The organism is Halopenitus salinus, from assembly GCF_055397165.1.
In genome coordinates this window covers 112768-168818 of the sequence record NZ_AP043853.1, presented here as the reverse complement: position 1 = coordinate 168818, position 56051 = coordinate 112768, and the positions used below count along the sequence as shown (strand labels likewise).

Sequence of the window (56051 nt, the reverse complement as noted above, 5' to 3'; positions counted from 1 at the left end):
TCGCGGTCCGAGTCGAGTTCCTCCGCGCGCGGGACGGCGAGGTCCCCGTGGTCGCGGGAGTCGATCCCCGCGTCGGCGAGTTCCTCGGCGAGTCCGGCGTACCGGATCGCCGATGGTCCCATGTCGACGCCGCGTCGGTTGGCGCCGTAGTCGGTCGGCGCGCCGATGATCCGAACGGTCATGGGGTGACCGTGGGCGGGGGCCGGCTTGAACCCCGGGGTCGAGAGTTGGATCACCATCCATCGGAGGTCGGATCACCATCCATCGGAGGTCGGATCACCATCCATCGAGTTTAAACCGGAGCCGCGAGTAGTGGTCCGTATGTCATCGATCGAGCTGACGTCGAGTCAGAAAACCATTCTCACCGCCCTCATCAACCTCTACCGCGAGGAGGACGGAGCGGTCAAAGGCGAGGAGATCGCATCGGAGGTCGACAGAAATCCGGGAACCATCCGCAACCAGATGCAGAGCCTGAAGGCCCTCCAGCTCGTCGAGGGCGTCCCCGGCCCGAAGGGCGGGTACAAGCCGACCGCGAACGCCTACGAGGCGCTCGACGTCCAGCAGATGGACGAGCCGGCGAACGTCGACATCCGACACAACGGCGAGTTCGTCGAGGACGCGAACGTCGACGACATCGACCTCTCGAGCGTCCACCACCCGGAGCTCTGTCGCGCGGAGATCCACCTCCAGGGCTCGGTACGGGACTTCAACGAGGGCGACTCCGTGACGGTCGGTCCGACGCCGCTGTCGAAGCTGCTCATCGAGGGAACCATCGACGGCAAGGACGACACCTCGAACGTCCTCATCCTTCGGATCGACGACATGCGTGCCCCGGTCGAGGAACCCTCCCACTGATCGCGTTCGGTACTATCGCTCCGGCGCTGATCGCTTTCTGTATTGATCGATTTCGGTATTGATCCTTTCGACGCCGAGCACGCCGGACCCAAAGAGCGACCGAGAACGTTCGACGATCCGGGCCCCGTTCGAAGCTGAACGGTTTGCCGTTACCCGCGGTCGTTCCGCCTTTTCACATGTCGCCGAAGGCGCTCACGCCTCGTCCGGCGGAGGAGACCTTCGCGATCCATCGGCTCGCGATGCCCTTTTTCAGGAGCTTCGCGCCGGGACCGCCGAAGGTCGAGATCGGGACGCCGGAGACGTCGTGGGCGACCGCGCGGTCGCCGACCGAGATGACGGTTCCCTTGTCCTCGTGTCGCCAGGTCTTGAGCGGGGCGCCGCGGGCCGCACGCGCGAGGTTCTCGCCGGCGACCTCGGCGGCCTGCCAGGCGGCCTGGGCGGTCGGGGGCGCGACCTCGTCGTCACCTTGGTCGACGAGCGCGGTGTCGCCGATCGCGAAGACGCGGTCGTCGCTCGTGGTGAAATCGGACTGCGCGACGACGCGGTTCGAGCGGTCGTCCTTCTCGACGTCGACGGCCTCGAGCTCCTCGTGGCCGGTGATGCCGCCGGTCCAGACGAGCACGTCGTAGGGGAGTTCCTCGGGCTCCTCGTCCTCGCCGCCGCCGAGGTAGACGGACTCCTCGTCGGCCCGCGAGATGAAGTCGCCGGTGAGGATCTCGATGTCGGCGTCCTGGAGACGCTTGCGGAGCGCGCCCTGGATCTCCGGGTCGTTGCCCGGGAAGACCTCGTCGAGCCCCTCGATGAGTTTGATCTCGATCGGGGCGCGGTGTTTGTCGCGGTACTCCGCGATCTCGCCGGCCGTCTGGATCCCCGAGAGCCCGGCGCCGCCGACGAGCACCTGTGCGGGGTCCGACTGGGTCGCCTCGGAGGCCGCCGCGCGAACGTCGTCGTGGATCGCGTGGGCGTCCTCGAGCCCCTTCAGCTGGTGGGCGTTCTCCCGGAGCCCCTCGATCCCGAAGAAGGCGGTCGTCGAGCCGATCGCCAAGAGGAGGTAGTCGTACTCGACGCTCGTGCCGTCGTCGGTCTCGACCACGCGCTCGTCGACGTCGACGTCGGTCACCCGCCCCTGCACGAAGCGGGTCGAACGGGACTTGATCTCCTCGACCGGGATCGTGATCTTCGATTCGGTCGAGGGATCGCGGATCACCCGATGGACCTCGTGGAGGACCAGGTGGTAGTCGTGTTCGGATATCCACGTGACGTCGATCTCGTCTTCGGCCTCAGCCTCGAGCGACTTGATGGCGCCCGAACCGGCGTATCCGGAGCCGACGACGACAACTTGCGTACTCATACCACAGGGTGGACGGCCATCGGATAAAGTCGCTTTGGAACCGTTCCACGCCGGGATCCGTACCCGATCGACGTCCCGTCGCGGCGATCCTCACTCGATCGAGAGCCCGGCGTGGAACCGGTCCGCGCCGGCCTCGGCCACCCGCTCGTCCATGCGCGCGAGCAGCTTCACCGCGAGACTCGCGGTCTCGACCGCACGCGAGTCGCCCTCGGTTCGGAACTCCCCGGTCGACCGGTTGGCGTAGACCGCACAGACCGCCCCGGCGCGAAGTCCGTACACGTTCGCGAGCGTGAGGATGGCGCTCGCCTCCATCTCGACGTTCTTCACGTTCGCCTCGCGTAGTTCATCGAGGAGGTCCGCCGATCCGGCCGCCTCGAAGCCGTCGAATCCGGGGCGACCCTGTCCGGCATAAAACGAGTCCGCGCTCATCGTGATGCCGACGTGATAGTCGTATCCGAGCCGCTCGGCGGCCGCGACGAGCGCGGAGACGACCTCGTCGCTCGCGACGGCGGGGTAGTCCTCGCGGACGTATTCGTCGCTCGTTCCCTCCTGTCTGACGGCGCCGCTCGTGATGACGAGATCGCCGACGTCCATCTCCGGACGGAGGGCGCCACAGGACCCGACCCGGATGAAGGTGTCCGCGTCCGCACGCGCGAGCTCCTCGAGCGCGATGGCGGCCGACGGCGATCCGATCCCGGTCGAGGTGATGGAGATCGGGACCCCGTCGTACCGGCCGGTCACGGTGCGGTACTCCCGGTGGCGGGCGACCTCCTCGGCGGCGTCCCAGATCGAGTCGACGACGTCGACGCGCTCGGGGTTTCCGGGGAGGAGGACGCTCGGTGCGACGTCCTCAGAGGAGACCTCGAGGTGATACTGTACCTCCGTGTTCGGATCCTCGCTGTCGCCGGGCATGGAGGGGCTTCGACGCGGGCGGGTAAATATCACGGCGGTGGATCCGCCTCGACCTCGCGGGCACACCTTCTTTAGGGAGGGGGCGAAAGCCCTCCCCATGGTCGAAGCATTCGTTCGACTCCAGTGTCCGGAGTGTTCGAAGGACTGGGAGGAGTCGCCGAGCGATCTCCCCGATCTCCGTACGAACTTCAGCTGCCAGGACTGTCACGCCACGCGCCGGCTCACGGAGTTCATGCGGACCGAACGCGATCTCGAGGCGGTCAAACAGTTCCAGTGATCACCTCGATCGATCGTTCACGGATCCTAACCGGGGCGAAGTGAATCCCGACGATCGTCGCCACGGCGATCACTCGCCGGTCGCCGAGACCGCGCCGCAGGCGTCACACTTGATCACGCGCGTTCCGCGTTCGGTCTGCAGGCGCGTGTCGGGGAGCCCGCATTCGGGACAGATGACGAACGCCTCGAGGTAGTCGTCGACGGCCGCCTCGATCCGATCCGTCCGAAAGTCGCCGGTCAGACGGGCGCGCCCGCGCTCGTCGATCTGCGCGCTGGTTCCCAGTTCGGTCTGGAGATACTGCAGGAGGTGGTCGGCCTCCCTGTCGAGCCGGTCGACGACGTCCTGGAAGTTCTCGAAGACGGTCGCGTGCCCCTCGGTTCTGACCTCGGGCGTGGGGACCTCGAATCGGTCCCGCTGTTCGTGGATGTCCGGCGTCTCCTCGAGTGCGCGATCGAGTCGATCGTCGTAGTCCATACGCGATCGTTCCCGCGGAATCGGATTAAAGCTTCGCGGCGAACGTGCGCTGATCCCTTGAATACGAGGGATAGGGGGCGTCTACGTCGAGATGCATGTTAACGGTTATCAGGATAATACTATAAACCTCCGGTCGCTACCATCGTCTGCTCATGAAGAAACAAGAGCTCATTCACCTGCACGGCCTTCTTTCGGAAGTACGAAAACAGTGTGAACACTGGGACGAGGATCTCGATCTCGAGGCGTACGAGACGATGGGCGTAAAACCGACATCGATCCACAAATCGAAGACCGACCACAAGGCCGCCGTTTTTAAACTCGCGAAGGGGATCACCGCACCGATGGAGGAGGCCGACTCCGAGACGCTGGCCCCCACCGCGGACTGAATCGACGACACCGACGCATCCTGCCTGACGCCAAACCGCGTAGTGGCGACGTCGTTTCGACCGGAGCGCCGGTCCAGAAGTCGCACCATCCAGCTACCGCGTCGTGTCCGCCTCACGAGCGCGTCGAATCCGTTCTCGCGAGCGTTCCGGTCCTCATCCTCACGAGCGTTCGGACTCCTCCACCATCTCCTCGAACTCGGGAAGTAGATCCTCGTCGCCGTCGTTCCCTTCACCATCGCCGCTGTTGACCTCGTGTTCATCGCCGCCGTCGTCCCCGTGGTCTTCGTCACCGCCGTCCTCCCGCTTTTCGTCACCCTCGACCTCGTGGTCCTCGCCATCGTCGTCTTCGTCCTCCTCGAGGATCTCCACCTCGAGAACCGAAAGCGGAATGTTGTGCAGCCGCTGTCCGATCTCCTTGCGGGCGATCCTGGAGGCGTGTTCGCGCCGATCCACGTTGAACACCGTCATCTCCAGCTCGAGCGCCACGAGCGCCTCGTCGGCCGCGATGAAGGCGGGCGGCAGCTCCTCCCCGCCCGGCGAGGTCCGCGATCCCATGTCGATCTCGACGTAGTTGAGATCGGGGTTCAACATCTCGCCCGTCTTCGAGATGGCGATCCGGATCGCCTCGTCGGCGTTCTCTACGTCGTATACCGGAACCGCTGCCTCGACGACGACTCGACAATCCATCGTGGTAGTAGCTAACGCACGAGGGGGTATGAAGCTTCGGCCGACCGACCGCGAACGGCCGGAGACGGTCACTCACCGCCCGATCGGAGGTAATGGAAGACGTACGTCTGTGTATAGCCCGCGACTGGCCCGCCGAACTGATCGCGGATCGCCCGTGACGTCTCGACGTACCCGCCGCGGTCGCAGTCGGGGTACCGGTCGGCGATGACCGAGCGGATCCAGGTGTCGAGCGGGACCGCCTCGAGGAACCCGAGCGAGAACAACGCGACGCAGTCCGCCACCTTTTGCCCGACGCCGACGAATCGGGTCAGCCACTCGCGGGCCGCCTCGTAGTCCATGTCGGCCGCCATCTCCGGACGGGCCTCGCCGTCGGCGACCATGCGCGCCGTTTTCATCACGTAGGGGGCACGATACCCCAACGAGAGGTCCCGGAGATCCTCCTCGTCGGCTGCGGCGAGCGCGTCGGGGGTCGGAAACGCGTGATAGGTCTCGCCGTCGAAGTCGATCGGGTCGCCGTAGGCGTCCTCGAGACGCCGCTGCATCCCGTGGATCCGGGAGACGCGCATCTGTGCGGAACAGATGAACGAGACGAGACACGAAAACGGCGGGTCGCGAACGAGCCGCATCCCCTCGTACGCGTCGTATGCCCGTTCGAAGAGCGGATCGTCGGGCGTCCCGGCCAGGATGGCCTCCAGGTCGTCGTCGAGTCGAAGGAGGTGTGTGAGGATCCCCGTCGCGTCCGTCGTCGACTCCCACTCGAGGGTGCCGTCCCGTACCCCTCCTCGCTGTCGGACCCGGACCACCGCCCGCTCGTCGTTCACACCCTCGATCGGGGGAACCACGGTGTAATAGGTGTGGTCGCCGCCGTGTGCGCCATCGGCCTCGTAGGCACGCCCGTCCGCGCGCCGCCAGAGGTAACTCTGGCCGCTCTCGAGAGTGGCCTGGAGGTCGAACGGTCCGTCGAGCGAGCCGACGTCGATCGCGCCGCGTTCCATCGTGATGGAGGAGGCGACCACGAGGTATCGGCGTTTCGATGCCGTCAAGCGGCGTCACACGGCGGCGGGTTGGTCCACGGATCCCTTTTGCCGATGGCGACCGTACCGGAGGTATGCCGACGTACCGCCGTCGAACCCGTATCGCGGCTCCCCTCGAGCGCGTCTGGGAGTTCCACTCGCGAGTCGGGGGATTGACCGCGTTGACCCCGGACTGGATGAACCTGCGGATCGACGCCGTGGTCGGTCCCGACGGCGAGGACGACCCTGAGGTCCTCGAGGAGGGGGCCCGGATCAGCATGTCGATCCGACCGTTCGGCATCGCTCCGCGACGGGGATGGACCTCCCACATCCGGCGTCGTCGATCGAAGCCCGGACGCGCGTACTTCGTCGACGAGATGACGGACGGGCCCTTCCCGAAGTGGGTCCACACGCACCTCCTTTTCGCGGACGGCGAGGAGACGGTGCTCGTCGACGACGTCGAGTATCGAATGCCGGTCGCGAGCGTGAGCGACCGACTCGATCCGATCGTGCAGGTCGGCTTCGAGGCCATGTTCCGCGATCGCCACCGGAAGACGCGAACGCTTCTCGAGTGACTACGAGGCGGATCGGGATCGAGGCTCCCTTCGACGTTCGGGCCAGTCAAGCTAAGTCGGTCGAAACCGATCGGCGGGCATGGACATCGAGATCTCCGACGTCGACCACGTGGCGTTGCGCGTCACCGATCTCGAGGCGTCGCTCGCGTTCTATCGCGACCTGCTCGGACTGCCCGTCCGCGACCGCGACCGCTACGAGGCGGGAGAGGTTCCCTACGTGGCCGTCGTGGCGGGCGGACGACACCTCCATCTGGTGCCGACCGCTCCCGACGAGATCGACGGCGAGTCCCTCGACGTCGGCGGCGAACACGTCTGTCTGCTCGTCCGTTCGGACGACGTCGACGCCACCACACAGCTCGACGACGTCCTCTCGGCGATCGAGGCGGCCGGCTACGAGGTCGAAGCGAACGAGCCGCGCAAACGGTACGGCGCCTACGGCCGCGACTGGGCGGCGTACGTCCGCGATCCCGACGGGCGCCGCGTGGAGATCAAGGTCCACTAGCGATCGGACCGACGGGCTGATCGAACCCCGGAATCCGCCGACGTTCAGGCGTCCGGACGACCACGAGCGGTGAGGTAGATCCCCGCGAGTACGACCGCACCGCTCGTGAGGGTCGCGGACGTGGGGACCTCGAGAAAGACCGCGAACGCCAGAAGCGTCGCGCCCACCGGCTCGCCGAGCATCGAGACGGAGACGAGACTCGAGTCCACGTGGGCGAGCGCCCAGTTGATCACGGTGTGGCCGAACAGCCCCGGACCGACGGCGAGGCCGACGAAGATCCACCACTCGCGGGCGGGATAGCCGACGAGCGGTAGTCCCCGGACGAGCACGAACGCGAGGAGCGCGAGCGCACACACGCCGTAGACGATGACCACGTAGGGAACGAGCGCGACGCGCTGGCGGAGGGACCGCCCGGCGAGCACGTAGACCGCCGCCATGACCGCCCCACAAAGCGCGAGCGCGTTTCCATACAGCGGGGCCTCACCGACGAGGCCGCCCGACAGCAGGTCCCCGACCGACATCCCCACCACCCCGAGGACGGCCACGGCGATGCCGAACGCCATGGTCCGCGTGACGGTCTCGCGAAGCAGCAGCCAGGCGCCGATCGCGACGAAGACGGGCTGTGCCTGCACGAGCGTCACGCTCGCGGCCACGCTCGTCCACTCGAGGCTCTCGAACCAGCTCGCGAAGTGGATCGCCAGCGCGATCCCCGAGACGACGGCGAAACCCAGATCGCGTCCGGTGATCCGCCGGAGCTGGTCGCGATACTGAACGAGCAGGACCGGGACGAGCGGGATCGTGGTGAACGTCACGCGATACAGCGCCGCCACCGAACTCGGGGCCGTGCTCAGTCGAACCAACACCGCGCCGGTGCTGATCGCGAGGATCGCGACCGCGAGTCCGAGGGCCGGCGGAACGGCGGGCGCATCCGCGCTGCGGGAAGTTGTCACGGGCGAGGATCCGGGCCGAACCACAAACGCCTTTCGGGCGATCGAGCCCGCGTCCCATCGGTGTCCCTATGCGCGTCCGCTCCCAAGGCGACCCGTGAGCGGAGACACGTTCGCGGTGGGCATCCACCTCACGGAGACGGCCTTCGAGTTCGTCGTTCGCGTCCCCTCGGAGATCGACTCGAGCTGGTCGGACCCCGACGCGTTCCAGTCGCTCGTCGAACGCGAGGTCTGGGAGCGGCTCGACCGGCGACGCGTGCTGGAGACGGTCGACCGGACCGCCGAGGTCGGAACGACGGTGTCGCTCGGAACGATCACCCTCCGACCGGACGGGACGGTCGTCGACGAGTCGCTTCGCGTGCCGCAGCCGGACCGCGAGGAGTAGGGCTCGCTCCGCCCGGTTCGTCGTCGACGAAACACGCTTCAACGCGTTACGGGACGCGAGCGACACCCTCCACGGAGTACCCTCGTGGCGGGCCCCTTCCGGGTCGGTGTGACCGCTTTCGACTTGTGAACGTCATGGCCCTCCCGCTCTTCGAACTGCTTACTGAATGACTGAATGAGTAAATGAGTGACTAATGAGTGAATGAGTGACTGAATGAGTGAAAGTATGAGTGGTCAGGCGGCGAACCAACTCTCCCAGAGGGTCTCCCACTCCAGTACTCGCTGATACGCTGGCAGACTTAACTTCCGTGTTCGGAATGGGTACGGGTGTGTCCCTGCCGCTCTGGCCGCCTTCATGCCGACGAACGGACTCGAACCGTCCCACACGAGCAACTCGTGTGACACCTGTGTCGGTCTCGTGTCCGATCCCGCACGCGCTCGCGAGAGCGCGTGTGAGACTCCGACCGTGTATACGTGCGATCCAGCTTCCGCCTGAACTCAGTCTGTGAGGTGGACCATATGACTGTGGCTCGGTCCGTTAGTGCTCGTGGGCTTAACACCTCGTTGCCTTGGTGCGCACACCCCGAGTCTATCTACCTCCTCTTCTAGGAGGGACCTCAACGGTACCTCGTTTCCATGTGGGTTTCGAGCTTAGATGCGTTCAGCTCTTACCCCGTGTCGCGTGGCTACCCGGCATCTGCCCTCTCGGACAACCGGTACACCAGTGGCGACCGGTCGTAGTTCCTCTCGTACTATACGACCGTTCACGTCAGGTACCATAACACCCCCAATAGATAGCAGCCGACCTGTCTCACGACGGTCTAAACCCAGCTCACGACCTCCTTTAATAGGCGAACAACCTCACCCTTGCCCGCTTCTGCACGGGCAGGATGGAGGGAACCGACATCGAGGTAGCAAGCCACCCGGTCGATATGTGCTCTTGCGGGTGACGACTCTGTTATCCCTAAGGTAGCTTTTCTGTCATCTACGGGCCCCATTCCGGAGCCTCGTAGGTTCGCTAGACCACGCTTTCGCGTCAGCGTCACTCGTTGGGAATGACACTGTCAGACCTCCGTGTGCTCTTGCGCTCTTCTCCGGGTTCCCGACCCGGGTGAGGAGATCTTTGGGCGCGCTCGATATCTTTTCGAGCGCGTACCGCCCCAGTCAAACTGCCCGGCTACCGGTGTCCTCCGCCAGGAGTGAGAGTCGCAGTCACTACCGGGTAGTATTTCAATGATGCCTCGGTGGCCCGCTAGCGCGGGTACCTGTGTAATGGCTCCTACCTATGCTGCACAGTAGCGACCACGTCTCAGCGACAGCCTGCAGTAAAGCTCTATAGGGTCTTCGCTTCCCCTTGGGGGTCTCCAGACTCCGCACTGGAACGTACAGTTCACCGGGTCCAACGTTGGGACAGTGGCGCTCTCGTTTATCCATTCATGCAAGCCGCTACTGAAGCGGCAAGGTACTACGCTACCTTAAGAGGGTCATAGTTACCCCCGCCGTTGACGGGTCCTTCGTCCTCTTGTACGAGGTGTTCAGATACCCGCACTGGGCAGGATTCAGTGACCGTACGAGTCCTTGCGGATTTGCGGTCACCTGTGTTGTTACTAGACAGTCGGAGCGCCCGAGTCACTGCGACCTGCTTTCTCCAAAGCAGGCATCCCTTCTTCCGAAGGTACGGGACTAACTTGCCGAATTCCCTAACGTCGGTTCTCCCGACAGGCCGTGGCTTTCGCTGCCAGAGTACCTGTGTCGGATCTTGGTACGGACATCACGCTCGTCTTTTCACGGACCCCGGATACCACCAACTTGCGCTGTCTCGGGCTTCGCTCGCTTCCTGCCGTGACGGCGTCCACGAGCTTCTCCGATTCGACCGGGCGAATGCCCGGCTTGGTGTTTTCCGCGGTGTCGACTTTTACTGCGTGATGGCACTGGAATATTAACCAGTTTCCCGTTGTCCCCGTCGACTTACGGGGGGACTTAGGACCGGCTAACCCTCGGCTGATTGACAGTGCCGAGGAAACCGTACTCATCAGGCCGTCGAGGTTCTCACCCGACTATCGCTGCTACTGTGACCAGGATTGTCGTTCCCGAACGGTCCACGCGAGTTCTCACCCGAGCTTCCATCCGAACGGGACGCCGACCTACGCGGTCGCCCTGTGACGGGCGCGGCAGGGTCTCGGTGGTAGACTTGAGCCCCGATCATTTTGGGCGCCTCAAACCTCGGCCGGTAAGCTGTTACGCTTTTCTTAGCGGGTAGCTGCTTCTAAGCTCACCTCCCGGCTGTTTAGGGCTTGAGACCACCTTCCAATCGCACTTAGTCTACACTTTGGGACCTTAACCTTGCTCTGGGTTGTTCCCCTCACGGTGCACAGGCTTACCCCGCACACCGGACTCCTCGGGTCGACAGCGTATGCAGGTTCGGAGTTCGACAGGATGGCCGACTCCTCTCGGAGGCGGGTCATCCAATCGGTCGCTCTACCCCGCATACTACCTCGCCGAAGGTCATGCTTCGACATGTTTCGGTCGGAACCAGCTGTTGCCAGGCTCGATGGGCCTTTCACCCCTATACGCGAATCACGGGAGGGTATTGTAGGACACCACCCCTAACGGGCCTCCACGTGGCTTTCGCCACGCTTCACCCTGCTCGCGTATAGATCGCCTGGTTTCGGGTCGTACCCCGATGACTCCCCGCGCTTGCACACGGTGGCCCTCGCAATGCTGCGGCCATATCGGTTTCCCTGCGCCTTCCCCGATTCTCGGGTTAGACTCGCCATCTAGGTACACTCCCTGGGTCGTTTTTCAAAACGCACGACACGACGCCGGCTCTCTTCGATTCCTACTGGACGCTCGCGCGTCTCTCGTTACTCGAAGAGCCTTCTACGCCCTGTCGCTCTTTCGCCAACTGATTTCAGGCCCTATTGCACCGCCCTTCTCGGGGTGCTTTTCAGCGTTCGCTCACGCTACTTGTTCGCTATCGGTCTCGAGGAGTGTTTAGTCTTCCCAGGGGATGCCTGGGTCCTTCACAGAGAATATCCGATCCCTGCTACTCGGGTACTGACGCACGCGGTACTGCCGTACTCTACGGGGTTGTCACCCTGTCTCACGCTCCGTTCCAGGAGACTTCGAGTATGGGGTCGCGCGCTGCAGGTCAGCCCACACACCACATTGCCCGTGAGGGCTTCGGTTTGGACTGTGTCGCGGTCACTCGCGGTTACTAACGACATCGCTATTGCGTTCTCTTCCGTCCCCTACTGAGATGTTTCAATTCGGGGAGTTCCCTATTGCGCGAAGCAATTGTAGAAGGATTCCTATTCGGAGATCCCAAGTTCTTCGCCTCCATGCGGCTCCCTTGGGCTTTTCGCAGCTTGGCACGTCCGTCATCGGCTCTCGAGCCGAGCCATTCACCAGCTGGCACAGTAGCCAGTATACTATACGTCCACGAACTCACAAACTGAGTTCAGTGGGCGTCTGGATCGCACGTATACACGGTCGTCATCGAATCACCTCGTGGCTTCCACGAGCGTGTCCGTCGGACCCTTCCTACCCGCGGTCTCCCGGAGTAGTGCATCGGTCGTCGCGCCGTCATCTCCCGTTTCGGAGTCGACCATTTAAGGGCCGCGTTTCGCTCCCACCGCAGTCGCGCGGTCGGAGTCTCCAATCGGGAGATGGGGCTGACATGGACCCGCTGGGATTCGAACCCAGGGCATCCTCCTTGCAAGGGAGGCACTCTCCCACTGAGCTACGGGCCCACCCGTCCTCGCTGCGAGAACGGGTGTGTGTGTCCAAGTGTGAGCTCGATGGGCCGTTAGTGTCCGGGCTGGCGGCGGGTGGACGCGGACCTCGCTGAACGAGAGTGATCGTGACGATACGATGAGTGTAAGATGAGCTCGTAGACGTAACGTCTACGAGTCTCGGTCTGTAGGAGGTGATCCAGCCGCAGATTCCCCTACGGCTACCTTGTTACGACTTAAGCCCCCTTGCGAAGCCCAGATTCGACTCCCTCTCGGGAGCCTCATCCGGACCTCACTCGGGTGCTTTGACGGGCGGTGTGTGCAAGGAGCAGGGACGTATTCACCGCGCGCTGCTGACACGCGATTACTACCGAATCCAGCTTCATGTGGGCGAGTTGCAGCCCACAATCCGAACTACGACCAGGTTTGTGAGATTACCGTCTCCTTTCGGAGTTGGAACCCATTGTCCTGACCATTGTAGCCCGCGTGTTGCCCAGCACATTCGGGGCATACTGACCTACCGTTGCCCGTTCCTTCCTCCGTGTTGGCCACGGCGGTCTCCGTACTGTCCCCAGCCACGGTGAGTGCTGCTGGCAAGTACGGATGCGGGTCTCGCTCGTTGCCTGACTTAACAGGACGCCTCACGGTACGAGCTGACGGCGGCCATGCACCTCCTCTCTGTAGCTCGTGGCGAGGTCATCAACCTGACCGTCATTACTACAGTCGATGCTGGTGAGATGTCCGGCGTTGAGTCCAATTAAACCGCAGGCTCCTCCGGTTGTAGTGCTCCCCCGCCAATTCCTTTAAGTTTCATCCTTGCGGACGTACTTCCCAGGCGGCCTGTTTAGCGGCTTCCCTACGGCACAGCACCCGCTCGTAGCGGGGGCCACACCTAACAGGCATCGTTTACGGCTAGGACTACCCGGGTATCTAATCCGGTTCGAGACCCTAGCTTTCGTCCCTCACCGTCGGATCCGTCCTCGCGACGTGGTTTCCCCATCGGCGGTCCGTCCAGGATTACGGGATTTCACTCCTACCCTGGACGTACCCGTCGCGCCTTCCGGTCCCAAGCCTGCCAGGTTCCGCCGGACGCCCACGCGTTGAGCGCGTGGATTTCCCGACGGACTTGACAGGCCGGCTACGAACGCTTTAGGCCCAATAAGATCGGCCATCACTCGAGCTGCCGGTATTACCGCGGCGGCTGGCACCGGTCTTGCCCAGCTCTTATTCGGTGACCTCCCTACGGTCACCAAAAGCACAGGCACTATGCCTGCGCACTCGGGGTCCCCTTATCGCACTGGCGTGCAGTGTAAAGGTTTCGCGCCTGCTGCGCCCCGTAGGGCCCGGAATCTTGTCTCAGATTCCGTCTCCGGGTTCTTGCTCTCACAACCCGTACCGATTATCGGCACGGTGGGCCGTTACCCCACCGTCTACCTAATCGGCCGCAGCCGCATCCTTCGGCGCCGGAGCGTTTGCGACTCCCCGCATTCCAGCCGGGGAGTCGGATGACGAATTAGCCTCAGTTTCCCGAGGGTATGCGTCTCCGAAGGGTAGCTTGGCCACGTGTTACGGAGCTATATGCCACGAGTCTAAGCTCGTACGACTAGCATGGCTAAATCGGACCCCGATAGCAATGGCCTCCGGCAGGATCAACCGGAATGGGTGCCCTCGCGTGTGATTCCCCACGCGAGGGGGGTGGCGGGATGGACGAGCGCGCTGCTCGTCGATCACCGTCGTATCGTCGTGATACGATCGTCTACATTCATTGCATGGTCCGTGTCCGGTGTCGCCGGCAGTCCCGGATGACACCGGACCATCGAGCTCACATCAGACGTCGGCTTACGGCGGACCGCAGGGGTGACGTCCTCATTGGGGTGGACCCGAGCGTTGGGACTCGACGAGCATAAGCCCGTCGGGTCCGCTCGGGTCCGGGGGCGAAACCGCCTCGGGTTGAACGAGGCGAGTTCGCGGTCGTGTTGTCGCATTACGTTCCGAGTGGACGACCCTTGATAAGGGCGTCGTTCCGAAACGCCCGCCGATGAACGGCGGGTGGGCGTGCCCCGTCGGGGGCTCGCCCGTTGCATTCCATTCGATGGGAGGTGAGTACTTAACCCCGTCGTTCGATCCGTGCTGCGTCAGGCGTTTTCATGGGACCACACTACCACGGCCGCGGGCGGCGATCGGACGCCGACCCGACAACGCGTGGAGGGACATACTTGACGACCCGTGAAGGACGATTATTGATCGGTACTGATCGCATTGGACTGGTAGGGGTGTGGATACGTGCGCCCGTACGCGCGTTGATTCCGAGGTTCGGTTCGCGTTTCTTTATAACACCGGCGTTTATAAGGGGGGAGCCCGCATATAAAAGCGAACGATGACGAACCCCGCAGAGTCGATCGAGATTCAGAACGTGGTGGCATCGACGGGGATCGGGCAGGAGCTCGATCTGGAAGCGCTGGCCGAGGACCTTCCGGGTGCGGATTTCAACCCGGACAACTTCCCCGGACTCGTCTACCGGACCCAGGAGCCGAAGGCGGCGGCGCTCATCTTCCGGTCGGGGAAGATCGTCTGTACGGGCGCAAAGAGCATCGACGACGTCCACGAGGCGCTCGGGATCATCTTCGGCAAGCTCCGCGATCTGAGCATTCCGGTCGAGGAGGACCCGGAGATCACGGTTCAGAACATCGTCTCGAGCGCCGACCTCGGTCACAACCTGAACCTGAACGCGCTCGCGATCGGGCTCGGCCTGGAGGACGTCGAGTACGAGCCAGAACAGTTTCCGGGGCTCGTCTATCGGATGGACGATCCGGACGTCGTCATCCTCCTGTTCGGCAGCGGGAAGATCGTGATCACGGGCGGGAAGCACACCGACGACGCCGAGGGCGCGGTCGCGGAGATCGTCGACCGCATCGAGGACCTGGGACTGCTCGGGTAGCGCGAGTTTTCGGATCGCCACAACGCATTTGTAAGTGGACCGCAAACCCCGGGATAGTGGCAACCCGACGATACGGATCGGGAGCCGACAAGGCTTCCGATGTCGGCTCACGGGAGCCCGCAACCGCGGCGCGGGACGCCTCCACGGCATCGACTCGCCGAACGAGCACGGACCACGGGTCCGTTCGGACGCGACTTTCGTCCGAGGAGGACGGGTCCGCTCGCACGCGCTCGGAATCGCGCCCGTCGGCATCGCGACGATCGATCGCCGATCCGCCGGTCCGCGACCCCGAAGCGTACGCGCTCACCGACCACGTTCTCGAGCGCATCGGACAGCCCGGACGGTACGTCACCTTCGAGGCCGTCCACGAGGCGATAGAGACCGGACAGCTTCGCTGGAACACGAGCGACGGCTGGCGGTTCGCGACGGTGATCGACGGGATTCGATACGTGATCGTGGTCGGCGACACCGAGACGCCGTCGCCCGTGGTGGTGACGGGCTGGACGGAGATCGCCGATCGGGAGGACGCGGATCACGCGCCGGGGTTCGACGCGACTGACCTCGAGACGATCCGTCTCCGGAGCGACCTGAGCGACGCCGGGGATAGCCAGATCCCCGACCGGATCGGTCCCCGGGACGTCTCCCGACCGTTCACGGTCGGGGACCACCACGTACACACCGCGCCCGGGGAGCGCTCCGTCGTCTGTACGGACTGCGGCGGACGGTTCCGCTCGAAATCGGCGCTGCGGAACCGGCGGTGTCGGTGAGAACGCGAGGGCCGACACGTCCCGCCCGACGACCCCGGAGTCGGCAGGCATTTGCCCGCGGCTCCCGTGGTACCGTCGATGGATACCGGAGAGTCTGACGACGGCGGTCGGGTACCCTCCGGGGACGCCCCGAACGTCACGATGGAGGAGTTCTACGAGGCGTTGCTCGCGGCCGAACGTCCCGTTCTCACCCCCCGTCAGATCGCCCGCGAGACCGACCTGTCCGAACCGGATGCGAGGGAGGCGCTGGACCGGCGCGTCGAGGACGATGCGCTCGCCCGTGCGAGCGTCGAGTCGGATGCGGCGGTGTTCTACCCCGCGGAGTGGCGCGACCCGGCCGCACGCGAGCGCGTCGTGGTGTTCGCGAACCGTCGGGAGATCGTCGTCGATCGACCCACGCAGTACACCCGCGCGCGGCTCTCGCAGTTCGCCCATCTGGTCGATACGTCGGCGGGGGAGCCCGACTCCCGCGGGTATCTCTATCGGATCCGGGAGGAGGACGTCTGGGCCGCGCCCTTCGAGGAACTCGAGGCGCTCCTCTCGAGTCTCCGGTCGGTCTGTTCGGGACGACACGAGGCGCTCGAGGAGTGGGTGGCCGACCAGTGGAAGCGGGCCCACCGCTTTCGGCTCGTCACCCACGAGGACGGATACGTCGTCCTCGAGGCGGCCGCCGAGAGCCTGATGGGAACCGTCGTCGAGGACCACCTCGAGGACGACCACCTGCGGGCGCCCATCTCGGAGACGGAGGCGTGGGTCAACGAGGACGCGATCGCCGCGATCAAGCGGGCGCTCTACGAGGCCGGCTACCCCGTCGAGGACGATCGCGACCTGGAGTCGGGCGAGCCGATCGACCTCGAGATGGGGACCGATCTTCGCGAGTACCAACGCGAGTGGGTGGAGACGTTCCTCGAGAATCGGGCGGGCGTGTTCGTCGGCCCGCCCGGGTCGGGAAAGACGGTGGCGGCGATCGCGACGATCGCGGCCGTCGGCGGCGAGACCTTGATCCTCGTCCCCTCACGCGAACTCGCCGAGCAATGGCGCACAGAGCTTTCGACGCATTCGGACCTGGAACCGGACGATATTGGGCAGTACCACGGCGGAGAGAAGGCGATCCGCCCGGTGACGATCGCGACCTACCAGACCGCCGGGATGGACGCACACAGACACCTGTTCGACTCGCGGGAGTGGGGGCTCATCGTCTACGACGAGGCCCACCACATCCCCAGTCCCGTCTTCTCGCGGTCGGCGAGCCTCCAGGCGAAACACCGGCTCGGCCTCTCCGCGACGCCCGTGCGCGAGACCGGAAGCGAGGAGGAGATCTACACGCTCATCGGGCCGCCGATCGGCGCCGACTGGGACACGCTGTTCGAGGCCGGGTTCGTCCAACAGCCAGAGGTGGAGATCCGGTACGTCCCCTGGCGCGACGACGATGCACACAACGCGTACGCGAGCGCGGACGGGCGCGACAGATATCGTCTGGCGGCCGAGAACCCCGCGAAGACCGACGAGGTACGGTCGCTCCTCTCGCGGTACGACGACCGCAAGGCGCTCGTCTTCGTCGAGTACCTCGACCAGGGGGCTGCGATCGCGGAGGCGATCGACGCGCCGTTCGTGAGCGGCGAGACGCCACATCACGAGCGGCGGCGGCTCTTCGAGGCGTTCCGGGAGGGCGACCGGCGGGTGCTCGTCGTCTCACGGGTCGGCGACGAGGGGATCGACCTGCCGAACGCCGGACTGTCCGTCGTCGCCTCCGGGCTCGGCGGATCGCGACGGCAGGGTACCCAGCGCGCCGGGCGGACGATGCGTCCCGCCGGATCGGCGCTCGTCTACGTGCTCGCGACGCGGGGATCGAGGGAGGAGGAGTTCGCCAGACGACGGATGCACCACCTCGGACGGAAGGGGATCCGGGTCCGCGAGACGACCGCCGAGGAGTGAACGGGGGCGGCGATCCGGGACGTGCCCGGGACCGTCGAACGGGCACACGTCGCTCGTGTCGAACGGGCACGCGTCGGTGACGAACGGACACACATCGACGGACGGGAACGCCGCGAAAGAGAACCCTTAAGTTGGGCTCGTCTCCTACCTATGGTCGCGACCGGACTTAGCTCAGCCTGGTAGAGCAGCCGACTGTAGATCGGCTTGCCCCCCGTTCAAATCGGGGAGTCCGGATCCCGATTCTCGACGACGTCGCGTGCCGAGCCACGGCACCGCCGGAGGCGTAGCATGGAGCGATCGCGGAACACGCCAAAGCGCCACACGGGAGGCGTGAAACGGAACTGTTTTAATTCACTCCGGCATACCGATGGATGCGTTCGAGACGAACGCGCTACACGCTCCGATGGTGTAGTCCGGCCAATCATATTGCCCTCTCGAGGCGATGACCTGGGTTCGAATCCCAGTCGGAGCATTTCTACACGCGTCCACCACCGAAAGCGACCCGCACCGACGGGTCGGCGCCGCCGACGGAGTAGGGTCACCACCGGCGGGCGTTTCGCCGGTGGATTCATGTTCCGGTCGACGGAGATCGGGACATGGCCAGCGCCTCCCGCGAGCTCACGGAGCCGCACGTCCTCGCGCACACGAAGCGTCGGCTCTTCGGAGAGGACGCCGAGGAGTCCGCCTACGCGGTCGCGGACACGCAGTTCTCGGCGGATCGCTGGATCGACGACCGGCGGATCGATCCCGCGATTTCGGAGGCCCTCTCGCCGTTCAACCACGTCCGGGTCGGAACCGGCTACCCCGACCTCGTCGGGGTCGGAACGCTCGACGAGGAGCTGCTGGCCGTCGACAGGCTGGGCGATCAACCGCCGCTCGTCGCCGTCGAGGCGAAGGGATACACGGCGGACGGATCCATCGACGTCGAGCGGGGGATCGTACAGGCGTACGACCGGCTCCACGAGGCGAACGCGGCATACGTGACGGCGCCGGCGTCGGCCGTCTCGCAATCGAGCCGGACGCTGGCCCGGGAGCTGAACGTCGGCGTCCTCGGCGTCGAGAGCGGCGGCACCGTGGAGCCGTTCGAGGTTCCGCGGGTGATCGGAAACCGGACCACCACGGAGACGACGGCCATCCGGTTTCAAGCGAGCGCGCAGGGGGTCACCGACCGGTCCTTCGGGCTCAACCACCCGAAGAACTACCTGGCGTATCCGCTGGCCCTCCACCATCCGGCGGACACGGAAACGATGCTCGAGGCGCGCGTGGTGGGAGCCACGAACGCCGCGCGACGCGGGGCGGCCTTCCTCGGCCTCATCGAGGAGCGGCCGGACGGTCCCGAACTCACGCCGATGGGGCGGGAGGTGGTCCGGTTCGCACTGGAGGAACACGGCTCGGTCGACGCCGCCCTGAAGACGTTCGCGAACTGGCAGGGATCCAGACGGCGGTTTCACGATGTCGCGCCGAGGTGGGGTGCGATGACGCGCCGGGTCGTGTGGGCGTACCCGGCCACCCGACTTCTCGTGGAGGAGCTTCGGCGGCTGCACGCGGACGGGATCGCGGAGCCCTCCCTCGTCGACCTCCTCGTGTACCTCCACGAGCTGCACCCCTCGTTCGCGATCGAGCTGTTCGTCCGCGGGACCGACGACGCCCGGAGTCGAGTGCTCTCCCCTGACGGCGATCTCCGACGCGAGGCGGCGACGGACGGCGAGGTGTACCACTCCCCGACCGTCTTCCAGCTGAAGGCGATCCTCTATCACACCGGAATACTGACCGAGCGAGGGGCCGAGCCGTCGAACCTCGATCCCGAATCCGACGTCTGGAAGCTTCGCCACCCGGTGTGAGAACGACTCCCGATCAATCGGCCGGGTTCGCGTCGGCAGTCGAGTCGATCTCGGAATCGGTGAGGTAACACTGCGGGTCGGGCGCGAAGAGGTCCTCGTGGACGGTCAACGCTCGAAGCCGCGAGCCGCCGCGGCAGACATCGCGATATTGACACTCGTGACACCGCCCGGTGAGACGGGAGTCGCGGTCGTAAAGCGCCTCGAGGAGGGGGTTGTGCGCGTCCCGCCAGATGGCACCGAACGGGCGATCGCGGACGTTTCCGGGGCTGTATCCCTGCCAGAACTGGGTGAGGTGGACGTTCCCGACCGGGTCGACGTCGGCGATCCGCTCGCCGGCGGGATCCCCGCCGTTCCGCTCGAGGTACGTCCGGATCCGTGAGGCGGCTTCGGGACCGAGTTCGCGGCGGGCGTACTCGATCAGGTAGGCCGCGTCGGCGTAGTTGCCGACGAGGAGCGTCTCGATCTCCTCGCCGTTCGCGTGGTACTCGCGGGTGAGATCGAAGAGCCTGCGGACCGCGTCGCGCTTTTCGGCCGGGGAGAGATCGGCGTCGACGATCCCCTTGCCGCGCCCGCCGTAATCGAGGTGGTAGAAGCAGAACCGGTCGACGCCGACGTCGGTCAGGAGATCGATGACGCCCTCGAGATCGGCGGCGTTGCGGTCCGTGATCGTGTATCGAAGTCCCGTCTTCAACCCGGCGTCGAGGCAGGCCTCGATCCCGCGGATCGCGGCGTCGAAGGCGCCCTCCTTGCCGCGGAAGGCGTCGTTGCGCTCCGGGAGCCCGTCAACGGAGACGCCGGCGTACTGCAGGCCCGCGTCCCGGAGCGTCGCAGCGGACTCCTCCGTAAGGAGCGTTCCGTTGGTCGAGAGGACCGGTCGGAGCCCGCGATCGGCGGCGTGGGAGACGAGCTCCGGCAGGTCGTCGCGAACGAGCGGCTCGCCGCCGGAGAACAACACGACCGGGACGCCGAAGTCGGCGAGCTGGTCGAGGAGCGCCTTCCCCTCCGCGGTGGAGAGTTCGCCGGGCGCACCGTCGGTGTCGGCCGAGGCGTAACAGTGGTCACAGTAGAGGTTACACCGCTTCGTGGTGTTCCAGACCACGACCGGCCGGAGCTGTTTGCGCTCCGTGATCTGTGGCACCGCCGACTCCTCGGCGGCGTCGTACCGGAGCCCGTCGCTCTCGGCGTCGAGGCCACAGAGGAGCTTGCTGATCGAGATCATTCGGGGCTTCCCCCGACCTCCGGCGTGCCCTCCGTCTCCTCGTAGACGCGAGGCTCGCAAGCGGACGCGTCGTCCGTGCCGCCGGACCCGCCCCGCCCCTCGCGTTCGTCCGTGCCGTCGTCCGCGTCCCCGCTTGCGCCCTCCCCGAGGGTGTACGTCGAGTAGCGATGTGTCTCGTCGGCCGGACACACCCACAGGTCCCGGGCGTACCACGCGAACAGCTTGCTCGCCTCCTCGCGTGCGACGTCGGGAGCGGGAGCGGCGATCGTCCCGACGTGTGATAGCGGGTCGTCGACCTCCTCGCGGACGAACACCTCCCAGCGACGCTCGGTGGTCGCCCGCGGGCTCGCCTCCGACGATCGGTTCGCTTTCTCGACCATGGCGGACGGTTGACGGCGATCCATGAACCCGATTTCGACCGCTATCACGCGGTGAAAACGCCGTGCGAACGTGTTCGGTCGAGGAGAAAAGCGGATCGAGGTCCCACCGTCGAACAGGGAATGTTCGAGGACATCGACACCGACCGGCGGCCGGTGGTGCTCATCTGGGAGGTCACCCAGGCGTGCGAGCTCGCCTGCAGACACTGTCGGGCCGACGCGCAACCGGCTCGCCACCCCGAGGAGCTCTCCACCGCGGAGGGGAAGGCGCTCCTCGAGGACGCCGCGTCCTTCGGGGAGGGACAGCTCGTCGTGCTCTCGGGGGGCGACCCGCTCGCACGCGATGACCTGCTCGAACTCGTCTCCTACGGCGACGATCTCGGCCTCCGGATGACGATCACGCCGAGCGGGACCCGGTCTCTGACGCCGGAGCGGGTGGGCGACCTCGCGGACGCCGGGGTCCGACGGATGGCGTTGAGCCTCGACGGGGCGACGGCGGAGAGCCACGACGCCTTCCGCGGCGAGGCGAGCTTCGCGGACACGGTGGCGGCCGCGGAGGCCGCCGCCGACGAGGGGGTTCCGCTGCAGATCAACACGACGGTCTGTGCGGACACCGTCGGGGAGCTGCCGGCGATCCGCGACCGCGTCCGGGAGCTCGGCGCCGTCCTCTGGAGCGTCTTCTTCCTCGTGCCCGTCGGTCGGGGGCGCGTCCTCGATCCGATATCCCCGGAGCGCGCCGAGGCGGTGATGGAGTGGCTCTCCGAGGTGGCGAGCGAGGAGCGGTTCGGCGTGAAGACGACCGAGGCGCCCTTCTACAGACGCGTCGAGCTCCAGTCCGACGGCGAGGCCGCCGCCCCGAGACGGCGCGCGGGAATCACCGCGGGGCGCGGGTTCGCGTTCGTGAGCCACACCGGCGAGGTGTACCCATCCGGGTTCCTCCCCGAGTCCGCCGGCAACGTCCGCGAGCGCTCGGTCGTCGACGTCTACCGGAACGCGGATCTCTTCGAGTCCCTGCGCGATCCGGACGGCTACCGCGGGAAGTGCGGCGCCTGCGAGTTCCGCCAGGTCTGCGGGGGAAGTCGATCGCGCGCGTACGCGGCGACCGGCGACCCGCTGGAGAGCGACCCGCTTTGCCCGTACGTGCCCGAGGGGTACGACGGCCCGCTACCGGAGACGATAGCCGAACCGACGGGAACCCCCGGCTCGGCTGACTGACGGGTGGCCGGAACGGGCGAGCGTCGGGCGGCGGCGAACACGTTCGGGGGAACCCTCGGGGAGCGGCGGCGCCAACCGATCGACATGCGCTCGCCACGGTTCACCACGCAGTTGACGGCGACGGTCGTCGCCACCTACCTGCTGTTCGCGCTCGGCGCGATGACGGCCGCCGCGTCGGGAGCGACCCCGCTCGCGTGGGGACACTACGTCGCCGCCGCGGCGGGGTGGCTGCTCGTGGCGGTCACCGCCGTCCGGTCGTGGCTCGGGGGCCACGATCGGTGGGTGACCGTAGGACTGGCGGGGGGAACGCTCCTCTATCTCGGTCAGGGAACGGCCGGACTCGTCGGCCGGATCGGCGGGGCGAGCGACGTCGGTGAGTTCCACCTGCTCGGCGCCGTCCTCGTCTTCGCGACGCTGCTGCTCTCGTTGGTCCGCCACCTCGATCGGGAGGTGGCCGCGAGCGACGGTGCCGGCGCGGAAGCCGTAGCCGGGATCGACGACGAACCGTTCGAGGGGGATCGCGGCGGGAAATCGGTCGACGGACTCGACGGCGACGGGGTCGAATCCCCGGAACGAAGCGGATCCGGCGAACGGGTTCGCGATCGCGTCCGCGCCTACGCGGCGTTGACGAAGCCGCGACTGATGTGGCTGCTTTGTCTCCTCGCGCTCGCGGGGATGGCGCTCGCGCGGATCGCGGCTCCGACGTCGGGGGGCGGAGGGGCCGCCGCGGGAGCGGCGACCGCGAACGTCACCCTCCACGGGATCACGGTGGTCGCGACGCTCGCGGGCGGCGTGTTGGCGATCGGCGCGTCGGGAACGTTCAACCACGTGTTCGAACACGACCGTGATCGACGGATGGACCGGACCGCGGACCGGCCGGTCGCGACGGCTCGGGTCCCGGTCCGCCGGGCGGCGGCGTTCGGCGTCGCGTTGGCCGCGCTCTCGTTGGTCGTGCTCTGGACGTACGCCACGCCCCTCGCGACCCTGTTGACCGCGGCGGCGATCGTCTACTACTCGGTCGTCTACACGGTCGTGTTGAAGCCGAACACGCGCTGGAACACGGCCATCGGCGGCGGGTCTGGCGCTCTCCCGGCGCTCATCGGCTGGGCGGCCGTGACCGGATCGATCGGGATTCCGGCGATCGTTCTCACGGCGCTCGTCGTGGCGTGGACCCCGGCGCACTTCTACAACCTCGCCATCGCCTATCGCGAGGACTACGCCGCCGGCGGATACCCCATGTTGCCCGTCGTCGCGGGCGTTTCGACCACCCGTCGGCGGACGTGCTACTGGCTCGGCGGCACGCTCGTCGCGACCGTCCTCCTCGGCGTCGTCGCCGACCTCGGCGTCCTCTATGCGGTCGTGACGACCGTCGCCGCCGCCGTCTTCCTGCGGTCGATCGTCCGCCAGTACGAGCGCGGGACCGACCGCGCGGCCTACCGAACCTTCCACGCGTCGAACGCGTACCTCGGCGCCGTCCTCGCGGCGGTGCTCCTCGAGGCGCTGCTCGTCGGCTGAGGCGACGACGGCATGGGGATGGCGGCCTCGTTCGAGCCGATCGGTTGAAGCGAAAGAGAGGAAGGGAGGAAAGGGAACATAAACGATCGACCGAGCACGTTCGGCTGAGAAGCTTTATTCCTCACGAACCGGACCGCCACGTATGCCGACGCCGATCGTCCTGTTCGCGTACTCGAAACAGGTCCTGTCCGGGATCGTCCGACTCGGGCTGTTCTGTTTGACCCTCTGGGGCCTCTACCTCTACGTCACGGGCGCCTGGCTCGCCGCCCTCGTCGTGGTCGTGCCGCCGACGATCCACTTCTGGTGGCTCGTGGCTCGCGCGTATCGCGAAACGGTCGCGGACGGGAGCGACTTCGGCGAGAACGGTCCGGGCCGGAGCAACCAGAACGGGAACCCGTGAGGGTCACGCGGGCGTTCGGATGTACCGTCGGAGCGTCTCCCCGTTCTCGTCGCGCAGCTCGACGACGAACTGCTCGCCCGTCGTCGAGGCGGTGAGCTCGTCGCGACGCAACTCGAAGGCGTAGGGCGGCTCCTCGAGCGTTCGGAGGTTCTCGCCGCCCGAGCGGACGACGACGTGGTCCGTGCCCTCCACGTTCTCGAGGTGGCACGCGATCGTCTCCCCGTCGGTGCTGGTCTCACAGATCACGTCGGCGCCGGCGTCGGGGCTGTCGCCGCCGGAGAGGGGACTCGAGTAGTCGAGGGCCATGACGCCGGGGGTGAACGTCCCGAGCACGACCACGACGAGCAGGAACGTCCCGAAGTTCAGCTTCGATCCGTGTCGAACGAGCGTTCTGACGGCCGGATGCTCCGCGGTACGCCGAAGCCGTATCACCGTTGGAACGACGACGAGGTGGGTGAAGGGCCCCCACGCGATGACGACGAAGCCGTAGGCCATGGTGTACGAGAGGAATCCCCAGTCGGGGCGGTACGACGAGAGGACGCTCGATCCCGTCCACAGGAAGAAGCCGAAGACGACGAGCGTCCCGCTCTTCAGCCAGCGCCAGGTCGGCGTGTTGGCGCAGTAGACGCTCAACAGGTCGCGCCAGACGCCCCGGAGCGCGTGGCCGATCGTGGTTACCGGGTTCGAGACGGACGATGTGAATGACATGTGTCGGTGGTGTACGTGTGTGGGTGGGTCGGTTTGATCGGTGGTGTCGATGGGCGATGTCGGTCGATTACGTCGGTCGGTTCGCCGGCGGTTCTCGGAGGGCGTCGATCGACGCCGGCTAGGCGCCGATCGACCACAGCTGCGTGAGCAGGTACCAGTTGAGCGCGTAGGAGGCGACGAAGACGGCCATGAACACGAGACAGAGGGCGAACGTCCCGCGGAGCTCGACGACGTGGACCGACCCGCCGTCGGGAGCGAGCCCGCCCTCCGCGTGGAGGTCCGTGAGGTCGCCGTCGGAGTTGTCGCTGCCGAACAGCAGGGATCCCACCGTGACGAGGACGAACAGGACGCCGGAGACGATCGCCAGGATCGCGAAGACGCCGAAGATCACGAAAAGCGGCGCGGCCGCCGAGAGGTTGAAGGAGGTGCCGGGGATGTTCTCGACGACCTCCGCGGTCCGGCGGGGGACGCCGTAGAGGATGCCCGCGTACATCAACATGAGCGTGGCGACGCTCATCGTCCCGGCGTAGGCGTACGGCACGAGCGACGCGAGCCGGTCGGAGACGAACTCGCGGCGGAACATGACCTTCACCGCGAACAGGACGAGCCCCATGAACGTCAGGGTCGTCCCGAGCGCGACGGTCGCATGGAAGTGGCCGACGGTCGCGAGGGTGTTGTGCCAGGTCATGTTGACCTGCATCTGGCCCATCACGACGCCCGTGATCCCCCCGAGGAAGCCGAAGAGGATGATGCTGAAGACGGTCGCGGAGAAGGCGGGGTTACGCCAGGGCGCGGAGGTGAGCCAGCCGAAGAGCCCGCCGCCGAGCCCGCGCTGGCGGCGACCGGCCTCGATGCCCGCCGGGATCGCGAACGCGTGGATCATGCTCGCGAAGGCCGCGCCGTAGAACGCGTAGGAGGTGTTCCAGATCCGCCAGCCGACCGAGAGACCGGGGTCGACCATCAGGTGGTGGGCGGCCCCGAGGTTGATGAAGAACAGATAGAGGATGAACGCCGACCGCGAGACCTTCTCGGAGACGACGACGGCGCCGCCGACCACGTGGGTGAGGAAGTACCAGACGGTAACCATCGCGAGCAGGTTGATCTGTTGGGTTCCGTGGCCGACGATCCAGTAGAGCTGTCTGTAGATGCCGACGTTCACGCCGTCGATCAGTCCGACGCGCCAGACGAGCGCGTATCCGAACGCCGCGATCCCGCCGAGGATCGCCTCCACGGCGATGATCGATGTGACGAACGCGCCGAACGCCACGAGCGGAAGCGTCCCCGTCTCGCCGAGGCGCTTCTCACGCCAGATGGAGACGAAGAAGGGCACGGCGGCGATCGTCGCGCCGAGCAGGAAGACGATCGCGGTCGCGTAGAACGCCGGCGAGACCGGAAGCGGGACGTAGGCGGTCAAAAGCGGCGCCGCCTCGGTCGGTCCCGAAAACCAGATCGAGAGGTTCACCCCCAAAGCGCCGGCGACCATGATCGCCCAGCCCGCCTTCGCGATCGCCGTGTAGGGGAGCCGCCGCCCGAGCACCATGGGGCCGCCAACGTAGAGGATGGCGATCTCCATGAACACCATCCAGAAGATGAGCAGGTTCCACGCGTGGAGGCTCAGGTGGGTGTAGAACTGTCCGGGCTCGAGCAGCCCGATCACCTCCCAGCGCGTCGTGGCCACGGTGAACGCGAAGGTTCCGCCGACGATCAACGCGATCACGGCGGTGACCGCGAACAGCTTCACGTGGTTTTCGACCGACCGATGCACGTCGAGGCCGGTGACCGAACAGCTCCGGAACCCGTCGTCGCCGTAGTCGTTGTCGAAAAGCGAGCGTAGGCGCGCGTACATGATCAGGGTTCCTCCACGATCAGTTTGCCGTGCATCGTTCGGTGACCCTGCCCGCAGAACTCGTTGCAGATGACGTGGTAGGTCCCGGGCTCGTCGAACGTCATCGGGATGACCCACTCGTTGCCCGGGAACACCTGGAGGTTGATCTGCTTGCTCAGGGTGTCCTCCGGCCGGATCGAGAAGCCGTGTTGGACGTCGTAGGCCCCGAGGTGGACGTCGTACTCACGGCCGGCCTCGATGATCGCCGGGAGCCCGTCCCAGTTGAACCGCATCGCGCCGACGTACAGGGAGTCGCCGGGGGGAACGATCCCCTCCTCGCGCTCCTCGGCCGCCTCCTTGTACTCCTGAACGCGGTCGCGGTAGGCGTCCGGATCGACCTCGTAGGTCTCGCCGATCGGGTTCTGGTCGCCGAAGCGGGTGAAGCCGCTCATCCACCCGAAGATCGCGATCGACCACGCGCCCGCGATCCCGAGCCAGATCGTCTCGCGTCTGTTCACCGGTTCGTCCCACCAGTTGCCCTCCGGCGGGTCCATGGGTGCTGGCATGCGTGATCACCTCGCGGGAAGCGATAGAACGTCCAGGACGCCCCAGCCCACGTAGGCGACGAGGAAGAAGACGAACGCCGCCGCGGCGAGCAGCCAGATGCGGTCGTAGAGCCGTTGCATGAACGGCGTCGTGGAACTCCGTGATTCGTTCGTGCTCATGTGTCGCTCACGCCGAAGGTTGCATCCGGAGGGCACTGGTGGTTATCGCGCACATGTTCGACGCGGCCGACGAGACGGTCACCGCCGCGAGCGTCGGCCCGGTCAAGACCGGTTAGGACTGGTCAGGGTCGCAAAGCCCCGGATCGATCGTCGTCGGATGCGGGGGCGGAGTCCGCGGAGTCCGCGGAGGTCGAATCGACGATCGGGCGACCGGAGTTCCCCACGACGATCAGGCTGCTCGCCGCCATCGCGACCGCGGCGAAAAGCGGGTTCAAAAGCCCCGCCACGGCGAGCGGGATGGCGACCGCGTTGTACAGGAGCGCCCATCCGACGTTGTGGCGGATCCGACGGCGAGTTCCCCGCGCCAGCTCGAAGACCGTTCCGAGTTCACGGAGACGTCCGTCGAGAAGCGTCACGTCGGCGGCGTCGACCGCCCGGGCGGTGCCGTCACCCATCGCGATCCCGAGGTCGGCCGCCGCGAGCGCGGTCGCGTCGTTGGTCCCGTCGCCGACCATCACGGTCGTTCCCGAGGCCGCGAGCCGCCTCACCGTCTCCGCCTTGCCGTCGGGCGGGACGCCGGCGAAGACGCGGTCGACTGCCGGGTGGTCCCGGAAGCGCTCCGCGCTCTCGCCGTCGTCGCCGGTGAGCACGCACACCTCGCGATCGCGCACGGATTCGACCGTCTCGCGCCACGCCGACCGCTCGCGATCCTCGAGGACCAGCATGCCCCGGACCGCGCCGTCCCAGCCGACCGCGACCGGCAGCGCGCCCTGGCGGTCGGCGCGTTCGATCCGCTCTCGAAGGTCGTCGTCGATCCGCTCGAGTTTCCCGATCCCCTCGAGTTCACCGGACGCTTCGAGTTCACCGGACCCTTCGAGCGCCTCGGGAGATCCCGAATCGCCGCCGTCCGGAATCCCCGTCCTGGCTTCGATCGTCTCGCGAACGACCAGTTCCGGCGTGCCGACGACGACCCGATCGCCGTCGACGGTTCCCGACACGCCCGCGCCGGGATGGCGAGCAAAGCCGTCGACGTCCGGGAGTGATCCTTCGACCGTCCGATCGCTCTCCGCACCCGCCCCACCCTCCGCGACCGTCGGATCGCGCTCCCCGAAAGCCGAGAGGAGCGCGTCCGCGACGGGATGGTCCGAGAGCCGCTCGACGGCGGCGGCGCGACGGAGGGTATCCGGATGTCCGAACGCGTCCGCGACGCGCAGTTCGCCCGTGGTGAGAGTCCCGGTCTTGTCGAAGACCACGACCTCGGCCTCGGGCGCGGTCTCGAAGAGCGCGTCGTTGGTGACGACGATGCCCCGCTCGAGCGCGTCCCGAAGCCCGCCGGCGACGGCGAGCGGGGTCGCGAGCCCCATCGCGCACGGACACGAGACGACGAGGACGGTCAAGCCGGCCAAAAGCGCGGGCGCGATCCCGGCGCCGGCCCACAGCCGCCAGATCGTCACGGCGATCCCGATCGTCAACACGAGGGGGACGAAGACGGTCGCGAGGGCGTCGGCGAATCGCTGGACGCCCGGCGCCTCGCTCTGGATCTCCCAGAGCGCGGTCGCGATCCGGTCGGCGGTGCTTTCGGCGTCCTCGCCGACCTCCACCACGAGCGCCTCGTCGGTGACGGTCGCACCGCCGACGACGGGATCGCCAGGCCGTTTCGAGACCGGAAGCGACTCCCCGGTGAGCACGGACTCGTCGACGTCCGCGACGCCCTCGCGGACGGTGCCGTCGACCGGAACCCGCTCGCCGGGCGGGACGAGGACCCGGTCGCCGGAGTCGAGGTCGCCGACGTGGACGGTCTCGCGACCGTCCGCCGTGAGACGGGTCGCCTCGCGCGTTCGCGCCGCCGTAACCGCCGACAGGCGCTCGGTCGCCGCCGACCGGATCCGGTCCTCGTAGTGTCTCCCGACCGTGACGACGAGGATCACGGCGACGCTGACGTCGTAATAGAGGTGCGTGCTGCCGGTCGCGAGCGCGACCGTGCTGTAGGCGAACGACGAAAGCGCCGCGACGGAGACGAGGAGGTCCATGTTCGGCCGGCGGGTTCGAACGCTCACCCAGGCGCCCCGGAGAACGGGGCGTCCCGTGTAGAAGACGACGACGGCGCTCGCGAGCGCGATGAACGCCAGGGGGAGGTAGATCCCGACCGGCGTGGTGGTGTCGACGTCGAGGACCCCCGTCTCGATGCCGACGTAGCCGGGATAGAGGTAAAAGAGGTACCACGGCATGATCAACATCGCGAAGAAGCCGCCCACGACGAGCCGCTGGAGGGTGTCGCTTCGTCGCGCACGGGAGGGTCCGCGGTCTGTCCCCTCCGACCCGTCCGCGCTCCCGTGCGCACCAGAGTTCGGATCGCGAAATCGAAGCGCGTAGCCGTAACCGGAGAGGCGATCCGGGAGATCCGACTCGTCGATCCGGTCGGGGTCGTAGTCGACGCGAGCCGTCCCGGTCCCGTAGTTGGCGTCGACGGCGTGAACGCCCGCACATTCCTCGCCGCGGAGCGAGAGGAAGGCCTCGCAGGTGGTACAGTGCATGCCGTCGACCGCGAGGAACGTCCGGGAGGCGTCATCGGAATGGTCGTCCCCGGAGACGTCCCGGCCCGTCCCGCCCCTCCCGCGTGTCGCACCTGTCGCCCCAGTGGTGCTTCCCTCGGCTCCGTCCTCGCGGAGTTCGTCGACCTCTGAAGACGGGTCGTCGACGTCCGCGAGCGCCGTCGAGACCTCGAGGCAGCCCCGGCAACAGAACGACCCGTCCACGTCCGGCTCCTCGACCGGCGGATCCGGCGTCGGCAGATCACAGAGGTCACAGGTCCCCATCGGGTGGTCGTTCGGGCGCCGCGGCCGAATGGGTGGTCGCGAACGTGTTCGGCTCACGGCCCATCGGGGTCGCGGACGGTCAGGCCGACGCGGTCACACCGGTGAAAACATCGGAAGAACGGTACGTCGGGGTCGGGCGCCGGGAGGGGCGCGCCGGGGCGTCTCAGGGATCCGGGTTGAAGATCTCAGGCTCCGGCTCGCCCTCGACTTGGATGACCCCGAGCATGCCCTTGCGTGCGACCCGGCTCAGCGCGTGGTCGACGAGCTTGATCGGTCCGGGGACCGGCGTGTCGATCTCCGCGGCCGCGACCGTTCCGGGCGCGACGGGGGCGGTCTCGACGTAGCGGTCGGGATCGGAGACCAGGTCGCCGTCGCGGTAGAACGTCTCCCAGACGTTCCCGATGCCGTGCCAGGAGCTCGTCAGGTTCGGGCCGCCGCTGGCGTGGAAGATCCGGACCCGGTCACCCTTGTCGACCGTGACGGGACCGTAGCCGTCGCCGGTGAAGGCGTACGCCTCGCCGTTGAGACAGACGTAGGTCGGCTCCTCGCGCTTCATGGCCTCCACGTCGAACTCGTGGTGGCCCTTCTCGCCGGCCTCGCCGGTCGTGTACAGCTCGTGCTGGCCGAAGTAGAGCTCGCGGTCGACCTCCGGAAGGCCGTCCTCCGGCTCCACGAGGATCGCGCCGAACATCCCGGCGCTGATGTGGTGGTCCATGTTCGGGACCGCACAGTGGTAGATGAACACGCCGGGGTAGGTCGCCTTGAACTGGATCTCCGCGCTCTCGCCCGGCGCGATCGTCGTGTCATCGGCGCCGCCGCCCGGGCCGTAGACCGCGTGGAAATCGATGTTGTGCGGCAGCGAGTTGTCCTCGCTGCTCGTGAGACGAAGCGTGACGGTGTCGCCGCGGCGCACGCGGACCATCGGACCGGGGATCCGGTCCTCGAAGGTCATGTAGTTGAACGTGACGCCGGGCTCGATCTCGGCGACGCGTTCGGTCGTCTCGAGTTCCACCTCGTGGTGGCGCGGCTCGCTCCAGTCGACCGGGTCCGGTAGCTCGGTCGGGTCGGCCGCGATCCGGTCGAGATCGACCGACCGTGCCTCCGCGAGTTGGGCCTCCGGCTCCGGGGTGGCCGCCTCCGCGCTCGCGTCTCCGGACTGCGGGGCACCGAGACAGCCGGCGGTGAGTACCGCCGCGCCGGCGCCGGCCGCTTTCATGAACGTCCGCCGTGGGAATCCGTTGGTTTCGGACATTGTGTCTCCCTCCAGTTGAGCATATGTAGGAAACATACATGAAACGGCGAGCGGTTTCCAATTTTTTGGGATGATACTCGAACATGTAGGTACCATAGTACTTAAAGGGAGAAAACGATCCTCGTTCGACGGTGATCGAACGTTCGGACGAGAAGACGGGGATTATCATCCGGGACTCCGCGGGAGGGCTGTCGGATCGAGGGACCGCGGGACGAACACCGGATCGTCGATCGTTGATCGGCGTGCGGCGAGATCCGGAACGGACCGGGAATGATGCCGGGTACGGAAGGACTCGTGTCGATGTCACAGACCACCGCGAGTCGATGCCGCACACCCCTACGGGTGGATGCCGCGTACCGTCCCGCACACCCCTACGGGTGGACGCCGCATACCGTCGCAGATCGACGTCGAATATCACAGTAGATCGTACGCGCGAGGCGGCGTCCTCTCCGCGCGTTAGAAACGCCTTTACCTCATGGGTACGGACCCCCAAGCGGTATGAGTCAGTCGCACAATCGGGGCCTCATCGAGGACTTCGGCCGCTGGCGGGAGTTCCGCGCGGGGATGTGGGCCTGGATCTTTCACAAGTTCACCGGGTGGGTGCTCGTGGGATATCTGTTCACCCACATCGCGGTTTTGAGCACCGCCATCCCCGCATCCGGCGCGGAACAGGCGGTCCTGCAGGCGGGTGACGACGTCTACACGCAGACGATCGTCACCCTCGAGGAGCTGCTTTTGGTCCGCATACTCGAGGTCGGCCTCCTCGCGGTGGCCGTGTTCCACATCCTCAACGGAACGCGTCTGCTGTTCGTCGATCTCGGCGTCGGATTGGATTCACAGGACAAGAGCTTCTACGCGTCGTTGATCCTGACCGGCCTGATCACGGTCGCGTCGGTTCCGACGTTCGTCGGGGGGGCGCTCTGAGATGGCCGAGCGCTACTCCTCTTTCACCCCCGGCGGGACGATGTGGCTCCTCCAGCGGGTCACGGCCGCGTTCCTCGTGGTCGTGTTGGCGTTCCACTTCTTCCTGCTCCACTTCGTCAACCACGCCGACGAGGTGTCGTTCCTGGCGAGCTCCGCGCGCATGGAGACGCTGAGCTACTACTCGCTCATGGTGTTGTTCCTCGTGACGGCCACGTTCCACGGCGTCAACGGCGTCTACAACGCGTTGATCAACCAGGGGTTGACCGGACGCAAGAAGCAACTCATCAAGGGCGCGTTGATCCTTGCGAGCATCGTCCTCATCGTACAGGGCATCCGCACCGCCAACGCCTGGGCGGGGGGATTCCCGCTGTAACCGGACCACATCAATGAGCACGCAACTACCACAGCAATCGGACGCGGACGCCGAGGTCGAATCGGACGCGGAGGAGGCGCCCTCGAAGGGCGACCTTCGCCGCGAGCGGAAACGCCAACGTGCGGCCGAGGCGGAGGCGGAACGGGAAGCCGAGGAGGGCGAGCGGGCGGCGGCGAACGAGAACACCCGCGAGATCCTCGTCTTCCGGTTCGACCCCGAGGTCGAGGGCAAACAGGAGCCGCGGTTCGACGAGTTCCACGTTCCCTTCGAGAAGGGGATGACCGTCCTCGACGCGCTCATCTACGCGCGCGATCACTTCGACTCGTCGCTGACGTTTCGACACTCCTGTCGACAGGCGGTCTGTGGCTCGGACGCCATGTTCGTCAACGGCCAACAGCGGCTGGCCTGCAAGACCCAGATATCGGAGCTTTCCGACCCGGTCCGCATCGAGCCGCTGCCGCATGCCGACGTGCGAAAGGACCTCGTCGTGGACATGCAGCACTTCTACGACCAGATGGACGCCGTCGAGCCGTTCTTCGATCCGGACGAGCTACCCGAGGACGAGCTGGCCGAACAGCGACAGAGCCGGGAGAACCGCGAGAAGGTGAAGATGTCGACGCGGTGCATCTGGTGTGGCGCCTGCATGTCCTCGTGTAACATCGCCGCCGGGGACAACCAGTACCTCGGCCCGGCCGCGATCAACAAGGCGTACCGGTTCGCGATGGACGATCGGGAGGGCGAGGATCGAACCGAGGAACGCCTCGAGATACTCGAGCAGGAACACGGCGTTTGGCGGTGTCAGACCCAGTTCTCCTGTACCGAGGTGTGTCCCAAGGACATCCCCCTCACCGAGCACATCCAGGAGCTGAAGCGGGAAGCGGTGAAGAACAACCTCAAATTCTGGTGAAAAGACCGTGAGCCAGCAATCACACACCGACGGACGGACGTACGAACACGACGTGATCGTGGTCGGCGCGGGCGGCGCCGGACTGCGGGCGGCCATCTCGGCCCAGGAGGCCGGCGCCGACGTGGCGATCGTCTCGAAGCTCCACCCGGTCCGGTCACACACCGGCGCCGCGGAGGGCGGCATCAACGCGGCCATCCGCGACGCCGACTCCTGGGAGGACCACGCCTACGACACGATGAAGGGGTCGGACTACCTGGGCGACGCGCCGGCGATAGAGCGGCTCTGTCAGGAGAGTCCCAAGGAGACGATCCAGCTCGAACACTGGGGAATGGCCTTCTCCCGCGAGGAGGACGGCACCGTCTCCCAGCGCCCGTTCGGCGGGCTCTCGTTCCCGCGGACGACCTACGCGGGCGCCGAGACCGGCCACCAGCTGTTGCACACGATGTACGAGCAGGTGGTCAAACGGGGCATCGAGGTCTACGACGAGTGGCACGTGATGAACCTCGCGGTCACGGACGAGCCCGAACCGGAGGACCGCTCGTGTCACGGCGTCGTGGCCTACGAGCTGCAAAGCGGCGAGATCGCCGGCTTCCGCGCCAACGACGGCGTCATCCTGACGACGGGCGGGATGGGCCAGGTCTACGACCACACGACGAACGCGGTGGCGAACACGGGCGACGGGGTCGCGATGGCCTACCGCGCCGGCGTCCCGATGGAGGACATGGAGTTCATCCAGTTCCACCCGACGACGCTTCCCTCCACTGGGGTGCTCATCTCCGAGGGCGTCCGCGGCGAGGGCGGCATCCTCTACAACGAGGAGGGCGAGCGCTTCATGTTCGAACACGGCTACGCCAACAACGACGGCGAGCTCGCGAGCCGTGACGTCGTCTCCCGGGCCGAACTCACGGAGGTCAACGAGGGACGCGGGATCGAAGACGAGTACGTCCACCTCGACATGCGCCACCTCGGCGAGGAGCGAATCCTCGATCGGCTCGAGAACATCCTCCACCTGGCCGAGGACTTCGAGGGCGTCGACGGCCTCGAGGAGCCGATGCCGGTAAAGCCCGGCCAGCACTACGCGATGGGCGGGATCGAGACGAACGAGTACGGCGAGACGTGCATCGACGGACTGTACGCGGCCGGCGAGTGCGCGTGCGCGTCCGTCCACGGCGCGAACCGCCTCGGCGGAAACGCGCTGCCGGAGCTCATTGTCTTCGGGAAGCTCGCCGGGCGCCACGCCGCCGGCGAGGAGTACGGCGAGCCGGAGATCGACACCGGACGACGCGGCGACTACGAGGACGCCGAGTTCGATTCGCCGGTGCCGCTCGGCGAGCCCGATGAGGGAGCCGATGCGACCGCGGCGGCCGACGGCGGCGAGACGATCACGGACGGCGACGCCGTACTCGAGCGCGCGGTCGAGCGCGAGACGGAACGCGTCGAGGAGCTGCTCGTCGCCGACGGCGTCAACCACGCGGAGATCCGCTCTGCCGTCCAGGACACGATGACCGAGAACGTGAACGTCTTCCGCGAGGAGGAAGGTCTCGAGCAGGCGCTCGCCGACCTCCAGGAGGCCCGCGAACGCTATCGCGACGTCGGCGTCTCCGATCCCTCGCGCACGTTCAACACCGACCTCATCCACACGCTCGAGACGCGAAACATCCTCGACATCGCGGAGGCCCTGACGGTCGGGGCGCTCGCGCGAAACGAGTTCCGCGGCGCCCACTGGCGCAAGGAGAACCAGATCCGCGACGACGAGAACTGGCTCAAACACACGCTCATCTCCTGGAACGACGGCGAACCCGAGCTGTGGTACCGTCCGGTCGTGCTCGAGGGCGAGGAGAAGCGCTACGAGCCGAAGGTCCGATCCTACTGAGCGTAGAAGTCGCAGGTCACCTCCCGAGTGTGGAGGTTTCAGATCGAGGGGGATCTCGGGCCTCAAAAGGACCAGTGCGGCCGTGTACACAACTCACACGGCTCATACGACGTCGGTCGAACGATCGGTTCGAATTCCCGCCGCAGGACGACCGTCGATCGGGATGTTCCGATCGAGTTTCGGGGTAGATCTGCGGTGAGAAGCGTTATAACGCCCGCTTTTCCCATGTTCGACGATCGTTGAATAGGGGATTTATTATCGTCGAAGTACTGAATCACGCATGATGATCGAAACCGAATCCGGCATGGGGACCGCGATGACGCTCCCGCCGGAGCTACAGTCGCCTCGAGCGAAGCTCGTGTATCTGTACCTGCGAACCAACGAGCGCGCGACGGTGGGTGAGATGGCCGACTCCCTCGGGATGAAGAAGATCTCCCTTTACAGCATCCTGAAGACGCTACGCAAACGGGAGTTCGTGGCACAACGCGGCGAGGAATATCGGCTCACCTGAGTCGGACCGATCACGGTTCGGACGGATCGCGACTCCAGAGATGAGGCGGGGGCGTTTCGGCGAGCGAAACGACGTGTCTTAGCCGGTGTTCCGTGTCGATCGGGCACGCCGGACGTCCGCGCCGTCGCGGACGACGTCCTCACAGCTGGGGCAGGCTCGTGGCTCCTCGATCCCGTCCGGGGTGAACACGCGGGCGTACGCCGGGGTGACGAACGCGCCGCAGTTTTGACATTCCGGCATATCGTGTGAGGGTGTCACACATTTCCTCATAAATCTTGTGGGAACGCGGATCCTCGGCGGTAGGAGTGACACGGAACGAGGAACGCGGGCACGATCATCGGCGTTTTTGCCCTCGGGATCGAACGTGGCCCGTGGACGCACGCCAGACGGAGCTCGCGAACCCGTTCGGGATGGACTCGGAGTGTGAGAACTGTCCCGAGCTGTGCGGGACGCGCTCGAGCGTTGTACACGGATACGGGGACGTCGGCGGGGACTTCCTCGTGGTCGCGGAGGCTCCGGATTCGGGTGCGGACCGGGCTGGTAGCCCGCTCGCCGGGGAACGGGGATCCCGGCTTCGATCGATGTTCGCGGAACTCGGGTTCGTCGAACCGTTGGAGGACACCGAGTCGACGGGGGGAGACGACGGCGAAATCGAGGACCCGCACGAACCGACGGTTCGAAACGCCTTCTTCACCCACCTGACGCGGTGTCACCACCCGGAGAGGCCGGCGACCGAGGAGGAACGAGCCAACTGCGAGCCGTTCTTGAACGCGGAGATCCGGATGATCAACCCCCAGATCATCGTGCCGGTGGGCCAACGCCCGCTCGAGGCGCTCGCGATCGAGTACACGACGCGCGCGCCGGACTCATTCGACGTCGAATCCGAACACGCGAGCACCGTTCGCGGGCGGGGATTCGAACTCGTTCCGATGTGTGATCCCACGGCCGCGAGTGCTGACCAGCGGGAGGCCTTCCTCGAGCACCTTCGGGAGAACGTGCTTCAACGGGACTACCGCCAGACGAAGGGGCGACGGAGCCGGTGATCCGGGCGGCTCGATCGACCGAGTCGACGGCGGACGCGAACGCGACCCGGATCGGAAACCGGACGTTCAAGTCGCGGACCGTCCCATCTCCGGTATGACCGTCATCGCCGTGCTCGCCGACCCGCCGCGTCCGGGCGTCGGCTATCCGACCCTTCCCGAGACGAGCCCGCTCTCGCAGGCGGAGGCGAGCGATCTGTACGAGGCCGTCCTTCGCGATACGGTTCGAGCCGTCGACCGCTCGGGGGGCGACCTCCTCGTGAACTACCCGACAGAGGAGATGCTTCCGGAACCGGCCCGCGGCGGCGACCCACCGGAGGCGGAGCTGCGTGCGATCGTCGCCGACACCCTCGGAAGCGTCGAGGACGTTCGGTTCGAGCCGCAGGTCGGCTCGAACTACAGCGCACGGGCCGGAAACACGGCGACGCACCTCCTTCGCGAGGAGGACGCGGCGTCCGTGGCGATCGTGGAGCCGACGACGCCGTTTCTCACCCGACAGGTGATCGACGCGGCCGCGATGAAGCTCCGGAGTTCGGGCGCCGTCCTCGGTCCCGCCCGACGCGGACGGTGTTACTACGCCGGGTTTACGGAGCCCGTCGACTTCACGGACGCGTTCGCGGGCGCGAGCGTCCGGACGCTCGCGGAACGGACCCGGGAGGCGGGCGAGGACGTCGAGTTCGTCCGGTCGCTCCCCGCCATCCGAACGGGTGAGGACCTCCTCGACGTCGTCCCGCTGCTTAGAGCGCGCTTTGCCGCCGAGCGGGTCGTTCCCGAACACACGGCGACGTTCGTCCACGAACACGGCCTCGAGACCAGAGAGGCCGACGGCGACCTCGAGCTCGTTCGGGACGAACGTGTTCGGGGGGATTCATAGGGACGCTCGGGCCGGATCCACGCGTATGGCCGGGTTTCCATCACCGTTCGGGAGCGACGCGGGGGACCTCTTCGACGGTTACGACGAGTTCGTCCCCGATAACCTGCCGAGGCCGGGAGCGTTCCTCGAGGGTCACGACGTGTTGACCGGCGACGAACACGTGGCGTTCCACCGGGTGACGAAGGACTGCTTCGAGGAGCGAACGGTCTACGACATGACCTTCAACTACAACCTGGCGCGGTTGAACCTCGATACACGTCATCCGGGTGCGGGCTACCGATACGCCGAGGAGGTCGACGACCCCGCCGTCCTGCGTGCGGAGTTCACGCCGACGACGCCGTTTTGCCCCCAGACCCACACCTTGACCATGGGGTCGTTTCGAGCCTGGAACGGCTTGAGCGACCGCCACGACTACGATCTGGTTCGTGTGCGGGCGGCCCGGATGCACCACCAAAGCGAGGCGATAAACGACCAGCTTGCGGAGCTGGAGGAGCGATACCTGGAGACCGGCGACGTGACCGTCGTTCCCGAGGACGCCGGCGAGGTCGGTTCGACGCCGATGGAACGATCGAAACGCGAGGAGTCGCCGAGCCGCGGGCCGCCGGGGAACTCGGAGGCTCCCTTTTAGGTCAGGAGGGTCGAACCGGATCGCGGATTCGAAGGACCGAACCGGATCGCGGCCCCGGAAGTATAAATCCGATCGCGGCGAAGGTCGGCGTACGCCGAGGCGGCGACGGTTTCCATGAAGGAGTACCCATCCATCCCGCGAGCCGAGGACGCCCCTGATCGACTCCTCGAGGGAGGACACCTCTGGCTCCTCGAGAAGATCGACGGCGGACACCTCCGGATGCAGCTTCGGGAGTCGGGGCTGATTCGGTTCGGGGATCGAAATCGGGTCTACGAGGACGCCGAGGAGATCCCCGTGGAGTACCGCCACGCGGTCAGACACGTTCGCGAGAACCTCGATCGCGAGGCGCTTCGCGCCGCGGTCGACGACGTCGAGGACGTGGTCCTCTTCGGGGAGGCGACGTATCGGAACGCGATCGACTACGAGTGGGACCGGATCCCGCCGTTCCTGGGGTTCGACGTCTGGTCTGACGAAGCGGGCGCGTTTCGTCCGCCGGACGCCGTCGAGTCGATCTTCGAGGCGCTCGGACTGGACCCGGTCAACGCGATCGAACGGGAGGTCCGCGCGCGCGACTTCGATCCCGGCTCGTACGCGATCCCGAAGTCGGAGTGGTACGACGGCCCCGCGGCGGGGGTCGTGATCCGGAACAAGAGCGGCGATCGAGCGGCGATGGTCCATCCGAAACTGGAAGCGATCGATGCGTCCGAAGCATCCGAGGGATCCGAAACCACCGGGACCTCGAACGCGGCCGGAGAAGCCGAAACGACCGGGGAAACCGAGACATCGGGAGAGTCGACGCCGTCGAGGGGATCGTCCGACGGATCCCCGGAGGAGCGACCGGACGAGGTGATCGGTCGATACGTGAGCGACGACCGTCTGGAACGGACCGCGACGCGGATCGCGGAGCGTGGCGAACCGGTGACCGTCGAGGCGCTCACGGAGCGCGTCCTCGAGCGGGTGCTTCGAGAGACCACCCTCCATCGCGAGGGCCATGGGGGACGCGGGACCGACGGTCGGTCGTCCGGCGGGGCAGGTAGGGCGGATGCGATCTCGTGCGAGGAACTCCGCGATACGGTGACGGAACGGGCGGTTCGGTTCCTCGGTTGAGGGGCATCGATCATCGAAGCCGAGGGCACACCGGAACACGCGAGAGTTCACCAGAGTACGCGAGGACTCATCGAAGCACGTCCGCCACCGCGTCCATCACGCGATCGACCGTCTCCACGTCGGCGTTGTACCCCATGTGGCCGAACCGAAGGACGTCGTCGGCCATCTCCCCGAGGCCGGTCGCGAGGACGACGTCGTGTTCCTCGCGAACGCGCCGCTGAACGGTCCGGGCCTCGCCGGGCAGGTGGACGGCGGTCACCGTCGGCGAGCATCGATCGGGGTCGGGGTAGCACTCGAGACCAAGCTCCCGGACGCGCTCGCGACAGCGTTCGGCCGCGCGCTCGTGTCGGTCGTGGACGGACTCGAGACCTTCCTCCAACAGGCGATCGACCGCGACGTCGAGGGCGGCGACGTTCGCGTTCAGGTGTGTGTAGGGGAACCCCTCGGAGACGTCCCGCCACGGGAGGAAGTTCGTGTACAGCGACGACGGGTCGCGCTCCTCCATTCGCTCCCAGGCTCGGTCGCTTATCGCGGCCGTGGTGAGCCCCGGCGGCGCGCTGAAGCACTTCTGGGAGGCGCCCAGACAGACGTCGATCCGGTCGGTCGGGACCGGAGTCCCGCCGAGCGAGGAGACGGCGTCGACGACGGTCACCACGTCGTGGGCATCGAGGAGGTCGAGGACGGGGCCGATGTCGTTGAGCGTTCCCGTCGGCGTCTCGCAGTGGACGAGCGTGGCGACCTCGAACGGGTCGTCCTCGGCGGCGGCGGACTCGAGCGCGTCGGCGACGGCCGAGCGATCGAGCCCCTCGTCGTAGGGCGCGGAAACGACCGTGGCGTCCCCGCCGTACGACTCGACGAAGTCGGCGAACCCGTCGCCGTAGATCCCGTTCGAGACACAGAGCACGCGGTCGCCCGGCGCGACGAGCGAGGCGATCGCCGCCTCCAGTCCGAGGATCCCCTCGCCGCCCGGGATAACGACGTCGTGAGAGGCTTCATCGATGCCATCGTGAGAGGCGCCGTAGACGCGGGCGAGTTTTCCACGGAGCGCGTCGTAGCGCTCCCGAAAGGATGCCTCGACGTCCGGGTTGGGCTGGACTTCCGCCATCGCCTCGCGGACCGACTCCGGAACCGCCGTCGGACCGGGTGTGAATCGTATCGTCATACCACGGCCTGCGAGCGGCGGCCATTTCCGGATTGCGGTTCGATCGATTGGTCACTGGCCGTCGGTGGCGAGCCCCGCGAGCCGATCGACCGCGTCCGAAGGGAGGTGGTAGCCGATCCGATACGCCACCTCGGGATCGGTCGTGGCGTCCCTGGAAGCGACGTCGTCACCCGAGATCTCGTCGAGGAATCGGCGGACGAGATCACGTCGCCACGCGAGTTCGGCGGCCACCGTCGCGCCGCGGTCGGTCAGCCACACGTCGCCGCGTGGTTCGCGAACGAGGAGGCCGTCCGCTGCGAGCCGGTCGACCATCTCCGTGGCGCTCGCGGGGGTGACCGACAGACGGTCGCTTATCGTTCCGGTCGACGCGCTCACCCCGTCGTCGAGGGCGAGCAGACGAACGGCGACCAGATAGCGTCCAGGACGGCGATCGATGCATTCGTGCGGGCGGTCACACGCACACGCTCCCGCGGGTTCGACGGAGTTCGGCGGCGATCGGGCGGTCGACATGGATGGGTGGGATCAGGAACCCTCGGCGGGAAGGTCTCCTCCCGAATCGGTTCGCCTAGAGGCGGCGCGATCGGAGGTGGGACTCCGCATGTCGGAGGTAGAACCCTGCATGGCCGGGTCCTCTCGAGTAGAGAGATCTCCGGTTGGTTCGTCGGTTCCGGGGTCATCGCTGCCCGGTTGGTCGGCGTCGGAGCCGGTGTTGGCGTCGGCGTCACCGGCGGCGATCGATCCGAACAGGATCTCCGCGATCGAATACGGGCTGTGGGTTCGAACCACCGTAGCGACGTTCCAACAGAACGCGACCGATCCGACGAGAATCGCCGCTCCACCGACGCCGCGGAGGAGATCGGCGACTCCGGCGTTCCCGAACCCGAGCCCGACGACTGCGTTCAGATCGGCGACGACGACGAACAGGGTTCCGAGGAGGAAACACGCGAAGTCGGTTCGGGCGATCCGGTCGCTGTAGAGGTCGTCGATCATGGGAACGTCCTCGAACCCGAGGAGATCGCTGTAGCGGTGGACCCAGACGATGAACGGAACGACGTGATAGACCGTCCCGAGAACGACGAACCCGATGACGCCGAGGGTCAACAGATGGACCGTCCCCGGCGCCCCGAACCGCGCGGACGTGGCGAGGGGATCGCGGAGCCAGCTCGGAAGCGTGAGAAGCGCCCAAAGCGCCATCGCCGGGGCGAGAACGGCGTATCGCGACAGCATGGGCGTCCAGGGAACCCGCGTCTCGACGAGTCGACGGGCGAGGACGACGCTCGCCGCGAGGAGCCCGACGCAGACCAGGACCCCGCCGAAAGCGGCGAGAGGGTGGAGGCCCAGGAGACGGCCGGTCGCGAGCGCCAGGACGCCGATCGGGTATCCGACCTCCTCGAGCCGCTGCAGTGGAACGTCGAGCCCGTGGAGCTCGGTCTGGGTGAACATCGTCGCGAGCTGGTAGAGCGCGCCGAGGACGGTCGAGAGGACCGCGCCGAAGACGGCGAGGGTCGCGTGTGCGCCGACGACGTCGACGCGCGAGACCGGATCGAGGTGTGAAGCCGGATCGGGATGTGAAGCCGAAAGCGTGGAGAGGACCGGATGGACGAGATCGATCGCGAGAAGGACGCCAACGCTCGTGAGAAGGAGGAAGAATCCGAGTGCGATCGCGAAGTGGCGTTCCGTCACGTCGAGTTCGGAGGGAGGGCCGACGGACGCAAGCGTCCGAGCGATGTTGTACACGAAGACCCAAAAGCCGAGCAACATCACGGCTCCGAATACCGGAAGGAGAAGGAATCGACCGGAGAACAGCCCGAACGCGAACCCGACCAGTCCGAGGGAGACGAGCTGGAGCTGTCGGGTCGCGAGCGACCGCGAGTGGAGATCGACGCCGGACCACACCGGAACGAACTGCGTCATCGCGCCCATGATCGTCACACAGACCCACCCGGCCAAGAGCAGGTGGACGTGAGCGATGCTCGAGGAGGCGGGTGGCGTACCGACGGCGATCCACACCCCGGCGATCACGCCGGCGAGGAGAAACAGCGAGGCGACGAGAAAGTGACGGAGGGGGACCGTCATCGGCGGCTGTCGATCCGTCTCGACGGTTCCGGGAACCACGCTCATGCCGGTTTGAAAAACGGTCGGCAGATACCTGCGGCTGTCCGCGAACATGTTCGAGATCCGGGAGCATTCGATCGACTTTTGGCCCGATGGACACAACGAGTCCCCCATGGAGTCGGAGATCGGGGTTCTTCACGTCGACGACCAGTCGGATTTCGGGGAGCTGGTCGCGGCGTTCCTCGAACGCGTCGACGATCGGATCGAGGTTCAAACGGAGACGAGCGTCACGACGGCCCTCGAGAAGCTCTCGGGGGATCCGGATCGGATCGATTGTGTGGTCAGCGACTACGACATGCCGGAATCGAACGGCCTCCAGTTTCTGGAAGCGGTCCGCGAGGAGGAGCCGACCCTGCCGTTCATTCTCTTTACGGGCAAGGGATCCGAGGAGGTGGCGAGCGAGGCGATCGCAAAGGGTGCGACGGACTACCTCCAAAAGAGGGGCGGCACGGAACAGTACGAGCTGCTGGCGAATCGGATCACGAACGCGGTCGAACAGTACCGTTACGAACACGAGCGAAACCGCGTCTATCGGGCCCTCGAGACGGCCACCCAGGCGATCGGGCTAATCGACGAGGAGGGCCGTTACATCTATCTCAACGAGGCCTACGCCAACCTCTACGGCTACGATCCCGAGGAGCTCGTCGGCGAACACTGGCGCGTCCTGTATCCCGACGAGGAGGTCGAGCGGTTCGAGGAGGAGATCCTCCCGCGGCTCGAGGAGGAAGGGCGTTGGACCGGCCAGAGCCGGGGACTGCACGCTGACGGTACGGCGATCCCCGAGCGTCTCTCGCTCGCACGGCTCGATACGGGCGGCCACGTCTGTGTCGTCCAGGACGTCTCCGAAAAACAGCGCCGGAGACGCCGTCAACGGCGCCAACAGGACGCGCTCTTGGACCTCATGACCCACGAATCGGTCGTCTCCGGACGCTTCGACCGTGCCGTCGAGGAGGTCACCGAGACCGCGACGGAAGTGCTCGATGCGTCCGCGGTGAACGTCTGGCTCCTGGACGAGGAGGACGACGTACTGCGATGTGTCGATGAGTACGACCGGATCGAGGACGAACACGAATCGGGGATGACGCTCGACGTGGACGCGTATCCCGAATACGTGGACGCCATCCGATCGAACCGGTCGATCGCGGCCGAGGACGCGCGTTCGGATCCGAGAACTCGAGGACTGGCCGGGGACTACCTCGAACCGAACGACGTGCAGTCGCTCCTCGACGCGACGCTTCGCTCCGAGGGCGAGGTCAAGGGTGTCGTCTGTCACGAGACACGCGAGGAGGCGCGCGAGTGGAGCGGCGACGAGGTACAGTTCGCCAACGACGTCGCGGACATCGTTCACCGGGCACTCCGCAATCGAAACGATCGCGAGCGCCAGCGGGAACTCGAGTTCCAACGGTCACTCCTCGCGGCACAGCGGGACGCGATCCTCGACGGCCTCATCGTCGTCAACGAGGATCGCGAGATCGTCTCCTACAACGACCGGTTCTGTGAGCTGTGGGAGATCCCCGAGCACGTCCTCGAGAGGGGCGACGACGATGCCGTCCTCGAACGGGTGTCCGAGAAGACGATCGATCCCGAGGCGTTCCGCGAGTTCATCGAGGAGCTGTATGCGGGCCCGGAGGCGACGAGTCGCGGCGAGATCGAACTGCGGGACGGTCGGATTTTCGATCGATACACGACCCCCGTCACCGGCGAGGACGGGAACTACTACGGCCGGCTGTGGATGTTCCGCGACGTAACCGACCGAAAGCAGCTCGAACGAAAGCTCGAACGGCAGATCGAGCAGTTCGACGAGCTCACGAGCGTCGTCTCACACGACCTCCGGTCGCCGATGGCCACCGTCCGTGGCCGTCTGGAGCTGGCACGGGAGACGGGCGAGGTGGAGCACATCGAGGCGGCACTTTCGGCCCTCGATCGCGCGGACGAACTCCGTGCGGATCTGGAGACGGTGCTCAAGACCGGGGAGATCGTTGATGAAACTCGATCGCTCGAGGTCGACGAACTCGCCAGATCGGTCTGGGAGACGATCGACACGTCGGCGACACAGCAGTCGAAATCCGGGACGGAGGTGAATGATTCCAGGGGAGAGATGGATGATTCGAGTGCTGTAGGGAACGAGGAGGGTGGGGCGACTAGCCACGAAAACACGGAGGCAAGCGCGAGCCTCCACGTGGAAGGGCCGATCGACGTCCGCGGCGACGAGAGCGCGGTTAGACGGTTGTTCGAGAACCTGATCGGGAACTCGATCGAACACGGCGAAGGAACGGTTCGGATCCGTATCGGCCCCCTCCGGGGAGAGGACGGATTCTACCTGGAGGACGATGGACCGGGGATTCCTCCGGAGAATCGAGAACGGGTGTTCGTTCCGGGCTTTTCGACGAAAGTCAATGGAGAGGGGATCGGAATAGGAATGGCAAGCGTTCACCAGATCATCGAGGAACACGACTGGGAGATCGAGGTCACGGACGCGACGGAACTGGGAGGCGTCCGATTCGAGATCAACACCGCTCCGGAACGTGGTGGCCAGTCGGAGTGACTCCCGTTAGGGACCGGCGATCGGAGTAACTCCCGTCAGGGACCGGCGAACGATTCGCCCACCGATGGGAGCACTCGCATTTCTCGCAGAGTCAGTCAGGTCAACGGTGGAGTCGACCTACTCCGAGATCCCGTAGACATCCCGGGTCCAGTCGCGCGGTCCGGTGTCGTAGCAGGGTCGGTCTCGGTCGCGTTCGTCGAGCCGGCGGCGATCGGAGTCATCGAGTTCCAACTCGACCGATTCGAGGTTATCGCGGATGTGGTCCGGCGAGCTCGATTTCGGGATCACGACCACGTCGTTGTCCATCGCCCACCGGAGGACGACCTGTGCGGGGGAGACGTCGTACGTCTCCGAGAGCTCGCGAACGACCTCGTCGTCGAAGACGTCGGAGCGCGAGAGGGGAGCGGCGGCCTCGATCACCGTATCGGTTTCCTCGCAATACTCGACGAGGCCGGGGCGCTGGAACCACGGGTGGTACTCGAACTGGTTAACCGCGATTGGGAAGTCGGCGATGTGGTGGGCGGCGCTGAGCTGGTACTGGCTGAAGTTGGAGACCCCGATGTTCCGGATGAGCCCTCGCTCGTGGAGTCGCTCCATCGCTTGGAACGTCTCCCGGAGTGAGATCGCGGGGTTCGGCCAGTGGATGAGGAAGAGGTCGAGGTAGTCGGTCCCGAGCCGGTCCAAGGACGCCTCACACGACTCGATGAGGGACTCGTAGTTCAGATTCGACGGGAGCACCTTTGAGGTGACGAACAGGTCCTCACGGTCGTAGTCGGCGAGCGCCTCGCCGATCCCCGCCTCGTTTTGATACCCCTCCGCGGTGTCGATGTGCGTGTATCCGGCGTCGATCGCGGTCCGAACCGCGTCGGCGACGTCACCCTCGGGAATGTTCCACGTCCCGAATCCGATCTGTGGCAACTCGTCTCCGCTCGGCAGCGTCGTGGTCGGTACGGACATGAACTCGTCCGGTCAAACGGGGAGCGGACGCTTAAAGGCGATCGTACGCGGGACGGAACGGTCCGATGGAGGAAAGAACAGGAGAAGCGGGGGGGAGAGAGGAAGAGGGAGAGTACGTTTCGTGTGCTTTCGGGTTGGGGGATAGGGTGAAGCGAACGAAGAGTGGGAAGCGATCGAAACGAGTGGAGTGGGATGAAACCGATGGAGGAGGATAATCGGAGCGGACGGAGAGGGATGAAACGGAACGGACGGTGGAGGAAGAGAGTACGTTTCGTGTGCTTTCACATCACACGAGGGAGGAATCAGTCAGTCAGTCAGTCAGTTCGATGGCCCATCCTCGACGTCGACGATGTCGGCCCGGGTCTCGAGGACGATTTCCGGATCGAGATCGAGTTCGTACTCGTAGTACTGGCCGCCCTTGAGCCCGTAGTTGCGCTCGTGTCTGAGGAGGAACCCGAGCATGTGGAGATCCGAGAGGTGGTCCTGAATGCTCTTGAGGGTCGTAAGCGGGGAGGCGCCGTAGGCGTCCGCGATCCGCTCGTATCCCTTCTGGATCTGCTTCGAGCGCGCCGGGACCTCCCCCTGCTGGTCGAGTTTCGCGATCGTCTCGAGGATGTACTGAGCGTGTTCGGTCTGATCGCGGATCTTGTTGCGTAGCCGGCCGCGCTGTACGAGTGTTCGTGCGTCCGCTATGTGGCCGTCCGAGACCACCTCGTCGTTCTCGCGTTCGGCGACCTCCGCGCCGACGCGGAGGAGATCGATCGCCTGTCGGGCGTTCCCCATGTCCTGGGCGGAAAGCGCCGCCGCCTTCGCGATGGCGGAGTCGTCACAGGCCCCGTCGACGAACGCTCTGTCGGCTCGGTTGTGGAGAATGGTGCGAAGTTCGCCCGCGTCGTAGGGGCTAAAGGATATCTCGGTCTCCATCAACGTGTCCTTCACCTTCGCCGACAGCGACTGGCGGAAGGTGTAGTTGTTGCTGATCCCGATGATCCCGACCAGCGAGTCGGTGATGTGGCCGTTCGATCGGGCCCTCGGGAGCTCGTAGAGGAGCGTGTTGACGTCGTCGAGGTGGTCGATCTCGTCGAAGACGACGAGGTGGGTCCCACCGAGCCGATCGAGTTGGTCGTAGAGCTCGTCGAAGGCGTCCCCGGTTCCCAGTCCCCGCTTCGGGAACGGACTCGAGTCCTCGGGAAGCAGATCGTTTACCAGCCGACGAACGACCATGAAGAGCGTCTTGCCGTTGCAGTTGATCTCGTGGACGTGGAGATCGTTCGCCTCCTCGCGGACGGCCACCTCCGAGCGTAGCTCGTCCATCATGTACTTGGTGACCGCGGTCTTACCGAGGCCGGCCTTGCCGTACAGGAAGACGTTCTCCGGTTCGCGACCGAACAACACGTCCTGGAGCGCGTGACTGAACGACTCGATCTCCTCGTCGCGTTCGAGGATCTCCTCGGGTTGATAGCTCTCGTTGAGGACGGACTTGTCCGCGAAGATGGTCTCCGTGAGACCGCTGAATGGCCCTCCCATGTCCTTGTGAAGTGTACCGTGCTTGTAGTATTTAATACCTACCTTCGAGTGTTTCGTTTGCTTTCGGGACGAGAAGCGGAAACGACGTTCGAGAGCGTCGACTCGATCGTGATTCCGATCCTGGTTCCGGATCGGATAGCACACGAAACGTACTCTCAGTTACTGTTGCCTCGTGATCCACGTCCTGGTCTCCGACGTTTGGCGTTCGATCCCCGGCCTTTGGCGTTCGATCCCCGGCGTACGTCCCTCCTTGTTTCATGTCCAGTGGGTCCGCCGCTGTTCCGGAGCCGCATCACCGATCCCCATCTCACGACCCACCCCACCCCACGATCCGAAAGCACACGAAACGTACTCTCTCCCTCCCCCATCCCAACGTTCCCCTGCGCGATACACCGCCTCACGACGGAGCGAAGCTTCGCTCGAATCGGGTCACGTCCTCGGAGGTACCGGCGACCACGATCCGGTCCTCCTCGTGAACCTCGAACGTCTCGGGATCGAACTCCGAGATCGTCTCGTCGCCACGTTGGAACGCGACGATCGTACAGCCGGTCCGTTCGCGGACCGCCGCGTCGGCGATCGTGGTTCCAGCGAGCTCACCGGCGGGGAGCCGAACGACGCTGATCTGTTTGTCGTAGGCGATGACCTCCTCGTCCTCGAAAACCGTCGCTGCCAGCATCCGTCCGCTGATGGCCGCGAGCGACTGGACGTGGTCGGCGCCGGCGCGGTGAAGCTTCTCGACGTCCGCGACGTCGTTCGCTCGAACGACGATCCGAAGGTCCGGATTCAGCTCGCGAGCGATGAGCGTGGCGAAGATGGCGGTCGTGTCGTCCTCGATCGCGACGATGAACGCGGAGGCCTCCGAGACGTTCGCCCGCTCGAGTGCGTCAGGATCACGTGCGTCGCCGACGACGTCGACGACTCCCTCATCGTCGTCCTCGACGTCGAGGACGGTGAGCCGTGAGTTCGAGCCGGAAAGCCGTTGGTGGACCACCTTGCCGGTGTCGCCGTACCCCGCGAGCACGATCCGCTGGCTCGGGAACCGTCGAACGGTCGTCTCCGTCGCGTCACGAAGCGCCTCGATCCGATCGGGCGCGCCCACGACGAGGAGTCGCGTCCCCGCATCGAAGGTTCGATCGGGATCGACAGGGGTCTCGAAGTCCCCGTTGAACCACGCCCCGATCACGTTCACGCCGAAGCGATCACGGACGCGTGCGTCGCCGAAGGTCCGATCACACAGGTCACTTCCCGTCTCGACGGAGAGTTCGGCCAACTCGAACTCCTCGCCGAGGGGGATCCCCTCCTCGACGTCGGTCCGAACGGCCGTCGGGATCTCGCGAACGATGTTCTCGCCGACCAGCCGTCGCGGCGAGAGCACGTCGTCGGCGCCGGCGGCGCGATGGTACCGAACGAGATCCGAGTCGGTGATGAGGGTTACCGTTCGCACGTCAGGATCGACGTCGCGCGCCGCGAGGACGATGCTCGCGCTGATCTCGTCGCCCGCGTCGGCGACGACAGCGATCGCGGACCCGATCCGGGCGTTCTCCAGCGTCCCCGTCAGTTCGGGATCGCCGTGCACCACGGTATATCCCTCCTCGTGGCGGTCCCGTGCGGTCTCGTCGTCGGCCACGACGAGCACGTGGTCGCGACCGCGGGCATCCAGCTCGTCGATGAACGCCTCGGTCCGCGGCGTGCAGCCGCAGACGACGACGTGGTCGCGGATCTCGTCGGCCGCCTCGGGCACGGTCGGCGTGAGCGCGCTGCGAAGCCAGGGAACGGCGAAGACGTCGACCGCGGTCAGGATGAGCCCGATCCCCGAAAGCTGCATCACGATGACGAGCACGTTCATCTGGGGCGACTGCCAGGGGGCGTCCTCGCCGTATCCGGTGGTCGTGAAGCTCTGGACGACGACCTCGAGCGAGCGAAAAAGCGGCTGCGGGCGGCCCTCCCAGACGGCCATGCCGAAGTTGTACGTCAGCGTGAAAAGCGCCGTCGTGGCGACGACGAGCGCGAGGTAGTAGGCGGTCCGTCGGGAGCGAAACGCCGTCCGGGCCATGAAGAGGATGGCGGCCGCAGGGATATCACCTCTGTGGAAGGGGAACGGATCTCGGCGTGGCCGTAGGAACGAGATACCGCTGTGAAGCAGGACTTCCCGCCGTGGAGACAATTCACCGCCGTGGAGGAGGACTACCGCCGCGCTCCGCCGTGATCGAACCGGGGATACGACTGTGCGTTCCCGGACGATTTGCGGGCGACGATCTCCGCGATGGCGCTCTTTCGGCCGTCCTCGCGGACCTCCGTTCGCTCCTCGTAGTGAAGTACGGTCAGATCCAGACAGGACCGAAGCAGCTCGTTCGACGCGAGCCGAAACCGCTCGTCGCTCGAACCGAGCTCGACGTCGTCCGCCGATCGGAGGTGGTGTTCGACGAACAGGACCCCGCCGGGAACGAGCGAGCGTTTGAGATCCGGGAGGCGATCGATCGTCCGGAAGAAGCTGATCGCGACGAGCCCGTACCGCGACGTCGGAATCGGCATCGTGGAGACGTCCGCCTGGATCCAGTCGATCCGTTCCGCGACGCCCCTCTCGCGGGCCCGCGAGCGGGCAGTTCGCAATCCCGCTCGCGACTGATCGACGGCCTCGACCGAAAAGCCCGCCTCCGCGAGCGGGATCGCGTTTCGCCCCGTCCCCGTCGCGACGTCGAGGGCACGCGGTGGTCCGTCCCGTCCGGTCGTATCGGCATTCGGGACGTGGGAACCCGGAACGTCGGCATCCGGGCCCTCGACGTGGTGATCCGTATCCGCTTCCCTCTCAGCCTCGGCCTCCGGAGCTGCTCCGGCTTCCGTCCCCCGTCCAGGTGCCGCCTCGATGCAGTCGAACAGCCACGGCGAGGGCTCGGGGTCGGTCGGATACTCCTCGTTTCGAAACCGTCGTTCCCACTTTCGGTGCGTATCCTTCATGAGACGCGCGAAAGCGCCGCGTCCTTGGCGGTGTCCGCCGCGGTCGGCTCGGACTTTCGGACCTCGATGGCGGAGACCCACTTAACGCTCTCCCAGCAGTCGCGGTCGTTCCCGACCGGAACCAGCCGAGCGGGACCGCCGTGTTCGAGCGCGAGGGACTCTCCGTCGAGTTCCACCGCGAGCACCGAGTCGGCGAGACGTTCGATCGGGAACGAGCAGGCGTATCCCGAATCGAGCGCTCGAACCAGCCCGTACTCGCCCGCATCGCTCACGCCGGCTCGCTCCAGGATCGACGCGACGCGGATCCCCTCCCAACGAAGCCCCTCGGCAGTCCACCCCTCCTCGCAGACGAAGTCGTCGACGATCGATTCACGGGCGAACGATTCGAGGTCCGCACGCGTGAGCGAGAGCACGTCGTCGACGGAACCGGTGACCTCGAGCGTCCACCCGTCCGTCTCCACCTCCTCGGGAACGCCGTGCCGTTCGAGATCGTTCATCACCGGATCAACGCCGCGACGCACAAAAACGGTTCCTCCGAACCAGTGCGGTCCGGATCGTTGGCCCGATTCGATCGAAGCGCTCTCCGTGGTCGCATAAACCCTCAAACGGCCTTCAACAGCGCATCGTAGGCGTCCGCGTACGCGGCGGCGACACGTGAGGGATCGCCGCGCTCCTCTGTCGACAGAGCCGGAAGACCCGTTCGCGCCACCGGCTCGATCATCGCGGTCACCGCCTCGGTGTGCTCCTCGAGAGCGCCCTCGCGGGCGCTCCCGGAGGCGACTTCGCGTCCCCGGAGATACCGATCTCCGTCGTAGATCCGGACACGCCCTGGCGCCACGACCGCGACGGCGTCGATGCCGATCTCCTCACCGCGGGAGTACGCGTCCGACTCCGGGGAATTGGCGTCCGAACCCACGTCGATGGGGACCGCGACGTCGGCGTACGACTCCATCACGACGGGACCGTCGTGGGACCGGATCCGCCCCGCAAACCGATCGAACGTCGGGAGGTACGCCTCGCGCATGACGCGGTTGAACTCCTCGAGGTCGTGAACACGGGTCGCCTCCGCGATCGGCAACCGTCCCTCGAGATCCTCCGGGATCAGACCGGCCTCCTCGGCCGCACCGTTCACCACGAACCGGGCGTCGCCCGGTTCCTCGACGCCGCCGACCCGGTCACAGAGGAACGTCCGATCGGAGTCGCCGAGCATCCCGGTTCGGCCCGGAGTCGGTCGCCAGAGCCGATGAACCGGGTTGATCGACTCGGGGGGGACGGGCGTCGTGGTCAGTCCGCGGGAACTCGCCGCGGCGAGCCGTTTCGCGTCCTTTCCGTAGAGCCGGCCGTCCGCGGTGGCGCGGCGGTAATCGTCGTGATCGAACCAGCGATCGTTTCCGGCCCGCGGCTTCACGCCGACGGGCTCCCGGCCGCGCTCGGCGAGGTGAGCGAGGAGTCCGACCGAGAAGGTCGTCTTACCGGCGTCGACGCGCGATCCGCCCGCGACGAGGAGCCGAAGGTGGTCGCCACCGGATCGGCGATTGCGGTCCTCGACCGGGAGGTCGCCGCCACCGGTCACGTCCGATCGCCGTCCTCGACCGCGAGGCCGTAATAGCCAGGTCCGTTCTCCTCGAGCGGCTCGCCGATCACCAACTCGTCCGCGTTCTGCATGATCCAGGGGATCGCCCAGTCGACGAGGACCGCCTCGGCCCCGTCGTCGATCTCGGCGTCGGGTTCGAGACCCTGGAGGAGCCTGGCGATCTCGGGCACCGTGTACATCAGGTCCGGGTCGAGCAGCTCCTCGGCCGTGTAGAACTCGCAGGGATAGGTCGTCTCGAAGGCGTCCTTGGAAGTGGGCATGTCACCGAATCCGCCCGCGCGGGCCCTAAACGACACGGTCGAGGCCCGGCGAGAGGGTCACGAAGGGCCACGGTCGAGGCCCGACGTGACCGTCTCGACTCGGTGGCGCGATCGAGACCGGGGACCAGCCGAGACGCGGGACTGCTCGAGCGTCGAGTCCGCAAAAAACTCGGGATTCGATCGCGGGTCGCGGGGCGCTCCCGTCTCGCGAGCGACTACTCGAAGCGCGGCACGACGTTGTCGTAGTTGTCGGCGACGTCGTCCCAGTCGACGACCTCGAAGAACGCGTCGATGAACTCGCCGCGTGCCGGGCCGTAGTCGTGGTAGTAGGAGTGTTCCCAGACGTCGAGCGCGAGGATCGGGTGGGCGCCCCACAGCGCGCCCTGGTCGTGTTTGTCGACCTTGACGTTGCGAAGCTGCTTTGCGACCGGATCGTAGACGAGCAGGGCCCACCCGCCGGCGGCGCCCGCGGCGGCCTCGAACTCGGCCTTCCAGGCCTCATAGGAGCCGAAGTCCTCGGCGATGCGGTCGGCGAGTTCGCCGTCCGGCTCGCCGCCGCCGTTCGGCGACATGTTGTTCCAGAACAGCGTGTGGAGGTAGTGACCGCTGCCGTTGTGGGTCACGTTGCCGAGCGCGCCGGCGGTGCTGCCGTGATCGCCGCTCTCGCGGTTCTCGGCGAGCGTCTCCTCGGCGGCGTTGAGCCCGTTTACGTACCCCTGATGGTGGGTATCGTGGTGCCAGGTGAGCACCTGCTCGGAGATGTGCGGTTCAAGTGCGTCGTAGTCGTACGGAAGCGGATCGAGTTCGTGGTCGCTCATGTGTTTCACCCACATCATGGATCGATCGCGGGGCTGTTAAAGATTGAGGAAACGCACGGTAACGTGTCTCGTGGCCGTGAAATTCGGAACGGGATCAGGTCCGCTTCGAATTCACAGAACAGGTCCGTTTTGAATCCAAACACGAGCGCCGCGCGGCGCGAAACTGCGCGGCGCGAAACTGCGTCGCGCTTCGTACGGTGGGACTGGGATTCGAACCCAGGAAGCCGTGAGGCTACCTGCTTTCAAGGCAGGCGCAATGGGCCGCTCTGCCATCCCACCATGGATCGTGATTCGCCCCAGTTCCGTCATCGGTTCCATCCGTTCGCAAGCGGAAACGGATGGTGAACTTCCGGCCATTCCACGCACGATCGAACGGTGCCGGAACCGCCGGAATTCACCGCCATGGGGCGTGTCCGGATGAATAATCCGGACAAAGTTGAAGGTGTCGTTGTGACCGACACGATCGAGACATGACCGATACGATCCGACTACGGTCCCGACTCGATCACTGGCGACGTCTCGGACGGCTGTTCACAGACCGGCGGCGTCCTCGATGGCGTCCGTGAGCGTCCTGATCGACTCGACGGTGTGTTCGCCCATGTGTCCGATCCGGAACGTCTTCTCGCCGAGCGCCGACCCGTATCCGTTCGAGAAGACCATGTCGTGGCGCTCGGAGACGGTTTCGATCGTCCCGGCGACGTCGATGTCTTGGGTGTTCGCGATACAGCTCACCGTCTGTGACTCGTAGCCCTCCTCCGGGAACAGATCGAAGTGGTCGCGAGCCCACTCGCGGGTGTACTCGGCCATCTCGCGGTGGCGACGGTCACGCTCGTCGTGGCCCTCCTCGAGCATGTACTTCATCTGTTTGCGGTAGGCCAACATGATCGGGATGGCCGGCGTGGAGTGGGTCTGGCCCTTCCGATCGTAGTAGTCGAGCGAGCGCTGGAACCCGCCGTACCACGAGGCGGAGTCCTTCTCGAGTTCGCGCTCGTAGGCGTCGTCGCTGACGACACAGACCGCGAGTCCCGGCGGCATGGCGAACGCCTTCTGGACGGAGGTGAAGATCACGTCGATGCCGTGGGCGTCGATGTCGACGGAGTCGCCGCCCAGCGCGGAGACAGCGTCGACGATGAAGTAGGTGTCCGGGTAGTCGGCGACGACGTCGCCGATCTCCTCGACGGGGTTGCGGACGCCGGTCGAACTCTCGTTCATGACGCAGGTGACGGCGTCGTAGTCCGTCTCGCTCCGCTCGAGGGCGGCTCGTACGTCCTCCGGCTTTACGGCCTGGCCCCACTCGTACTCGAGCGTGTCGACCGACTTGCCGAGGCGTTCCGCAACGTTCGCCTGCCGTTCGCTGAAGCTGCCGCAGGTCGTACAGAGGACGTCCTCGTCGACGAGGTTGAGGATCGAACTCTCCATGAACTCGGTACCCGATCCCGTCAAAACGATCACCTCGTGGTCGGTGTCGAGGAACTCCTTCGTATCCTCGACGATGGTCGTATACAGGTCCGTCATCCGATCCATCCGATGGCCGAACGTCGGCTCACACATCGCCTCGATGACGTCCTCGCGAACCTCCGTCGGCCCCGGAATGTACAGCGTCTTGTCGGGATAGTCGCCCGTGTACTCGCGTTTCTGGGTCACACAAACCACCTGATACTGTATAGCGAGTTTCGAGCGGGTATCATCCTTTTCATACCGCACCGCGAGGCGACGATTCGGACGCCACCCGTCCCACTTTTGTGATCGATCCTTTCGCCTCGTGATCGACGCTCCAGACTCGTGATCGACGCCCCATTTTAAGGGACGTCGCATCAAGCGCCGAATATGACGACGAATTCGGTATCGGAACTCCGATACATAACTCAATCGGAAAGTCGAGCGAGGACGCTCGTGATCCTCTCGGAGGCGGGAGAGCTCGAGCGGGCCGAACTGGAGTCCCGGCTCGATGCGTCACACAGAACCGTCGTGCGTGTCGTGAAATCGCTACGGGAGCGAGGATATCTCCGTGAAACCGACGGATCGCTCCGGCTGACCCCGTTCGGGTCCCACGTCGCCGACGAGCTCGATGGATTCCTCGAGACGACGGACCTCGCGGTCACCTTCAGGCCGCTTCTCCGTCACGCGCCGCCCGCGCTCGAGACCATCGATCTCGAGGACCTGGAGGGCGCGGAACTGCTCGTCGCCTCGGAGTCGGATCCGTTCAGCATCCTCGATCGAATACTCACGCTTCGATCGGAGGCGACCCGGA

Annotated in this window: 52 protein-coding genes, 4 tRNA genes and 3 rRNA genes (2 of these 59 only partly in view); 26 read left to right on the top strand and 33 right to left on the bottom strand. The window is 66.0% G+C overall.

Annotated elements, in window-relative coordinates; all coding sequences use genetic code 11:
• On the bottom strand, positions 1-182 hold the beginning of the coding sequence (gene rocF, locus ACZ5YD_RS02560; protein ID WP_379746430.1) for an arginase. It extends 721 nt beyond the left edge of the window; only the first 182 of its 903 coding nucleotides appear in the window; it begins with the start codon at positions 180-182; its stop codon lies beyond the left edge, outside the window.
• Between the two features lie 139 nt (positions 183-321).
• On the opposite strand from rocF, the gene ACZ5YD_RS02555 reads away from it, so the two are divergent.
• On the top strand, positions 322-855 hold the full coding sequence (locus ACZ5YD_RS02555; RefSeq protein WP_379746433.1) for an Rrf2 family transcriptional regulator: 534 nt from the start codon (positions 322-324) through the stop codon (positions 853-855).
• 172 nt (positions 856-1027) lie between these two features.
• On the opposite strand, the gene ACZ5YD_RS02550 is transcribed toward ACZ5YD_RS02555, so the two are convergent.
• Both ACZ5YD_RS02550 and ACZ5YD_RS02545 read right to left on the bottom strand, forming a co-directional pair.
• The gene (locus ACZ5YD_RS02550) at positions 1028-2206 is read right to left on the bottom strand and encodes an NAD(P)/FAD-dependent oxidoreductase (protein ID WP_379746436.1); all 1179 of its coding nucleotides are present in this window, start codon (positions 2204-2206) and stop codon (positions 1028-1030) included.
• 90 nt (positions 2207-2296) lie between these two features.
• Positions 2297-3118: a nucleoside phosphorylase gene (locus ACZ5YD_RS02545; protein ID WP_379746439.1), complete on the bottom strand. Its 822-nt coding sequence runs from the start codon at positions 3116-3118 to the stop codon at positions 2297-2299.
• A gap of 97 nt (positions 3119-3215) precedes the next feature.
• Between ACZ5YD_RS02545 and ACZ5YD_RS02540 the strand changes: the two genes are divergently transcribed.
• The gene (locus ACZ5YD_RS02540; protein ID WP_379746442.1) at positions 3216-3395 is read left to right on the top strand and encodes a DUF7836 family putative zinc-binding protein; all 180 of its coding nucleotides are present in this window, start codon (positions 3216-3218) and stop codon (positions 3393-3395) included.
• A gap of 69 nt (positions 3396-3464) precedes the next feature.
• Here the strand turns inward: ACZ5YD_RS02540 and ACZ5YD_RS02535 are convergent, their stop codons facing one another.
• Complete coding sequence (locus ACZ5YD_RS02535) at positions 3465-3869, bottom strand: translation initiation factor IF-2 subunit beta (protein ID WP_379746445.1); 405 nt, start codon at positions 3867-3869, stop codon at positions 3465-3467.
• 152 nt (positions 3870-4021) lie between these two features.
• On the opposite strand from ACZ5YD_RS02535, the gene ACZ5YD_RS02530 reads away from it, so the two are divergent.
• On the top strand, positions 4022-4255 hold the full coding sequence (locus ACZ5YD_RS02530; RefSeq protein WP_379746448.1) for a UPF0058 family protein: 234 nt from the start codon (positions 4022-4024) through the stop codon (positions 4253-4255).
• A gap of 159 nt (positions 4256-4414) precedes the next feature.
• Here ACZ5YD_RS02530 and ACZ5YD_RS02525 read toward each other — a convergent pair whose 3' ends face one another.
• Both ACZ5YD_RS02525 and ACZ5YD_RS02520 read right to left on the bottom strand, forming a co-directional pair.
• On the bottom strand, positions 4415-4942 hold the full coding sequence (locus tag ACZ5YD_RS02525) for a DUF555 domain-containing protein (RefSeq protein ID WP_379746451.1): 528 nt from the start codon (positions 4940-4942) through the stop codon (positions 4415-4417).
• Between the two features lie 68 nt (positions 4943-5010).
• On the bottom strand, positions 5011-5937 hold the full coding sequence (locus tag ACZ5YD_RS02520; RefSeq protein ID WP_379746454.1) for a DNA-3-methyladenine glycosylase family protein: 927 nt from the start codon (positions 5935-5937) through the stop codon (positions 5011-5013).
• A 113-nt stretch (positions 5938-6050) separates the two neighbouring features.
• Here ACZ5YD_RS02520 and ACZ5YD_RS02515 point away from each other — a divergent pair, with 113 nt between their 5' ends.
• Positions 6051-6530, top strand: coding sequence for an SRPBCC family protein (locus ACZ5YD_RS02515; protein WP_379746457.1), 480 nt, complete (start codon positions 6051-6053; stop codon positions 6528-6530).
• Between the two features lie 79 nt (positions 6531-6609).
• Positions 6610-7032: a VOC family protein gene (locus tag ACZ5YD_RS02510; RefSeq protein ID WP_379746460.1), complete on the top strand. Its 423-nt coding sequence runs from the start codon at positions 6610-6612 to the stop codon at positions 7030-7032.
• A gap of 44 nt (positions 7033-7076) precedes the next feature.
• On the opposite strand, the gene ACZ5YD_RS02505 is transcribed toward ACZ5YD_RS02510, so the two are convergent.
• Positions 7077-7982: a DMT family transporter gene (locus ACZ5YD_RS02505; RefSeq protein ID WP_379746463.1), complete on the bottom strand. Its 906-nt coding sequence runs from the start codon at positions 7980-7982 to the stop codon at positions 7077-7079.
• A gap of 94 nt (positions 7983-8076) precedes the next feature.
• Here ACZ5YD_RS02505 and ACZ5YD_RS02500 point away from each other — a divergent pair, with 94 nt between their 5' ends.
• On the top strand, positions 8077-8364 hold the full coding sequence (locus ACZ5YD_RS02500) for a hypothetical protein (RefSeq protein ID WP_379746466.1): 288 nt from the start codon (positions 8077-8079) through the stop codon (positions 8362-8364).
• A 232-nt stretch (positions 8365-8596) separates the two neighbouring features.
• On the opposite strand, the gene rrf is transcribed toward ACZ5YD_RS02500, so the two are convergent.
• The 4 genes from rrf to ACZ5YD_RS02480 form a co-directional block, all read right to left on the bottom strand.
• Positions 8597-8718 (bottom strand): 5S ribosomal RNA (gene rrf, locus ACZ5YD_RS02495).
• Between the two features lie 163 nt (positions 8719-8881).
• A 23S ribosomal RNA gene (locus ACZ5YD_RS02490) occupies positions 8882-11795 on the bottom strand.
• A gap of 248 nt (positions 11796-12043) precedes the next feature.
• Positions 12044-12115: transfer RNA gene (locus ACZ5YD_RS02485), tRNA-Ala, on the bottom strand.
• Positions 12116-12286: 171 nt separating this feature from the next.
• Positions 12287-13757, bottom strand: a 16S ribosomal RNA gene (locus ACZ5YD_RS02480).
• Together the 16S, 23S and 5S rRNA genes with 1 tRNA gene alongside form the textbook arrangement of a ribosomal RNA operon.
• Before the next feature lie 717 nt (positions 13758-14474).
• On the opposite strand from ACZ5YD_RS02480, the gene ACZ5YD_RS02475 reads away from it, so the two are divergent.
• The 6 genes from ACZ5YD_RS02475 (at position 14475) to ACZ5YD_RS02450 (ending at position 19578) form a co-directional block, all read left to right on the top strand.
• Positions 14475-15035, top strand: a complete 561-nt coding sequence (locus ACZ5YD_RS02475) for a TATA-box-binding protein (RefSeq protein WP_379739976.1) — start codon at positions 14475-14477, stop codon at positions 15033-15035.
• 56 nt (positions 15036-15091) lie between these two features.
• A complete protein-coding gene (locus tag ACZ5YD_RS02470) occupies positions 15092-15802 on the top strand; it encodes a hypothetical protein (RefSeq protein ID WP_379739979.1) in 711 nt (236 codons plus the stop codon).
• A gap of 78 nt (positions 15803-15880) precedes the next feature.
• Positions 15881-17737, top strand: a complete 1857-nt coding sequence (locus ACZ5YD_RS02465; protein ID WP_379739982.1) for a DEAD/DEAH box helicase — start codon at positions 15881-15883, stop codon at positions 17735-17737.
• A 160-nt stretch (positions 17738-17897) separates the two neighbouring features.
• Positions 17898-17971 (top strand) — tRNA-Tyr (locus tag ACZ5YD_RS02460).
• A gap of 163 nt (positions 17972-18134) precedes the next feature.
• Positions 18135-18209 (top strand) — tRNA-Glu (locus ACZ5YD_RS02455).
• Positions 18210-18333: 124 nt separating this feature from the next.
• Positions 18334-19578, top strand: coding sequence for a hypothetical protein (locus tag ACZ5YD_RS02450; RefSeq protein ID WP_379739985.1), 1245 nt, complete (start codon positions 18334-18336; stop codon positions 19576-19578).
• A gap of 13 nt (positions 19579-19591) precedes the next feature.
• Here ACZ5YD_RS02450 and ACZ5YD_RS02445 read toward each other — a convergent pair whose 3' ends face one another.
• Positions 19592-20797 (bottom strand): TIGR04347 family pseudo-SAM/SPASM protein, encoded by a 1206-nt coding sequence (locus ACZ5YD_RS02445; protein ID WP_379739988.1) that lies wholly within the window; start codon positions 20795-20797, stop codon positions 19592-19594.
• The gene (locus ACZ5YD_RS02440) at positions 20794-21177 is read right to left on the bottom strand and encodes an Htur_1727 family rSAM-partnered candidate RiPP (RefSeq protein WP_379739991.1); all 384 of its coding nucleotides are present in this window, start codon (positions 21175-21177) and stop codon (positions 20794-20796) included. The genes ACZ5YD_RS02445 and ACZ5YD_RS02440 overlap by 4 nt, the downstream gene beginning before the upstream one ends.
• Positions 21178-21297: 120 nt before the next feature.
• Here ACZ5YD_RS02440 and ACZ5YD_RS02435 point away from each other — a divergent pair, with 120 nt between their 5' ends.
• From ACZ5YD_RS02435 to ACZ5YD_RS02425, 3 genes are all read left to right on the top strand, one after another.
• Positions 21298-22389, top strand: coding sequence for a radical SAM protein (locus ACZ5YD_RS02435; RefSeq protein WP_379739994.1), 1092 nt, complete (start codon positions 21298-21300; stop codon positions 22387-22389).
• Positions 22390-22392: 3 nt separating this feature from the next.
• Positions 22393-23904 (top strand): heme o synthase, encoded by a 1512-nt coding sequence (cyoE, locus tag ACZ5YD_RS02430; protein ID WP_379739997.1) that lies wholly within the window; start codon positions 22393-22395, stop codon positions 23902-23904.
• Between the two features lie 142 nt (positions 23905-24046).
• Positions 24047-24304: a hypothetical protein gene (locus tag ACZ5YD_RS02425; protein ID WP_379740000.1), complete on the top strand. Its 258-nt coding sequence runs from the start codon at positions 24047-24049 to the stop codon at positions 24302-24304.
• A gap of 3 nt (positions 24305-24307) precedes the next feature.
• On the opposite strand, the gene ACZ5YD_RS02420 is transcribed toward ACZ5YD_RS02425, so the two are convergent.
• From ACZ5YD_RS02420 to nirK, 6 genes are all read right to left on the bottom strand, one after another.
• Positions 24308-25012 carry a hypothetical protein gene (locus ACZ5YD_RS02420; RefSeq protein WP_379740003.1) on the bottom strand — a complete coding sequence of 235 codons (705 nt, stop codon included), beginning with the start codon at positions 25010-25012 and terminating at the stop codon, positions 24308-24310.
• Positions 25013-25130: 118 nt separating this feature from the next.
• Entirely contained in the window at positions 25131-26858 is a 1728-nt protein-coding gene (locus tag ACZ5YD_RS02415) for a cytochrome c oxidase subunit I (protein WP_379740006.1), read from the bottom strand.
• A gap of 2 nt (positions 26859-26860) precedes the next feature.
• The gene (locus ACZ5YD_RS02410) at positions 26861-27403 is read right to left on the bottom strand and encodes a cupredoxin domain-containing protein (protein WP_379740009.1); all 543 of its coding nucleotides are present in this window, start codon (positions 27401-27403) and stop codon (positions 26861-26863) included.
• 6 nt (positions 27404-27409) lie between these two features.
• Complete coding sequence (locus ACZ5YD_RS02405) at positions 27410-27562, bottom strand: hypothetical protein (protein WP_379740012.1); 153 nt, start codon at positions 27560-27562, stop codon at positions 27410-27412.
• Positions 27563-27684: 122 nt separating this feature from the next.
• Positions 27685-30378 (bottom strand): heavy metal translocating P-type ATPase, encoded by a 2694-nt coding sequence (locus ACZ5YD_RS02400; protein ID WP_379740015.1) that lies wholly within the window; start codon positions 30376-30378, stop codon positions 27685-27687.
• Between the two features lie 163 nt (positions 30379-30541).
• Positions 30542-31630 carry a copper-containing nitrite reductase gene (gene nirK / locus ACZ5YD_RS02395; RefSeq protein WP_379740018.1) on the bottom strand — a complete coding sequence of 363 codons (1089 nt, stop codon included), beginning with the start codon at positions 31628-31630 and terminating at the stop codon, positions 30542-30544.
• 498 nt (positions 31631-32128) lie between these two features.
• Between nirK and sdhC the strand changes: the two genes are divergently transcribed.
• The 5 genes from sdhC (at position 32129) to ACZ5YD_RS02370 (ending at position 36218) form a co-directional block, all read left to right on the top strand.
• Positions 32129-32554: a succinate dehydrogenase, cytochrome b556 subunit gene (gene sdhC, locus ACZ5YD_RS02390; RefSeq protein WP_379740021.1), complete on the top strand. Its 426-nt coding sequence runs from the start codon at positions 32129-32131 to the stop codon at positions 32552-32554.
• Between the two features lies 1 nt (position 32555).
• The gene (locus ACZ5YD_RS02385; protein WP_379740024.1) at positions 32556-32927 is read left to right on the top strand and encodes a succinate dehydrogenase/fumarate reductase transmembrane subunit; all 372 of its coding nucleotides are present in this window, start codon (positions 32556-32558) and stop codon (positions 32925-32927) included.
• A 13-nt stretch (positions 32928-32940) separates the two neighbouring features.
• Positions 32941-33834 carry a succinate dehydrogenase/fumarate reductase iron-sulfur subunit gene (locus tag ACZ5YD_RS02380; RefSeq protein ID WP_379740027.1) on the top strand — a complete coding sequence of 298 codons (894 nt, stop codon included), beginning with the start codon at positions 32941-32943 and terminating at the stop codon, positions 33832-33834.
• A gap of 7 nt (positions 33835-33841) precedes the next feature.
• Complete coding sequence (locus ACZ5YD_RS02375; RefSeq protein WP_379740030.1) at positions 33842-35707, top strand: FAD-dependent oxidoreductase; 1866 nt, start codon at positions 33842-33844, stop codon at positions 35705-35707.
• Positions 35708-35990: 283 nt separating this feature from the next.
• Positions 35991-36218: a TrmB family transcriptional regulator gene (locus tag ACZ5YD_RS02370; protein WP_379740033.1), complete on the top strand. Its 228-nt coding sequence runs from the start codon at positions 35991-35993 to the stop codon at positions 36216-36218.
• A gap of 78 nt (positions 36219-36296) precedes the next feature.
• Here the strand turns inward: ACZ5YD_RS02370 and ACZ5YD_RS02365 are convergent, their stop codons facing one another.
• On the bottom strand, positions 36297-36458 hold the full coding sequence (locus tag ACZ5YD_RS02365; protein ID WP_379740036.1) for a DUF7563 family protein: 162 nt from the start codon (positions 36456-36458) through the stop codon (positions 36297-36299).
• Positions 36459-36589: 131 nt separating this feature from the next.
• Between ACZ5YD_RS02365 and ACZ5YD_RS02360 the strand changes: the two genes are divergently transcribed.
• The 4 genes from ACZ5YD_RS02360 (at position 36590) to ACZ5YD_RS02345 (ending at position 39867) form a co-directional block, all read left to right on the top strand.
• Positions 36590-37261 (top strand): uracil-DNA glycosylase, encoded by a 672-nt coding sequence (locus ACZ5YD_RS02360; protein WP_379740039.1) that lies wholly within the window; start codon positions 36590-36592, stop codon positions 37259-37261.
• 94 nt (positions 37262-37355) lie between these two features.
• Entirely contained in the window at positions 37356-38132 is a 777-nt protein-coding gene (locus tag ACZ5YD_RS02355) for a hypothetical protein (protein ID WP_379740042.1), read from the top strand.
• A 25-nt stretch (positions 38133-38157) separates the two neighbouring features.
• Positions 38158-38760: a hypothetical protein gene (locus tag ACZ5YD_RS02350; protein ID WP_379740045.1), complete on the top strand. Its 603-nt coding sequence runs from the start codon at positions 38158-38160 to the stop codon at positions 38758-38760.
• Positions 38761-38874: 114 nt separating this feature from the next.
• On the top strand, positions 38875-39867 hold the full coding sequence (locus ACZ5YD_RS02345; RefSeq protein WP_379740048.1) for an RNA ligase family protein: 993 nt from the start codon (positions 38875-38877) through the stop codon (positions 39865-39867).
• A 67-nt stretch (positions 39868-39934) separates the two neighbouring features.
• Here the strand turns inward: ACZ5YD_RS02345 and ACZ5YD_RS02340 are convergent, their stop codons facing one another.
• Genes ACZ5YD_RS02340 through ACZ5YD_RS02330 form a run of 3 tightly spaced genes read right to left on the bottom strand, consistent with a single transcriptional unit; the run spans position 39935 to position 43150 of the window.
• Positions 39935-41023: a pyridoxal-phosphate-dependent aminotransferase family protein gene (locus ACZ5YD_RS02340; protein ID WP_379741317.1), complete on the bottom strand. Its 1089-nt coding sequence runs from the start codon at positions 41021-41023 to the stop codon at positions 39935-39937.
• A 57-nt stretch (positions 41024-41080) separates the two neighbouring features.
• Positions 41081-41539, bottom strand: coding sequence for a metal-dependent transcriptional regulator (locus tag ACZ5YD_RS02335; RefSeq protein ID WP_379740051.1), 459 nt, complete (start codon positions 41537-41539; stop codon positions 41081-41083).
• Positions 41540-41551: 12 nt separating this feature from the next.
• Positions 41552-43150, bottom strand: a complete 1599-nt coding sequence (locus tag ACZ5YD_RS02330; RefSeq protein ID WP_379740054.1) for a hypothetical protein — start codon at positions 43148-43150, stop codon at positions 41552-41554.
• Between the two features lie 106 nt (positions 43151-43256).
• On the opposite strand from ACZ5YD_RS02330, the gene ACZ5YD_RS02325 reads away from it, so the two are divergent.
• Positions 43257-45689: a PAS domain S-box protein gene (locus tag ACZ5YD_RS02325; RefSeq protein ID WP_379740057.1), complete on the top strand. Its 2433-nt coding sequence runs from the start codon at positions 43257-43259 to the stop codon at positions 45687-45689.
• A 117-nt stretch (positions 45690-45806) separates the two neighbouring features.
• Here ACZ5YD_RS02325 and ACZ5YD_RS02320 read toward each other — a convergent pair whose 3' ends face one another.
• The 10 genes from ACZ5YD_RS02320 to ACZ5YD_RS02275 all read right to left on the bottom strand — a co-directional run bounded on the left by ACZ5YD_RS02320 (position 45807) and on the right by ACZ5YD_RS02275 (position 55444).
• Positions 45807-46646 (bottom strand): aldo/keto reductase, encoded by an 840-nt coding sequence (locus ACZ5YD_RS02320; RefSeq protein WP_379740060.1) that lies wholly within the window; start codon positions 46644-46646, stop codon positions 45807-45809.
• 318 nt (positions 46647-46964) lie between these two features.
• Positions 46965-48173, bottom strand: a complete 1209-nt coding sequence (locus ACZ5YD_RS02315) for an orc1/cdc6 family replication initiation protein (protein ID WP_379740063.1) — start codon at positions 48171-48173, stop codon at positions 46965-46967.
• A gap of 397 nt (positions 48174-48570) precedes the next feature.
• Positions 48571-50226, bottom strand: coding sequence for a potassium channel family protein (locus ACZ5YD_RS02310; RefSeq protein WP_379740066.1), 1656 nt, complete (start codon positions 50224-50226; stop codon positions 48571-48573).
• Positions 50227-50357: 131 nt separating this feature from the next.
• Entirely contained in the window at positions 50358-51128 is a 771-nt protein-coding gene (locus ACZ5YD_RS02305; protein ID WP_379740069.1) for a class I SAM-dependent methyltransferase, read from the bottom strand.
• Positions 51125-51625, bottom strand: coding sequence for a molybdopterin-dependent oxidoreductase (locus tag ACZ5YD_RS02300; protein WP_379740072.1), 501 nt, complete (start codon positions 51623-51625; stop codon positions 51125-51127). The genes ACZ5YD_RS02305 and ACZ5YD_RS02300 overlap by 4 nt, the downstream gene beginning before the upstream one ends.
• 104 nt (positions 51626-51729) lie before the next feature.
• Complete coding sequence (locus ACZ5YD_RS02295; protein WP_379740075.1) at positions 51730-52701, bottom strand: ATPase; 972 nt, start codon at positions 52699-52701, stop codon at positions 51730-51732.
• On the bottom strand, positions 52698-52982 hold the full coding sequence (locus ACZ5YD_RS02290; protein WP_379740078.1) for a DUF5827 family protein: 285 nt from the start codon (positions 52980-52982) through the stop codon (positions 52698-52700). Before ACZ5YD_RS02290 ends, ACZ5YD_RS02295 begins: the two co-directional genes overlap by 4 nt.
• A 215-nt stretch (positions 52983-53197) precedes the next feature.
• A complete protein-coding gene (sod, locus tag ACZ5YD_RS02285; RefSeq protein WP_379740081.1) occupies positions 53198-53800 on the bottom strand; it encodes a superoxide dismutase in 603 nt (200 codons plus the stop codon).
• Between the two features lie 195 nt (positions 53801-53995).
• Positions 53996-54079, bottom strand: a tRNA-Ser gene (locus ACZ5YD_RS02280).
• Between the two features lie 252 nt (positions 54080-54331).
• The gene (locus ACZ5YD_RS02275; protein WP_379740084.1) at positions 54332-55444 is read right to left on the bottom strand and encodes a pyridoxal-phosphate-dependent aminotransferase family protein; all 1113 of its coding nucleotides are present in this window, start codon (positions 55442-55444) and stop codon (positions 54332-54334) included.
• 249 nt (positions 55445-55693) lie between these two features.
• Here ACZ5YD_RS02275 and ACZ5YD_RS02270 point away from each other — a divergent pair, with 249 nt between their 5' ends.
• Positions 55694-56051: the 5' end (the start) of a helix-turn-helix transcriptional regulator gene (locus ACZ5YD_RS02270; protein ID WP_464384454.1), read on the top strand. 365 nt of this gene lie beyond the right edge of the window; 358 of the gene's 723 nt are visible here — the first part of the coding sequence; it begins with the start codon at positions 55694-55696; its stop codon lies beyond the right edge, outside the window.

Excerpts from the sequence above, each read along its gene's own strand:
- ACZ5YD_RS02555 (WP_379746433.1), top strand. The coding sequence starts at position 322 with ATGTCATCGATCGAGCTGACGTCGAGTCAGAAAACCATTCTCACCGCC.
- ACZ5YD_RS02550 (WP_379746436.1), bottom strand. The coding sequence starts at position 2,206 with ATGAGTACGCAAGTTGTCGTCGTCGGCTCCGGATACGCCGGTTCGGGC.
- ACZ5YD_RS02545 (WP_379746439.1), bottom strand. The coding sequence starts at position 3,118 with ATGCCCGGCGACAGCGAGGATCCGAACACGGAGGTACAGTATCACCTC.
- ACZ5YD_RS02540 (WP_379746442.1), top strand. The coding sequence starts at position 3,216 with ATGGTCGAAGCATTCGTTCGACTCCAGTGTCCGGAGTGTTCGAAGGAC.
- ACZ5YD_RS02535 (WP_379746445.1), bottom strand. The coding sequence starts at position 3,869 with ATGGACTACGACGATCGACTCGATCGCGCACTCGAGGAGACGCCGGAC.
- ACZ5YD_RS02530 (WP_379746448.1), top strand. The coding sequence starts at position 4,022 with ATGAAGAAACAAGAGCTCATTCACCTGCACGGCCTTCTTTCGGAAGTA.
- ACZ5YD_RS02525 (WP_379746451.1), bottom strand. The coding sequence starts at position 4,942 with ATGGATTGTCGAGTCGTCGTCGAGGCAGCGGTTCCGGTATACGACGTA.
- ACZ5YD_RS02520 (WP_379746454.1), bottom strand. The coding sequence starts at position 5,937 with ATGGAACGCGGCGCGATCGACGTCGGCTCGCTCGACGGACCGTTCGAC.
- ACZ5YD_RS02515 (WP_379746457.1), top strand. The coding sequence starts at position 6,051 with ATGCCGACGTACCGCCGTCGAACCCGTATCGCGGCTCCCCTCGAGCGC.
- ACZ5YD_RS02510 (WP_379746460.1), top strand. The coding sequence starts at position 6,610 with ATGGACATCGAGATCTCCGACGTCGACCACGTGGCGTTGCGCGTCACC.
- ACZ5YD_RS02475 (WP_379739976.1), top strand. The coding sequence starts at position 14,475 with ATGACGAACCCCGCAGAGTCGATCGAGATTCAGAACGTGGTGGCATCG.
- ACZ5YD_RS02465 (WP_379739982.1), top strand. The coding sequence starts at position 15,881 with ATGGATACCGGAGAGTCTGACGACGGCGGTCGGGTACCCTCCGGGGAC.
- ACZ5YD_RS02450 (WP_379739985.1), top strand. The coding sequence starts at position 18,334 with ATGGCCAGCGCCTCCCGCGAGCTCACGGAGCCGCACGTCCTCGCGCAC.
- ACZ5YD_RS02445 (WP_379739988.1), bottom strand. The coding sequence starts at position 20,797 with ATGATCTCGATCAGCAAGCTCCTCTGTGGCCTCGACGCCGAGAGCGAC.
- ACZ5YD_RS02440 (WP_379739991.1), bottom strand. The coding sequence starts at position 21,177 with ATGGTCGAGAAAGCGAACCGATCGTCGGAGGCGAGCCCGCGGGCGACC.
- ACZ5YD_RS02435 (WP_379739994.1), top strand. The coding sequence starts at position 21,298 with ATGTTCGAGGACATCGACACCGACCGGCGGCCGGTGGTGCTCATCTGG.
- ACZ5YD_RS02425 (WP_379740000.1), top strand. The coding sequence starts at position 24,047 with ATGCCGACGCCGATCGTCCTGTTCGCGTACTCGAAACAGGTCCTGTCC.
- ACZ5YD_RS02420 (WP_379740003.1), bottom strand. The coding sequence starts at position 25,012 with ATGTCATTCACATCGTCCGTCTCGAACCCGGTAACCACGATCGGCCAC.
- ACZ5YD_RS02415 (WP_379740006.1), bottom strand. The coding sequence starts at position 26,858 with ATGTACGCGCGCCTACGCTCGCTTTTCGACAACGACTACGGCGACGAC.
- ACZ5YD_RS02410 (WP_379740009.1), bottom strand. The coding sequence starts at position 27,403 with ATGCCAGCACCCATGGACCCGCCGGAGGGCAACTGGTGGGACGAACCG.
- ACZ5YD_RS02405 (WP_379740012.1), bottom strand. The coding sequence starts at position 27,562 with ATGAGCACGAACGAATCACGGAGTTCCACGACGCCGTTCATGCAACGG.
- ACZ5YD_RS02400 (WP_379740015.1), bottom strand. The coding sequence starts at position 30,378 with ATGGGGACCTGTGACCTCTGTGATCTGCCGACGCCGGATCCGCCGGTC.
- nirK (WP_379740018.1), bottom strand. The coding sequence starts at position 31,630 with ATGTCCGAAACCAACGGATTCCCACGGCGGACGTTCATGAAAGCGGCC.
- sdhC (WP_379740021.1), top strand. The coding sequence starts at position 32,129 with ATGAGTCAGTCGCACAATCGGGGCCTCATCGAGGACTTCGGCCGCTGG.
- ACZ5YD_RS02385 (WP_379740024.1), top strand. The coding sequence starts at position 32,556 with ATGGCCGAGCGCTACTCCTCTTTCACCCCCGGCGGGACGATGTGGCTC.
- ACZ5YD_RS02380 (WP_379740027.1), top strand. The coding sequence starts at position 32,941 with ATGAGCACGCAACTACCACAGCAATCGGACGCGGACGCCGAGGTCGAA.
- ACZ5YD_RS02370 (WP_379740033.1), top strand. The coding sequence starts at position 35,991 with ATGATCGAAACCGAATCCGGCATGGGGACCGCGATGACGCTCCCGCCG.
- ACZ5YD_RS02365 (WP_379740036.1), bottom strand. The coding sequence starts at position 36,458 with ATGCCGGAATGTCAAAACTGCGGCGCGTTCGTCACCCCGGCGTACGCC.
- ACZ5YD_RS02355 (WP_379740042.1), top strand. The coding sequence starts at position 37,356 with ATGACCGTCATCGCCGTGCTCGCCGACCCGCCGCGTCCGGGCGTCGGC.
- ACZ5YD_RS02350 (WP_379740045.1), top strand. The coding sequence starts at position 38,158 with ATGGCCGGGTTTCCATCACCGTTCGGGAGCGACGCGGGGGACCTCTTC.
- ACZ5YD_RS02345 (WP_379740048.1), top strand. The coding sequence starts at position 38,875 with ATGAAGGAGTACCCATCCATCCCGCGAGCCGAGGACGCCCCTGATCGA.
- ACZ5YD_RS02335 (WP_379740051.1), bottom strand. The coding sequence starts at position 41,539 with ATGTCGACCGCCCGATCGCCGCCGAACTCCGTCGAACCCGCGGGAGCG.
- ACZ5YD_RS02330 (WP_379740054.1), bottom strand. The coding sequence starts at position 43,150 with ATGAGCGTGGTTCCCGGAACCGTCGAGACGGATCGACAGCCGCCGATG.
- ACZ5YD_RS02325 (WP_379740057.1), top strand. The coding sequence starts at position 43,257 with ATGGAGTCGGAGATCGGGGTTCTTCACGTCGACGACCAGTCGGATTTC.
- ACZ5YD_RS02320 (WP_379740060.1), bottom strand. The coding sequence starts at position 46,646 with ATGTCCGTACCGACCACGACGCTGCCGAGCGGAGACGAGTTGCCACAG.
- ACZ5YD_RS02315 (WP_379740063.1), bottom strand. The coding sequence starts at position 48,173 with ATGGGAGGGCCATTCAGCGGTCTCACGGAGACCATCTTCGCGGACAAG.
- ACZ5YD_RS02310 (WP_379740066.1), bottom strand. The coding sequence starts at position 50,226 with ATGGCCCGGACGGCGTTTCGCTCCCGACGGACCGCCTACTACCTCGCG.
- ACZ5YD_RS02305 (WP_379740069.1), bottom strand. The coding sequence starts at position 51,128 with ATGAAGGATACGCACCGAAAGTGGGAACGACGGTTTCGAAACGAGGAG.
- ACZ5YD_RS02300 (WP_379740072.1), bottom strand. The coding sequence starts at position 51,625 with ATGAACGATCTCGAACGGCACGGCGTTCCCGAGGAGGTGGAGACGGAC.
- ACZ5YD_RS02290 (WP_379740078.1), bottom strand. The coding sequence starts at position 52,982 with ATGCCCACTTCCAAGGACGCCTTCGAGACGACCTATCCCTGCGAGTTC.
- sod (WP_379740081.1), bottom strand. The coding sequence starts at position 53,800 with ATGAGCGACCACGAACTCGATCCGCTTCCGTACGACTACGACGCACTT.